The sequence below is a fragment of the Tissierella carlieri genome (assembly GCF_018917285.1).
Lineage (GTDB): Bacteria > Bacillota > Clostridia > Tissierellales > Tissierellaceae > Tissierella > Tissierella carlieri.
The window spans coordinates 1-57,671 of the sequence record NZ_JAHLOH010000007.1; the positions used below are offsets into that span (position 1 = coordinate 1).

Sequence of the window (57,671 nt, forward strand, 5' to 3'; positions counted from 1 at the left end):
GATCAAACTCTCATAAAAAAGTCTGATTAGCTCAAAATTTAGCTAGCTTTAAAAAGCTAATTTGTTACTTGTGTGTTTTATAATTCAAAGTTACTCACACTGTTTAGTTGTCTAGGTTCCTGCACCCCTTACGAGGTGACTTACTTAGTATAGCAAACTTTCCGTTTGCTGTCAACTGTTTTTTAAAACTTTTTTTAAATCATTTTGTTGATTTGTTTTCATTAAAAGTTTTAAAGAACTTGGCGCTGACAATATATAACTATACACTGTTTTTATTACTTTGTCAACAGCAATTTAAACATATTATTTAGTTTTATAAAAAAATACTCTTATATTACTTAAACCAATGGTTACAGTTTGTCTTATAGATATTTTGTATTGTAAATTTCTTTATATATTTGTTAGAATAATTGTAGATTTATACCTATTATTTGTTACAATAGAGTTGGAGTAATAATTTGAGAGAGGTGATAGAATGGATTTTAGACAATTAGAAACATTTGTTGAAGTTGCGAAATTAAAGAGTTTTTCTAAGGCAGCTGAAAAGCTTTTTATTACTCAACCTACTGTGACTAATCATATTCAAAATTTAGAGAAAGAACTTGGTACATTATTAATTAATAGATTTGGAAAGAAAATCACATTGACCGATGCAGGCAATTTATTATATAAATATGCCATTAATATATTGAATTCTTGTGAAATGGCAAAATTTGATTTAGCTTCTTATCAAGGTAAAATTCAAGGTCATTTGCACATATATTCAAGTTCTGTTCCTAGAAAATATCTACTACCAACTATAATTAAAAACTTTTTAAATCATTATCCTGATGTTTCATTTACTGTAGGTGATAAGGATTCTAAAAAAGTTGTGAGAGGAATTTTAGATGGAGAAACTGATTTTGGAATTCTAGGAGCTAAATTCTCTTCAAACAATCTTAAGTATATTGATTTAATGGAGGACAGGTTAGTTTTAGTCACTCCTAACTCTCCTAAGTTTCCTGGTGATAATTTTTCTTATATAGAAAAGGATGTATTATTTAGAGAAAAAATCATATTTAGGGAAGAAGGTTCTGGTACTAGGGCCCTAGTTGAGAATATATTTGAAAAAGCTAAGCTTCCTATTAGCAAACTAAATATAGCTGCTTATGTTGAAGACACAGAAGCAATTAAAGAACTAGTTTCTCTTGGTATAGGTATTAGTTTCCTATCCGAAAAAGCCGTTCAAAATGACTTGATACTTGAAAAATATAAAGTTTTCTATGTTGAAGACTTGGAATTTATCAGAAAATTTTATTTTGCTTTTCATAAGAGTAGACAGCTATCCCCCCTCAGCGAAGCTTTTAAAAATTATATATTAGAATTTGTAAAAGACCAGAAGAGATAATTCGTCTGGTCTTTATAATTTTTTTATATTATTTTTATATGCAAATATTGCAGCCTGAACCCTATCATTTAAATCAAGCTTTTTAAAGATATTCGACACATGGTTTTTCACAGTTTTTTCACTAATATATAATCTATCAGCAATGTCTTTATTATTCAAGCCTTCAGCAATTAAAATAAGTACTTCATACTCTCTTTTTGTTAGTGAATTGATTTTATCAATACTAATATTGAAATATTCATCATAGTTAGAAGATCTGCTAACTAAATCTGCCACACTAGGTTGTATATACTTCTCTCCTTTTGCTACATCTCTAATTCCTTTAATTAAACTATCTGCATTTGAATCTTTCAACATATATCCATTTGCGCCTAACTTTAATGTCTTTAAAATATATTCCTTGTCCTCATGTATAGTAAGAATAATTACCTTCGATGTTATTCCCATATCTTTAAATTTCCTAAGGGTTTCTATTCCATTTAATTTAGGCATATTTATGTCTAATAGTATTATATCTGGATCTAATTCTGTAGCCATTGTAAAAGCTTCTTCACCATTACTTGCTTGTCCAATAACGACTATATCATTTTCCAATTCTAATATTTGTTTTATTCCTTCTCTTATTAATGCGTGGTCATCCGCAATTATAACCTTAATAATTTTATCCTTCATTGTTTAGTCCTCCTCATTCAAAGGTATGAATAAGCTTATTTTAGTTCCCAAATTTGAAGAAGATGTTATGTGGAGGTTCCCATTTAGCAACTCAACTCTTTCTTTTATACTCATCAATCCAAATCCTCCTGATACTGAATTGGATTCTTTTCTATAGCTTTCTGGATCAAATCCTATACCATCATCTATAATAGATAGATTAATCTTAGTTAAAGATTTTTCAATTATAATAGAAGTAGATTTTGCTTTTGAATGTTTTCTAATATTGCTTAAAGATTCTTGAGTAATTCTAAAGATAGCTATTTGTATAGCAGATTCTAAATCACTAAAAGAGCCATATGTCTTAAGGCTTACCTTTATTCCAGTATCTTCTTCAAAAATAGATATATATCTTTCTAATGTAGGAATAAGTCCAAGATCATCTAAAGACATAGGTCTCAAATCATATATTATCTTTCTTACATCTTTTAAAGTTCCTCTAATAACCCATTTTAAATTATGAAGCTCATTTTTAGCCCTATCCTTATCTACATCTAATAATCTTTCACATAACTCAGCTTTTACTATAACATTTGCTAAAGATTGAGCTGGTCCATCATGTATATCCCTGGCTACCCTACTCCTCTCTTCTTCTTGTGCTTCTATAATTTTAATACTTAAATAATGTTTCTTACTCAGCTCATCTACAGTTGCTGCTATATTGCCCGCATTTCCCATTAAATACTCTGTAGCTACGGTTATTTGTTTATTAATATTTTCCGCTTTTTTATATACTTCATAGGAGCTCTTTAGCCTAAGCTCTATTTCCTTTCTTCTCTCTATCAAGTTTTTTTCTTCTTCTCTCTTTAATAAAAGCTCTACTCTAATTCCATTAGCCAGTTCATAAGCATCTTTTATATCATTTTCACTAAATAAATGAAAATTCTTGCTCTTATTAGATAGATTCCCACGACTTCTTTTATCAAGGTCCTCTAATCTCCCTACTTGAGCAAGTGTATCCTGAATCTTAACCTGTAAAGACTTAAGTTCATCCTCCAGTCTTTTACATTCTAATCTTGAATGGCTAACAATCTCAAAAATTTCATCCTTAGTCCCTTTTATGGAATCAATAGTAGCCTCTAATATTTCATTTAATCTTTTGATACTTATTTGTTGTGATCCCATAATATACTAAACCTCTAAATTTTGTATTTCTTCTATCTCATCCTTTGATAATATTTTCTTTAGGTCTATTAGAATTAAAAGCCTTTTTTCATCTAATTTCCCTACACCTGTTATATATTTCTTATCAACACCACTTATAAATGAAGGGGCAGGATCTATTTGTTCATCATTTACCCAAACTGTTTGAGAAGCTTCATCTACTATAAATCCAATTTCTTTCTCATCTAAACTAATAACTATAATTCTAGTATCTTTCGTTACCTCAGCTTGTCCTAATGATAACCTCTTCTTTAAATTAATAATTGGTATAACACTTCCTCTATAATTTATAACCCCTTCAATAAATGATGGTGTATTTGGTAGAGAAATAGATTCCTCATATGGACCAATTTCTTTTACATTCATTATGTCAATACCAAATTCACCTTTTCCAAGTTTAAAAACCACATATTGATTTTCAGCCATAGAATATACCTCCTTTTATTTTTTACAAAATATACTTTATTTTAATTATTTATATAATTAATAAATATAAAATACTATTTATACAAAGTTTCGTAAATCTTTTGCTCTAAAATTATTCCATATTTACTATTTTTCTTTTTAGCTTCTTCTAAATATTCTTTAAAATTCACATCAACATTTAAACCTTCTCCAAAAATAATTGTTTCTAAGAAGTTCCTAATTTTATTAATTACGAAACTTTTATTGGTATCCCAACCATTGTTTATGGAATCTATTATTATCATACTTAGAGCCTCTATAATCTTATTATTATCATATCCCTTTTTAATCAAAGAGTCTATATCAATTATAGAAGCTTGATAGTAATTTCCATTTTCCCTTGCTTCTTCGAGTATAAATCTAGTATATCCTATTAGACAAGTTGCCCCTATACACTTTCCACATTTCTCTTCTCCCAAACAAATACTATCTAAAGTTTCTTTAAGAACTCTTGTCTGATTATAAAGCTTCGAGGCTACTTCCTTCATAGGAGAACTGACTTTATTCTTTCTATTTGTAAGTAACTTTCTTATTAAAACAGATTCAACAATTAATAATAACAATAAGTATAATATAATATTAACAATATTTATATAGTCTTTTGGAATTGTATTTAATAGTTTTAAACTTCCAAAGAATACAAAAACTATAGAAGAAACAATTTTAATAGCAACCTCTGGTATCTTTTCCCCAATTTTACTGCCTATAAATATACCAAGTCCAGATGTAGCGACCATACCTAACGTTGTTCCCATTAATATAAAAATAGGATAATTTCCTTCTGTTGATAATGTCATTGCTGTTAATTGAGTTTTATCACCTAATTCTCCAATAAAAAAAGCTAATGCCACTGTTATAATTGGACTAAAAGCCTTTTTATTCTCAGTTTCATCTATTTCATCATCTTTTAAAGCCATTATACCAAAAATAACAAACATAATTCCAGCAATTATTTGTATTAAATTCATTGGAACTACCTTAGAAATAAAACGACCTAATACAATAGCAATTCCATGATTTAATACGACTCCAAATATGACGCCTAAAATTACTTCCTTTACTTTATACTGAGTCGCAAAAGTCATAGCTATTATCTGAGTCTTATCTCCCATTTCAGCAGCAAAAACTAATAAAAATGCTCTAACCAATTCTTTTATCATTCAGATTTCTTCCTCCCATAATGAAAAGACTTTTAGCTTGTTATTATGATTTCAACAAGCTAAAAGTCTTAGTTATTTAATTAGAATAATTATATTGTATTATTTTTATATGCAATCTTACCTTTTTTAACTACTGTATCAACATGGTTTACTCCAAAATGATATATAATATATTCTAAATTTGGTGAATCAAACATTACTATATCTCCTCGTTTTCCTATTTCAAGACTTCCAACTTCCCTTTCTAATCCTAAAGCTGCAGCCCCATTTATAGTTACAGCTGTAATTACTTCTTCTGGAGTCAATTTCATAATCAATGAACCAAAACTCATTATAAGCTGTAAATTTTCTGTAGGACAGCTCCCAGGATTATAGTCTGTAGATAAAGCTATGGGAACTCCTGCTTCCACCATTTTTCTAGCTCTAGCAAATTTTCCAGTTTGTAAATTAAAGCTAGTGCCAGGAAGTAAATTTGCTATTACACCACTCTTAGCCATTTGCTCAATTCCAATATCACTAGCTGCTATCAAGTGATCTGCCGTGATACATCCTATTTCTGCTGACAATTCCGCTCCGCCTAATGGCTCAATTTCATCAGCATGCAACTTAGGCTCCATACCATATTCCCTAGCAGCAAGCAAAATCTTTCTAGATTGGTCTATTGTGAAAACACCTTCTTCACAAAATACATCACAGAACTTCGCTAACTTTCTTCTAGCTACTTCAGGTATCATATCTTTAATAATAATATCTACAAATTCATCTGGATTATCTCTATAGTCTTTGGGTACAGCATGTGCCCCCATAAACGTTGAAACAATATCAACATGATGATCTTCATTCAACTTATTTGCTACCTCTAATTGTTTCAATTCAGTGTCAAAATCATCTATCCCGTATCCACTCTTTGCTTCAATCGTTGTTACTCCAAATTTAAGCATAGTATCTAAACTCTTCTTTCCTTGATTATACAGCTCTTCAAATGTGGCTTCTTTTGTCGACTTAACTGTAGAGTGAATACCTCCACCTGCTGCTAATATATCCAAGTATGGTACCCCTTTTAACTTCATAGCTAATTCATTTTCTCTAGATCCACCATGTACCAGATGAGTATGAGAATCTACTAATCCTGGGGTTACAGTTTTACCAATACCATTTAATATTATAGTATCCTCATCTACAATAATATCTGATGGTAATTCACCCTCTCCTACATAAATTATTTTCTCACCATTTAAAGCTATTATACCATTTTTTATTATTCCTATATCTTTTAATGATTCTTTAACTCTAGGTTTATTTTCTCCTTTTAAAGTTATTAAATTATCAACATTCTTTATAACTAAAGTGGCTTTCATTCTATCACCTTATTCCATCATTCTTTTTTCTAAAATCTGGCCGTGGTCAAAGTTCTCTAGTCTTAAATAGTAATCCGCTACATCAATCATTGCCGCCATAGGAAGTAACCCTATTATTTCGCTCCCTATAACATTTACTCCATATCTTCTAGCTTCTCTCTCTATCACATCAAACACTCTAAATAGCGGTGTTTTAGTATAGTCTACCATATTCATAGTTACTTGTACAATATTTCTTTCTTTGATTTCTATTCCTAATGCCTTACAATATTTAAATCCTCCTGCTGCACCTCTTATGGATTTTGCAATGTTTTTAGCCACACTAATGTCATTTGTTCCTAGATTTACATTAAATGCTACTAAAGGCATCCTTGCTCCTACTGCCGTAACACCTGATTTTTCGTTTAATTCAATCGGTCCAAAGTCTGGCACCCAATCTTTTTCCTTTAATTTATCTGCCATCCCTTCATATTGACCTCGTCTTACATCCGCTAAGTTCTCACGGCTTAAAGATTCCGCTGATTTTTCATATAAATATACCGAAATATTAAGTTCTTCTCCTATTCTTTTCCCTAACTTTTTTGATAGCTCAACACATTCTTCCATAGTAACATCTGATATTGGAATGAGTGGTATAACGTCTGTTGCACCCATTCTAGGATGTTCTCCTGTGTGACTTCTCATATCTATTAGCTCAGATGCTACCTTGCATGCATTAAAAGCTGCTTCTATTACTTTCTCGGGTTCGCCAATAAAAGTAACAACTGTACGATTATGATCCTTATCCATAGAATAATCTAGCAGTTTAACATCTTCAATTATTCTAATTTCTTCAACTATTTTTTCTATAGTATCTTTATTTCTTCCTTCACTAAAATTAGGTACACATTGAATAATTCTAGCCATTTTATATCCCCCTATGATTAATTTTTCAATTTATCTCCCACTAACCTTTTAACCAAATCATCATCCGCTACATATGGAATTGTAATATGGTCTGTATCTTTAAATTTATTATTATATTCAATACAAGTATATATTGAATTTTCATTTCTAGCCCAAGCTCTTCTTGCAACTCCACCCATTACATCCCATGGCATTGAAGTTTTAAGGATATTATCAACTCTCTCAGATCCATCTAATACCATCCCAAATCCACCATTAATTGATTTCCCTATACCTACTCCTCCACCATTGTGAAGTGCAATAAGGCTCATTCCTCTAGCTGCATTACCCGCAAAACATTGTGTAGCCATATCTGCCATAATATTACTACCATCCTTAATATTAGCAGTCTCTCTAAATGGTGAATCTGTACCTCCTGTGTCATGATGGTCTCTGCCTAACATTATAGGACCCACCTCTTTATTTCTTACCATTTCATTAAATTTTAATGCTATTTCAGTTCTACCTAGTGCATCTTGATATAAGATTCTAGCTTGAGTACCTACAACAAGCCCATTGGCTTCTGCATCTCTTATCCATATATAATTGTCCCTATCTTGACCTCTTCTATTCGGATCTATACATTCCATGGCTGCTTTATCTGTTTTAATTAAATCCTCATGCTTTCCACTTAAACAAACCCATCTAAAAGGTCCATATCCGTAGTCAAATAACATAGGTCCCATTATATCTTCTACATAAGATGGGAATATAAATCCTTCTGATTCATCTATTCCATTTTTAGAAATATGTTTTGCTCCTGCATCATAAACAGCTTTCATAAAGCTATTTCCATAGTCAAAGAAATATGTTCCTCTTTCTACTAGCTTCTTAATTAATTCAAAATGATGTATCAAAGATTCATTTACTAATTTAATAAATCTTGATTTATCCTTTTCTATCATTTCCGTTCTTTCTTCAAATGTTAATCCTTGAGGACAATATCCTCCATCATAAGGAGCATGGCATGAAGTTTGATCTGATAATAGCTCTATATTAATATGATTATCTACTGCATATTCCAGCAAATCTACAATATTACCATGGTATGCAATTGCTACTGCTTCTTTTTTAGCCATTGCTTCATGAGCATATTCAAATAATTTTTCTAAATCATCAAAAGCTTTATCTATCCAGCCTTGATCTAGTCTAGTCTGTATTCTAGAAAAATCTACTTCTGCTATAATTCCTACACCATTTGCTATTTTAGTAGCTTTACCTTGAGCTCCACTCATACCACCTAATCCAGAACTTACAAACATATGACCTCTTAAGTCACCATCTTCCTTCACTCCAAGTTTCATTCTGCCCGCATTTAATATAGAATTATAAGTTCCATGAACAATTCCTTGAGGTCCAATATACATCCAGCCTCCTGCTGTCATTTGTCCATAGTTTGCAACTCCCATTGCCTGTGCTTTAATCCAATGTTCCTGATCATCAAAAGCTCCTATCATAAGTGCGTTTGTAATAATTACTCTAGGACTTGTTATAGATGATTTAAACAATCCAACTGGATGACCTGATGCAACTACTAGTGTTTGTTCATCAGTCAATTCCTCTAAATACTTCTTAATCAATCTATATTGCATCCAATTTTGACAAACTTGCCCAGTTTCTCCATAGGTAACTAATTCATATGGATATAATGCTACATCAAAATCAAGGTTGTTATCAATCATTACTTGAAAAGCTTTTCCTTCGATACATTTACCTTTATACTCATCTATTGGCTTCCCCTTAATATTATCTTCTGGCCTATATCTATAACCATAAATTCTTCCATGAGTAAACAACTCATCTAAAAACTCTGGTGCTAATACTTCATGCAATTCTTCTGGTATATATCTCAGGGCATTTTTAAGCGCAATTTCTATTTCTCTTTGAGTCAAGTTTAATTCTCTCTTTGGAGCCCTTCGTATTCCAGCTTCAAAATTAGGTACTGGTGGTAATTCATTTCCTAACTTGATAGTCATAGCCTCAGAAATTTGCAAATTCTTAATCATAAAATCTCCCCCTTATAATAATCTTCCAATTTCTTTCTCAACAGCATTTACTATATTTTCAGATTTAATTATATCTTCGCATTTGTTTATATCTAAAGACATAACTCTATCATCTTCCATAAATTTGATGCTATCTCTTATTACATTATAAGCTATCTTAGTTCCTTTTCCCAATCCTTTATTTCCTCTTAAATCAATTGCTTGACAAGCAGCTAAAATTTCCATAGCAAGAACTTTTCTCACATTTCCCATTATTTCTCTAGCTTTTCTCGCAGCAATAGTTCCCATAGATACATGATCTTCTTGATTAGCAGATGATGGTATAGAATCTACACTGGCTGGATGTGCTAACACCTTATTTTCTGACACCAAAGATGCTGCTGAATACTGAACTATCATGAATCCCGAATTAAGTCCACCTTTATTAACCAAAAATGCTGGTAAGCCATTACTTAAAGAAGGATTTACTAATCTTTCAAGTCTTCTTTCAGACAAATTAGCTAATTCAGATAACCCTATACCTAAAAAATCGAAGCTTAAGGCCATTGGCTGTCCATGGAAATTACCACCTGAAATTACTTCTTCCTCTTCAACAAATATTAAAGGATTATCTGTGGCAGAATTCATTTCAATCTCAATCTTTTCTTTTACATACTCAAAACAGTCTTTGCTGCCACCATGTATTTGAGGTATACACCTTAAAGAATATGCATCTTGCACTCTTAGTTCTCCCTGGCGAGTCACCATTGAACTTTTTTCTAATAGAGTTAATAAATTTTTTCCTGTATTCGCTTGACCTTCATGAGCCCTTACACTATGAACTCTGGAATCAAATGCATCTACTATACCGTTTAAAGCTTCTATTGTTAAAGAAGCTGCTATATCGGCTGTCTTACTTAACATAATAGTATCATATATTGTTAAGGCACCAATTGATGTCATGACTTGAGTTCCATTAATCAGAGCTAATCCTTCCTTAGAAGTTAATTCAATAGTTGGTATATCTGCCTTTTCCATAGCTTCCTTGCCAGGCATTCTTTTTCCTTGATATATAGCTTCTCCTTCCCCTATCATAACTAATACCATATGAGATAGTGGTGCTAAATCTCCACTAGCTCCAAGAGATCCCTTTTCAGGTATAATTGGATGCACTCCTTTATTTAACATTTTGACTAAAGTATTTAGTGTGGATAGTCTTATACCGGAGAAACCTTTAGACAATGCATTTGCTCTAAGTAGCATAATACCCCTAACTATATCTTCATCTAAAGGATTTCCTACCCCGCAAGCATGGCTTATAATAAGATTTCTTTGTAATATTTTTGTTTCTTCTCCAGTGATAACTACATCGCTGAATTTTCCAAAGCCTGTAGTTATACCATAGACAACCTTATTTTCGTCTACGAATTTATCAACTAAGGCCCTAGCTTTTTCTACCCTAGAAACTGCCTCTTTAGACAATTCTACTTCTGCACCTAATCTTACCACCCTTATAAATTCTTCCAAGGTTAAACCATTGCCATTAATAAATACTTTTCCCATAATATCCCCCTCCATTTAAATTCATTAATATATTTCACTACCTAACTAAAGTGCATAAAAAAACCACAGAATTATCTGTGGTTTTTTAATTTAATAGATTTTCTTAAAGTAAATAAATTCTTAGACATAATCTCCCCTACTTTTTAATGATGGAAATTTTTCTAAACCTTTAATTAATTATATCATAATATAGTATAAAATAGTAAATATTTTTTATAATCCATAGGAAAATTCCACCCTATTTTAATTTCAATTTTCCTATGGGTTATAAAACAGTCTTCCTTATTTTGCTAACGCTTCTTTTATTAAACTATAGCTGCAAATATATTACCAAAGTTCTTAGATAAATTAAAGCTATTAAAATCAAACTCTTTATTCTTCAAAGAAGTGGAAATATATAGAATACCTTTTACTCCTTCATTCTTTATTAATGGTAATACTATAATTGATTGCCAGTTGGGCAATCCAGATAAAGAATCAACATTGTCTATATTATCCCAATCTATTAAAAACTCTCCTTTTTTACTATCTATTACTCTATCAATAATCTTATGATTTAGAGGAGGAGCATCTACCCAATCATCATCAAATCTAGCCCGAGTAAAATATTTTTTTACACTTTTATTCTTTTCAATAATCATCATAGTTGCCCATTCCGCATCTATGGTCTCTAATAATCTTCCTAAAAACGTAAATGTTTTTCCTTTAATATCACGATTCTCTCTGATTAGCTCAATAATATCCATAAGGGCTAATATATTTCTATTATCTTCATCCATGCTACCTGTTAGAATTCCAGCAAGCTTATCAACTCTATTTATCGTATTATCCATTTGAGCATTCCATAAAATAGCTTTATTCCTACCTGTCTCCTTTGCATGATATAAAGCTTGGTCAGCCTTTTCAATTAAATCTTCCTTAAATTGACTATGTTGGGGATAAATAGATATACCTATGCTTACAGTAACAGGGTGATCTATTCCTTGAATTTTTAAGGATTCTATATTTTTTCGCACTTTTTCAGCAATGTTATATGCCTCTTCTTCTGTTGTATTTTTAAGCAATACGATAAACTCTTCGCCACCATATCGAGCTACAATATCAGTGCCCCTAATCGTTGATTTTAGAGTATTTCCTATTGAAGCTAAAATTTCATCTCCCTTTCTATGCCCATAGTTATCATTTACATTTTTAAATTTATCAATGTCTAACATCAAAATAGAGAAGTTCCCATTGTTAGACTTAGTTTTACTGATAAGTTGGTCAAATTTTGCTTCATAATACTTTCTAGTAAATGTACTAGTAAGCTTATCAGTTGTTGCCATTAACCTTAGTTTATTGTTTTCTAAGTTAATAAATATTAGATAAGAAAGATTTCTAATCAATTGAAGTCTATCAATATCAAATCTATTGAAAACCTTATCCGTTTCTAAGTAGATATAACCTTGAGTTATACTTTCATCTGAAGAATATTTCCTTCTATCAGCTTTTTTTTCATTTTCTTCTTCAAATATAATTATTGGCACACACATTATACCTTTAATGTCATTTGATAAAAACTCTCTATACCTTTGGTTATAAGCCGTACTAAAATTGCTATTTATTAAAATTCCCCTCTTAGATCTATCTGCTAAGTTTAAAATACCCTCATTGATTTTATAATCAAATTTTTTATCTAGAGATGAAATTATTTCATATTCTTTCTTTTTCTCATTATAGTTTAAAATAAATCCTCTTTTTGCAAAAGATTCTTTCCCCAAATAAGACAATATTAAATCAAGATTATATCTAAAGTCATCACTGAGTCTAGAAATTAAATTTTCTGTGTTTTTAATATCTAAAGCTTCACCATAATATTCTAATTGTGTGATCCTTACAAATTCTTCACTGCCTATTCCATCAATAATTGGAGTTATATCAAAATATTCATATATATTTTCTTCACTTATGCTCTCTAAGGGAAGATAGTCCAATTGACAAGCATATTCTTTTTCCACAGCTGTAAAGATTCTTTCTTTTATTAAGTCTCCCTTTCTACTTTTAATATAACTAAGTTTAAGGTTTACGTCATATATCTTCAAAGATAACCTATAGATAATATCTAATGCTTCTACTAAATATTTAATAGCCTGCTTATATTTTCTTTTACAATACAATTTAAATCCAATTGCTGTATTTAAAAATAACCTTGAGGAAAATAAATTATCTTGTATCTTTTTTTCTTCAATAAAAATTAAATCTTCAATGGATTTGTCTGTAGAGTCAATAATATATAATATGACTTCTCTTATAATATCTAAAAATTCTACTTTTGTTAAATTTATTAAGTTAAAATCTTCTTCGAGTAAGTCTAATGCATAATCAATATCTCCATGTAAGATACTGATTATAGAAAAGTAAAGCAATGCTTTTTTTCGTTCCTGTATTAGTTCTGTTTTCCTATATAACTCTCTAATTTTTTCTATCTCATCTCTATTAAAATAAGATTCCTTAAAAAATTTGAAATAGATTATTCTACACTGTGCCTTTAAATATTCTCTAGCATTAAATTCCTTACATAAATCTCCAGCAACTTGCGACTCTTCTATACCTTTCTCCCATTGTCCCATATATCCATAAAATTCTCCGAGAAAATTATGATAACCAACATTGAGCTCTAAGTCTAAAATTTGCTTAGTTTCAAATATTTCTTTTAAATATACATAACATTCATAGGCATTGTTATATTCAGAAGTAGCTAAATATATAATTCCCATATTAATATTAGCTATTAAAATTCCATTTAAGTCCTGTAATTCTATAGCACCTTTTTTAACTTCCTTCATATATTTAAGTGCTTTCTCAAACTCGTAATTCCTCATATATAGTTCAGCAATATTGTTTAGAAAAATTATTTCTACTTCTTGAACACCGAATTTAGTTGCAATTCCTAGACCTCTTCTATAATTCTCCATTGCTTTCTCATTATTTGCATAATGGTCTGCATATATAGTACCAATGTTATTAATCGGTCTAGTAGCTTCTATTAGGCTATCGGTTTCTTGATGATATAGAATACTCTTTTCATAATTCTCTATAGCTTCATTTATATTTCCACTTAAAGCTTTAATTAATCCTAAACGGTTATATATGGTACCTAAATATGTCTTAATTTCATAAGTTTCAGATAAAGTAATAGCCTTATATAAGAGTTCTTCCGTTTCTTTTAGCTCCCCATTACTTATACCAATTCTAGCTCTTAAAGACAAAGCTATAATATTCCCCTCAATTATATGATTTTCTGTAGATATCTTTTCTATATCTTCAATATATTTAAATGCCAAATGGTTTTGTCCTTTTCGATAATAATTATCTACATTAATAGACATGCCTTTAATTATATGTTTAAAATCACTTAACCTTTCTGCTTCCTTCTGATAGTCTTCTAAATAGGTGTCTCCTTTTTCCGTTTCCCCCTTCAAAGAGTATATGTCCACTAATTTCTCTAGAATCTTTAGTTTAATTGTGCCTTTACTATCCTTTGCTATATTATATGCTTTCTCAAGCAATAATCTGGCATAAGTACTATACCTGTTTTCTAGTTTCTCAAAACCTCCTAGAATTATATTTAGAGCTTTCTCAGATTGATTAGATTTAATTAAATGATATATTAATTCTTCTAATACTAAATCTAGATCATCACCATAAAAATCCTGAATAACCTTAGATGCCTTTCTATGCAAATTTTCTTTTTCACTCTGAGGAATTTCATAATATACTAATTTCTTCAGTTCACTACTATTTATACTATAACTATATCCCCAGTCTGCTAACCTTTCATCGATAAGCTTTAAACTAGTTAACTCATCTAAATCCTTTTCTAGCTTACCTTGTTCTATATCTAACATATTCATCAATATTTTTTTATGCAGTACATCATCAAATATTGCCATTACTTTAAACACATCAAAATAATTCTTTTTAATAATATCTAACTGTTTTTTAAAGGCATCATCAAAATCAGCTGGAAAATACAAATCTGAATAACTATCACCTTTTCTATGCCATTTGCCATCAATATTAATATAAAATTCTCCTATATTATATAAATGCTTAATAATATATTCTATATGTCTAGGATTTCCTTGACTTTCCTTATATAAGACTGATGCTAAATTGTGTGGTATACGAGACATACCTAATATATTCTTAACCATAAATCCAATTTCTTCTAATCCAAGCTTATGCAATTCCATATCTATTACATATGAATCCGTTTTCCACTCATTTATTTTCTCTTTAACTAAAGTAGTTTCTTCTCCATGACTTCCTTCAAAAGAAAAAATAAAAAATACATTATTTCCTTTAACGTTTTTAATTAGATAATCTAAAAGCATTACAAAATTACTGTTGCATTTCTGTATATCATCAATAATAATATATATTATCTTCTCTTTAGAAAGCTCAGTAAAATAATTTGCAATTCTATTATATAACCTAAATCTTTCTGTTTTTTGATTTAAATCAGTATCTATGCCTTCATCAATATTTAATCTTAACTCTGGAAGTATTCGTGACAACTCATTTCTATATTTCTCTATAAGTTCAGACGGTGTATCCTTCATAGATTGTTTTAATATGTTTGACATATCTAGTAAATCATTACTTATGCTTTCATGTATCCCAATAAAATACACATCTCTACCTTTTAGTCTCAATCTATGAGATATTTCACCAAGGAATCTTGACTTTCCGACTCCAAAATCAGCATTCACAACTAAACCTTTATATCTATTAGTTCCATTTACTATATCATCATCTATTAACATGGATTTATGAATTTCTTTCTCCCTACCAATGATTTTATTATTAAAGGACAAAGAACTTCTGCTTTCTATTAAATCATAAGAATGATTCAGGTTAAAAATATTGCTTATTTCATCTATAATCTCCAATAGGTTTACATCTCTTATAATGAAATCTCTCTTGGTAAGTTGTTTAATAATATTACTTAACTTTTGTTTTTGTTCTGTAGTTAAAATACTTTCCTCATTATAGACAAATGAATCTACATCATCAACTAGAAAATCCTGTAGTAATAAATATTTAATTAACACACCTAATGAAAAATAATCTACTTTTTTATCATTTTCATCCCTATTTATTAACGCTTCGGGAGATATGAAATATCTTGTTAAATCATCATAATGAGAATTGTATCTTTTTTCAACAATAGTAGCTAAATCCGTAAGTTTTACACTTCTATCTTTAGTTATAAATATTTCTGAAGGATTTAATAATTTGTATGTGAAACCTCTAAAATGTAAAAAATCGATTGTTGCTATAATATCTAATAGAACTTTAAGCTTTTCTTCCAAACTTAACTCTTCTTTTATATCACTTAATCTAGGACTATGAATATATTCAGATATAGAGTAATATAACAACATATTCACCTTTTTAGTATCTATTGTCTTAACTAGGTTAAACTTTTCACTAGACAATATATGTTTATGATTAATATTTGATAAATAAATAAAATTGTCGATAAAATAATTTATTAATTCTCTTTGAACGTCAAAGTGATAAAGCTTCATCAATTGAATTTTATCGTCTTCCCATAGATCAGATACTTTATACGTCTCAAAATATAACGTATCCTCTAAAACCTTTTCAATCTTATATCTATTGTCGACAATTTTCATGTTATCCCCTCTTTTTTACATCTAATCTTATGACTCATCCTTCATTGCCTCATATAAGGCTTTTAATCCCAAGTGCAATTTATTTTTATCCTCATCACTAAAATCACTTAACTTTCCTGATAAGAAGTCAATACGCTTATTTAACACTTTTTCCAAAATATCATAACCGTTAGGTAATACCTCTACTCTCACAACCCTTTTATCTTTCTCATCTTTTTTTCTTACTACTAACTCCGCTTTTTCCATGCGATCAATAAGATCTGTAATAGTGCTACATGCCAAAGCCATTTTCTGGCTTAATTCTCCAATTGTCATATTCCCTTGGTTTATAAGAATCTGTAAAGCTGAAAATTGAGGTACAGTAATATTAAAGTCAGATAATATTTCTCTCCCTTTTCTCCTTATGATATAATCTACTTTTCTTAGATATTTTTCTATATTAGCTACATTTTCACAGCTTACATTTTCGTTCATTTATATCCTCCTCTTTATCTTTTCAAAATAGCCTAGTTTTGTTTAGACTATAATTCTAAAGGCCTTCGGTACAATCTCAAAAGTGGCAGGAAGTTTACCACCATATTCACCATCTATATCGATAGACACTTTCTCTCTAGTATCTAATCTCACACTCTTTGACTTAAAATATACAACATTTGGATGATTAATATGATCACCACTAAATATATTAATAAAGATATTCGCTAAATCTTGAACTCCTGATTTTTTTACAATCACTATATCTAACAGTCCATCTAGGACATCTGCTTTTGGTGCTAATTTTTTAAAACCTCCTATAGATGAGCTGTTGGATATAAGAAATAACAATACTTCCTCATCTAAAGAACACTCTTCACTTTCCACACTTAATTTTATAGGTTCAAAGTTCTGGAGAGTTATCTCTTTCAACCCCTCTATATAATAAGCCATTCTTCCCAATACCATTTTAGTCTCTGGTAAAACCTGATATCCTACATTAGTTAAAAGTCCACCTGCCGCTACATTTACAAAATATTCACTATTAACCTTGCCTAAATCTACATCTATTGTGTTTTCCTTCTTAATCATATCATAAAAATCTATAATATTTTTAGGAATTTTCATGTAATTTGCAAAATCATTAACAGTTCCTGAAGATAAAATGGCAACTGGTATTTTTCTTTCGCTATTTGCAATACCTTTAGCCACTTCATTTACTGTACCATCACCACCACTAACAACTATGATATCCCAATCTTCCTTGCATGCTTTCATAGTTTCAATCATGGCATCGTCTTTTTTTTGTGTAATAAACTTGCTAATTAAATATCCATCATCTAATAACAATTTACATAAACGATCTACCCGTCTTTCCATAGATTGTCTCCCTGAAGATGGATTAAAAATCACCTTTATTTTCTTCATAAAAATCAGCCTCTCATCATATAAAATAATTTATATAAATTTAATATTAAATCGCCTAATTATATAACATTATATCCTATTATACCAGCAATATAATAATTGTAAAAGAATTTTCAATTTTCAATTTTTAGCCTCAACCACAGAATTTATGCTTAAAAAAATAAGAATCCAAATCTTAGGATTCTCACTTCTTCTTTATAGCATTTTTTATGGTTTCTATTATCTCAACAATCAACTTAATATAACTATCTATATTTTTTATATTGTATTGAAAAGCATATGCTGTTTCAGATATGCTATCAGTTACCACATCAAGAGTCTCAGATACTTTATGGGTTGTACTATCAATGGAGTCGGTAATAGAATTTACTTTTCCTGAGATGCCATTTATATTTTGTACTAAACCATTTATTTCTGGTGTTAAATCCTTTATAGCACTATCAGTACTTTCAGTGATTGAAGTTAAATTTTTACTTATTGAAGGTAATTGTTCAAGTATATCATTAATGTTCTTTTCATTTGCTTCAGCTACAATATTTATCTGACTCATTAATTTATTTATATTCTTTAGCACAAATATTAAGTATGTCAGTGCACCAATGCCTAATAAAAAAAGTATTAGTTTAAATAAATCCTGAATAGTAAGGGTAGCAGTCATTATCTACGCCCCCTTAATAGGATTCACTTTCATCTTCGTTAATATCTTCTTCCACTATTTCCTCTATTTCTTCTTCAATCTCTTCTTCAACGTCATTAACTAATTCATTTTTCTTTTCTTTTATTCCTTCATATGCCTGTTTGATCTCAGACTTAACTTTATCCTGTAATTCTTTAGTAGCTTCAATTTGTTCATTTACTATAGTTTTAACATTTTCAGCTACCTCTTTTGATTTCTGAGATATATCTTCTCTAGTTTCTTTCCCAGATTTAGGAGCAAATAATAATCCTGCTGCCGCTCCAATTGCAGTACCTATTGCAGTACCTACTGCTACATTTTTTGCGGTTTCAATTTTCTTTTCTCTCTCAGCTTTTCTTTTTTTTTCTTCGATAAACTTGTTTATCATTTAAATCTCCCCTTTATAATTATTCTGTGATTTTCATAATTGTCTTTTACCCTAAAAGACATTTTATAATCAAATTAAACTAAAAATATTCTATTTATTAATCTTATTTAAAACTTATCCTTTAATATTTTTTGCAATTCTGCTGCCTGATAGCCACACTCTTCTGCAAATTTTTTAAATAGATCTGCTATTTCACTATCATTTACTTTTTTTGAGTGTACTTCATAATCTCTGACCATTTCTTGTGAATCTAATATCATCTTTTTAACAATTTCCTTTGTAGTTAATTCCAAGATAATCCCTCCTAAATTTAAATTAATAGTTCTATATAATTAATTGTTTCACAGTATTATCTATTTTATACTTTTATATAAAATATTTTATTTAATACTTTAATTTATTGTAGTTTCATTTATAATAGATACTATACGATTTATTTTGAGTGTCGAAATGCTTGATAAATATTAACAAAAGGAGAATTGAAACCATATGAAAGTCTTTCTTTCTTTAAAAAACTTTTTTTCAAAGCATAAGTGGAATTATCTAATTGGAATCATTTGGCTTATAATTATAGATTCTGTTCAGCTAATAGTTCCACAAATATTTAGGAATTTAACAAATGATTTTGAAAATAACTTGTTAAATTCTAAGGGAATTACAAAGTATGTATGTTTAATTATACTGACTGGAACAGTCATCGCAGTTGGAAGATTTTTTTGGAGAATATATATTTTAGGCACTTCTCGTGAACTTGAATATTATTTAAGAAAAAAAATCTTTAATCACTTATTAACACTTTCACCTAACTATTTCAACACTCACAAAACTGGAGATTTAATGGCTCATGTAACAAATGATGTTAATGCAGTGCGAATGGCCATTGGACAAGGAACAATAATGATTGTTGATTCTGGTTTTATGATAATTCTATCTCTTATTATGATGATAAAAACTACAAACCTTAGACTAACTTCCATAGCTCTATTTACCTTGCCATTTATCATTATTGTAGTTAGCAAATTTGGTAAAATTATTCATAAGCGTTTCAAAATAGTTCAAGAGGCCTTTTCTGACCTTACAGATACTACCCAAGAAAGTTTTTCTGGTATCCGAGTCGTTAAATCTTTTGTGCAAGAAGAACTTGAATTAGAAAAGTTTTCTAAAGTAAATAAGGACAATTTGAATAAAAATATAGATTTAGTTAAAATATCTGGAACATTCCACCCATTTATCCAGTTTATATCTTCAATTAGCTTTCTTTTAGTAATATTTTATGGAGGCAAAGAAGTAATACTAAATAAAATTTCTTTGGGAGATTTTATTGCGTTTAACTCATATTTAGGATTGTTAGTATGGCCAATGATGGCCTTAGGTTGGGTTATAAATGTTTTACAAAGAGGAGCTGCTTCTATGGATAGGATCAATTCTATTCTAGATGAGAAACCAGATATTTCTGATATTGAAGATGCTATTAAATTAAATAAATCAAAAGGAAAGGTTGAATTCCAAGAGGTTAGTTTTAAATATCCTGGAGCTAATAATTATGCCCTTAGGAATATAAATTTTACTATAGAACAAGGAAAGTCACTAGCAATAATCGGTAGAACCGGTAGTGGTAAATCAACAATTGTAAGTTTGTTGCTAAGGCTTTACGACATTGATAAAGGTAAGATTTTATTTGATGACATAGATATTAAGAATCTATCCTTAAAATCCCTTAGAGAAAATATAGGCTATGTTCCGCAAGATAACTTCCTATTTTCTACTACTATAGAAGAAAATATTGCATTTTCATTTGAAGAGTCAATTTCACATGATAAGGTTATTCATGCGGCCAGACTAGCTGAAGTATATGATAATATTCTAGAATTTCCAAATGATTTTCAAACAATTTTAGGAGAAAGAGGTGTTACTCTATCTGGGGGACAAAAACAAAGAACTTCTATTGCACGAGCTATAATTAAAGAACCTTCCGTACTTATTTTAGATGATAGTTTATCTAGTGTAGATACTCAAACAGAGGAGAAAATATTAAAAAATTTAAAAGATTTTACAGATACAAGAACTACTATTATTATAAGCCATAGAATATCTACAGTGAAAAATTGTGATGAAATTATCTTCTTAGTTGATGGTGAAATTGCTGAAAGAGGAACACATGATTTTCTTATATCTCTTAATGGGTTATATTCAGATTTATATGAAAAACAATTATTAGAAGAAAAAATAGTTAATGATTAGGAGGGAAAAATTTGAGTAATGAATATAAAGATGATGAAATAATGGGAAAGGCTTACGACTCAAGGTTAATGAAACGACTTTTACAATATGCAAAACCTTATTTTCTATACCTTCTCTTAGCTATTATTATGATGATTGGAATTACAGCTTTAGAGCTTTTAAGACCTTATCTCCTCAAAATTACTATTGATGATTATATTACAGGATATAAAAAACCTATGTATGAAATGGAAATAAATGTTCCCTATAAAGGTATTATTTTCAATAATAAAAAATATGTTAGACTCGATTCCATAGATATAGAAGAAAGAGTTAATTTTACTTCTTATCCTGTTGTTAATATAATACAAGAGAATGGAGATTATTACCTTGGAGATTATAATAGTGAAATAATAGAAGATAGAATTCATTTAGATAATGAATCATATACAGACTTTAGAGAAATAGATATTAAAGGCATAAATAAAATATCAGCCATATTTATAATATCCATAATATTAGCTTTTGCTTTAAATTATCTTCAAGTGCTTATACTTAATTATACTTCACAAAAGATAGTGTTTAATATAAGACAAGAAATATTTTCACATATTCAAAGTCTTTCCATTTCTTATTTTGACAAAAATCCAATCGGAAGACTTGTTACTAGAGTAACAAATGATACAGAAACCTTAAACGAAATGTATACTTCAGTTTTAGTAAATCTCTTTAAAGATATATTTATCCTCATAGGTATTGTTTTTGTTATGATAAAAATGGATTTGACCTTAGCGTTGCTTTCCCTTACTCTGCTGCCTTTGATTCTAATAGCCTCAATAATATTTAGGAAAAAGATTAGAGTAATTTACAGATTAGGTCGAGCACAGCTAGCTAAAATCAATTCTACTTTGAATGAAAATATAACTGGAATGAGAATCATACAAATATTTAAGAGAGAGGATAAAATCTCTACTCAATTTGATGAGATTAATACTGATTATCTGAAAACAGCAAAGAAAGAAATCACATTGTTTGCTATTTTTAGACCGTCTATTGAAGTAATCCGTTCATTAGGTATAGCTACTATTATATATTATGGAGGGGGGCAAGTTGTTTCAAACGCTTTAGAGTTTGGAGTATTATATGCTTTTATAGATTATCTACAAAGATTTTTTGAGCCAATACTTGATTTAACCGAAAAATATAATATACTTCAGTCTGCTATGGCCTCAAGTGAAAGGATTTTCACTATACTTGACGATAATACTATAATTGAAAACCCCATTAATCCATTTATCCCTGATAATATTAAAGGTAAGATTGAATTTAAAAATGTGTGGTTTGCATACGAAGGTGAAAATTGGGTTTTGAAGGATGTTAGCTTTATAATAAATCCTGGAGATACTGTGGCTTTTGTAGGAGCTACTGGAGCAGGAAAATCATCTATTATCAATCTTATAACTAGATTTTATGATATACAAAAAGGTGAGATATTAATAGATGATACTAATATTAAAGAATATGATAAATTTCAGCTTCGCAAAAATATAGGCGTAGTACTACAAGATGTATTTCTTTTCACTGGAACAATAGAAGATAATATTAGACTAAATAATTCTGAAATCTCTGATGATAGGATAATTGAAGTTTCAAAATATGTAAATGCAGACTATTTTATAAATAAATTACCACTTAAGTATAAAGAACCTGTAATGGAGAGAGGTTCAACTTTATCTTCTGGTGAAAGACAGCTTCTTGCTTTTGCAAGAACTTTAGCTTATAATCCAAGTATATTGATATTAGATGAAGCAACTTCTAGTATAGATACAGAAACAGAACTGCTAATTCAAGATGCCTTAGAAAAATTAATCAAAGGTAGAACTAGCATTGCTGTTGCCCATAGGTTATCAACTATACAACATGCAGATAAGATCATAGTTCTTAGCAAAGGTGTTATTAAAGAAGTTGGGACGCATCAAGAACTATTAGCTAAGGAAGGAATGTATTATGATTTATATAAGCTTCAATATAAAGAGGACTTCAGTCAATGACTCTTTACTATTTAGTAGTTTTTTAGTAGAATATTTTAGACAATAAATGTTTAGGAGTGTTAAACAAATGTATGATTTTCATCTTCATAGTGAATATTCCATTGATTCAAAAACATCCATGGAAGATATGGTAGTAACAGCAATTGATAAAAATATGAAAAGTATTTGTTTTACCGATCATGTTGATTTTGATTCTACTGCACAAAGAATTGATTTTGTTTTTAGAACTTCTGATTATTTTAAAAACATTAGACAAGTAAAATATAAGTATATGAAGGATATTGAAATACTTGCAGGAGTAGAAATTGGAATTCAACCTCACTTACTTGAAAGATACAATAAATTTATTGAATCTAATGATTTTGATTTCGTGTTAATGTCAATTCATTCAGTAAATAAATTAGATATTTATTCTGATAATTTTACTAAAGGTGTTAAACCTATAACCGCTTTGGAAGAATACTATAAGGATATGTATTATTGCATAAAAAACTTTAACAATTTTGATGTCTTGGGACATCTAGATTATATAGACAGATATTTTGAAGATTATTCTTCTATCCCAAAATATGACGATTATTACTATCCTATAGAATGTATCTTGAAACTTCTAATAGAAAATGGTAAAGGTATTGAAATAAATACTGCAGGAGTAAGATATGGATTAGGTTATTTCCATCCTAAGATTCAGATATTGAAATTATACAAAGAATTAGGTGGTGAAATAATAACCATAGGATCAGATTCTCATACCCCTGAAAATATAGGATATGAATATAGAACTGTAGAAAAAATGCTTAAAGAAATAGGTTTTAAATATATTCATATATTTAAAGAGAGAAAAAAATACCCTATAAATATTATCTAAAAATCCTCTTAAAGCTAGCTTTAAGAGGATTTTCGCCCACAATGCCGTCAACTCAGCTAATTCACACCCGCCTTAATAAAGGGGGGTTTCCTGTTAATATCTTCTAACGTCCTCTCTAAGAAGGCTTGTTATCCAATATTAAACGCAGACTCCCGTGTCTGTTATGTCGGTTGAATTATCAGAGATAACGCACACCGCAGAAAATTCTTATAATATTATTATACATCTTTTATTACGTTTTTTCAAGCAAACTAAAGATTTTATTCTTTTCTATGCTCTAATTAGTATTTTGTTAATTTCATCTTCAGATAATACTTCTTTTTCTATAAGATTTTCTGCTAAGGATTGTAAGCTATTCATATTACTATTTAATATATTAATAGTATCTAAATAAAGCTTCTCTAGTATCTCCTTAGCCCTATTTAATAACCTTCCATCATCCAAATTTCTACTGGATAAAACGTTATAGTTTAATAATCCAACTATTTCATCCATTCCGAATACTCCAATCATGGATAAAGTCATATTAGTAGCTTTCTCCAAATCTGAAGACGCCCCAGTTGTTATTTCTTCTTTTCCAAATATTATTTCTTCTGCCGCCCTTCCTCCAAGGGCAATCATAATATTGGATAATATATCTTTCTTTGTTTGATACATCTTATCTGGAGGAATATTTAAGCTAAATCCTCCCATACCCTTTGTGCTAGGTATTATACTCACTTTAGTAACCCTATTATCTTTAGCTATTAATTTCGCCACTAGAGCATGTCCTGCCTCATGGTAAGCTGTGATTTCCTTATCCTTAATATCTATAGAGGATCTATCTTTTTTCTCTTCCCCAACTAACACTGAATAATATGCTTTATTTATATGATCCATAGTAATTTCTTTTGATTTTTCTTTTACGGCAATAATAGCAGATTCATTCATTAAATTTTCAAGTTTGGCACCACTAAAATAGATAGTTTCTAATGCAACTTTTTTTAAATCTACTTTTTTAGAGACAGGTTTGTTTTTACTGTGTAGCTTAAGTATTTCATATCTTCCATTTACATCAGGGAGAGAAACCTCAACTTGTCTATCAAATCTTCCAGGTCTAAGTAATGCTTCATCTAGTATATCTATTCTATTGGTAGCTGCCACTACAATAATTCCCTCATTTTCCTTGAAACCTGACATCTCCGTCAAGAGTGCATTTAATGTTCTATCCCCTTCTTCACTACCAGAAGGATGGTCTCCAGACTTTCTCTTTTTTCCAAGAGAATCTATTTCATCAATAAATATAACAGATTTTCCTGCTTCTTTAGCCTTTTTAAATAACTCTCTTATACGGCTAGCTCCAAGTCCTGCATATACTTGTACAAAGTCTGAACCTGATACAGCATAAAATGGAACTCCCGCTTCACCAGCCATAGCTTTTGCTAAAAGTGTCTTTCCTGTACCAGGAGCCCCATATAAAAGAACACCTCTAGGTAATCTTGCACCAAACTTATTATATATCTCTGGATTTTTGATAAAATCAACCATATCCATTAAAGATTCTTTAGCTTCTTCGTTGCCTGCTACATCATCAAATGTAATTCTCCTAGATGAATAATCTGTAGTTACCTTCGACATATTAGACATTTCTTTTTCCGCTTGCTTAGACATATTTCTATTTAAGTAGAATATCGTAAAGCCCATTACTGAAACTAACAAAAGCATAGGTATAGCTTGATTCAAATTCCCATCCTTTTCTACTACCTTAACATCATATAGTAATAATTCTTCTTTAAATTTTTCAGTTCTTGGATTATCAGTAATTGCAACTTTTCCATTTTTAAGTTTTATCTCAATCTTCCCATTATTCGATAATTTAACTTCCTCTACTAGACCTTTTTGTACATGAGTTAAAAATAAAGTATAAGGCATTTCCTCCACTTTATTTTTATTTTTTATATATAATAATCCAGTAGATAATATAACAATAGAAATAACTATAGATATGATGATTTTCATTTTTTTATTTATCTCCATAACACCACTCCTTCGGTTTACATAATATCTATTAAATTATAACACCATCTTAGCCATATGTCTATTTCCTTGATTTGTTAATTTTGATACGAGGGATTAAAGTAGAATTTTCCTATTCGTTATAAAATAAGGGACCTTCCCATATATGGAGGCCCCTTATTTCTCTTACTTATTTTTATCTAACATTTCTAATATTTTATCTAATTTGGTATTTTGTTCCTCGCTCAACATAGGTCTGATGCTTTCCAACTTTTCCAATATTGTAGCAAATTGTTCTTCACTCATTTGATCTTCCATCTCAGATTTTACTCTAATAATCTCTACAAATATATCCTCATCTGATTTATCCATATACTTATCTGCAAGATTTCCAATCATTGAAAGTTCTGCATCACTAGGATTATACTCCCCAATATTGTCAATCATCTTCTTGATTTTCTTATCTTTCATTTTTATACCTCCCTTTCTTATATCATAATTTATGAAAGATAAAATAAATATATTACTAAATCATAGTGCAACTATTAATTTGCTTTTGCATATAATGAATATTATACCTAGAGTCAGGGGGGGCTAATTTTGGATAATAAGTTATTAATATTTATATTTCTTTTAATAATTGGAAAGAATCAAGGCAATGAATTCGCTAGTCTGCAAACCTTAGGAAATTTTATAAACAACATTGAAATTGACCCTAAGTATACATTAGAAAAGATTAAGATAGTAAAAAAGGTGGGAGCATACTTTCCTGAGCATTACATACCTTTGATAAATAAATCAATACTATTTACCGAACGCCTTATAAAGATAAATGAATTAGTTGATTTTATGCAAAATGATGAGTATCAGTATATTAAAGAACCAATATCTGTCGATAATACTAAAGATAGGTTAAATAAAATTATGCATACTATACAGAAAGAAGTTCCAAGACCAGAAGTGACTAACCTTGGAACTATGATGGATTTAATACTAAACATGGATAAGTATAAAAAAATGTTTTCAATGCTATCATCTCTTATGGGTAATCAAGATAATTCAAAAGATCCTACTCAGTTAATGAGTATGCTTGCACCTATGCTGGGTAACGATAGTCAAAAAAATAATGATAAACTTAAAGAAATGGGTAAAATGATGGAAATAATGAAAGTCTTAAACTCACCAAAGCAAGAAAATAGCAAAGAAGATAATAAAATAGAAATAGTAGAAAAGCCACCTAAAGAATAAGTGTTACTTATTCTTTAGGTGGTTAATTAGTCTTTTCATATCCTCAGGTAGAGAGGCGATAAATTCTATATTTTTTTTTGTTCTAGGATGTTTTATTTTTAAATAATATGAATGCAAAGCTTGCCTATCTATATAAGGGCTTTCTTCATTATATAGAACATCTCCTATTATTGGATGGCCGATATGATTTAAATGAACTCTAATCTGATGAGATCTCCCTGTAAATATCTGTACATCAAGTAAGGATGCATCTTTATATTTTTCAATTACAGTATATTTAGTTAAAGCCTTTTGCCCATTTTCTGTCACTACTTTTTTAACACTTTTGTCTTCCTCTCTTCCAATAGGTAAATCTATATAATCTTCATTTTTTTCTACAATACCAGATACTATTGCCTGATACTTTTTTTCCACTTCATTTGATTCAAACTGCAAAGCCATTTGCTGATGGGCAAAAGGATTCTTTGCTACAATTAAAATTCCAGTAGTATTCATATCTAGTCTATTTACAAATCTTATCTTTTTCTTTATACCTTTTTCTTTAAAATAATATGATATTCCATTGGATAAAGTATTTTCTTGATGAGATTTTGTTGGATGTACCACTATATTTGGTTGTTTATTTAAAATCAGAAGATCAAAATCCTCATAAATAATATCTATCTCCATTTTTTCTGGTGTTGTGTTCTCATCTTCATTCTCCATGTATATAGATACTAAATCTCCTCTTTCAAGAATTAATCCTTTTCTTTTAAATTTACCATTTACATATATTTGTTTCCCTTTGTATAACTTTCTAAATAATCGTCCTGAAATATCATTACTAGAAAGGAATTCTTCTAAATCCAGTCCATCTTTACCAGCCTTAAAAACAACAATATTTTCATTTTCTTCAAATAAATTCATAATTTCCTCCAAATTTTCTTATCTTTATTATATAATATTGGTAAACTAATTATATCAAATTTTATTTAATTTTAAAGATAAAAACCGTTTAGGGGGTCAATTTGTGAATACCATAGATAATAGAATAATTAATATTATTTCAAATTATAATTTTGAATCAAAGAAAACATCCCAGCTTTTATCAGAAAAGCTTAGATATAAAGGTTTCCATATACCAGAGAATTATAGCGACAATGCGGAGCTTAATATATGCGTCGGTGGTGATGGTGCATTTCTAAGAGCAGTACATCGCAATAAATTCCCTAGTATTCCTTTTGTAGGAATAAATACTGGTCATTTAGGTTTTTTTCAAGAAATATTACCTGAAAATATTGATGAGTTTATTGATAAATATATAAACAAGGATTATATCGTCGAAGAAATCTCATTAGTAAATGCAAAAATATGTACTAAAAACAAATGCTTTTTTCTCACTGGTGTAAATGAAATAGTTATTAAAGGAATTAAATCCAAGGTAGTTCATCTAGAAATATTTATAGATGGTAATCATTTAGAGAAATTTAGTGGCGATGGAGTCATTATATCAACACCTGTAGGTAGTACTGCCTACAATTTTTCCAGTGGTGGAAGTATAATATATCCATCCCTAAAAACACTGCAACTTACTCCTCTATCACCTATTAGTTCTAAGGCTTATAGGTCTCTGCCAAATAGTGCAGTGGTGCCGGGAGATATAATTATATCTATTAAACCAGAACTTAGATATGAAAATTCAATTTTAGTCATTAATGATGGAGTTGAGTTTAAATACAATAACATCACTAGTATCGATTTGAAGATCTCTGATAAAACTATTAAAAAATTGAACTTCGATAAGAATATGTACTGGGATAATCTAAAGAGCAAGTTTTTATAGAAAACTCCCCCATTATAGTAATTACTATAATGGGGGAGTTTTAATTAATCTTTATTCTCTAAATTCTCAATTATTCTATCCATGCCTTCCCTTATTTTCCTAATATCCCTTATAGCAGAAAGAACTTTAACGAACATATATACACCTAAAGCCATAATAACTATTAGTGATAATAAACTGATATAGCTCATCAGTAATGAACTAAGATTAGGTAAAGCTCTTACCTCTACCATTATATTCCCCCCGTAAAAAACTTAAATTATATCAATTTATCCATCTCATCTACTAACCTACTAAATAACTTCATTGCATTATTTACTGGTTCTTCTGTAGTCATATCTACTCCTGCAGCTTTTAGTACATTTAATGGATAATCTGAGCTTCCACTCTTTAAGAAGTTTATATATCTATCTACTGCTGGTTTTCCTTCTTCTAATATCTTTTCAGATAATGCAACTGCTGCTGAATAACCTGTTGCATATTGGAATACATAGTAGTTATAGTAAAAATGAGGTATTCTTGCCCATTCCATTGCAATTTCGTCATCTACCACTACATCTGGTCCGTAATATAATTCATTTATTTTCTTATAAGTCTCACATAGATAATCAGCAGTCAATGCTCCGCCATCTTCAAGATATTCATTTATTGTTTTCTCAAATTCTGCAAACATAGTTTGCCTAAATACTGTAGTTCTAAAGCTTTCCAAATAATGATTTAATAAATATAATTTTTCATTTTTATCTTTAACATTTTTTAACATGTAATCCATAAGTAAAGCTTCATTTGCAGTGGACGCAACTTCAGCTACAAATATGGAGTAATCTCCATAAATATAAGGTTGTGTCTTTCTTGTGAAATAGCTATGAATGGAATGTCCTAATTCATGAGCCACTGTAAATACATTGTCCAATGTATCATGGTAATTTAATAAGATAAATGGTTTAGAATCATAGGAACCACCTGAATATGCACCAGATCTTTTCCCTCTATTTTCATATACATCTATCCACCTTGAACTGAATCCTTCTTCTACCGCTTCCATATATTCTTCGCCTAGAGGAACTAAGGCTTTTTTTACTAATTCTACACCTTCCTCATATGGTATTTTTAAATCTACATCCTTGACTATTGGAGTATATAAGTCATACATATGAAGTTCTTCCACTCCTAAAGCTCTTTTTCTAATTGCCATATACTTATACATACTGTCTAAATTATTATGAATGGACTTAATTAAATTATCATAAACCGATAAAGATACATTGTTTTGATCTAAGGATGCTTCCCTACTTGATTTATAATTTCTTACAGTAGCATTAAATATATTCTTTTTCAAATCTCCATTTAGCGAAGCAGCAAAGGTATTCTTAAATCCTTTATAAGTAGTATACAGGGCTTCAAATGCTCTCTTCCTCACATCCCTATCTTTTGATTCCATAAGCGGAATAAAATTACCATGAGTTACCTCTACATCTTTACCCTCTTCATCTTTTATTGTAGGAAATTTAATGTCTGCATTATTTAACATGGAGAATATTTTCTGAGGTGAATTAGCCACCTCTCCCATTTGAGCTAATATAGATTCTTCTCTAGCAGAAAGCACATGTTCTTTTTGCCTCATAATATCGTCAATATGCTTTTTATATAACTTTAATTCAGGTTTTTCTTCATAATATTTTTCTAATGTAGCTAAATGTAATGTTAATATTTCTGGTACTACATAGGAAGTCTTTTCTCCCACTTCTACGTATAACCCTAATCCTTTATCAGATAAGGCCTGAGAGTTTCCTTCTCTAGTATCTTCATCTAATTTCATATGCGCATAGGAATATAGATGTTCTGTTATTCTATATAAATCCCCCATATCATTTAACACATTATAAAGATTTTCACTACTTGAAACTACTTTTTCCTTATAGGATTCAAAGTTTTTAGCCATTTCTTTGGCATTATTATATGATTTTTCCCATTCGCTAAAATCAGCAAACATGGACTCTATATCCCACTTTTTTTCCTTTGGAATATCTTTTCTCTCAAGTATTTCATTTTTGCTTGTCATCTTATTACCTCCCCTTATTCATTGATATTATTTATTACATGTAACATAATATCCCTCGCTATAGGTGCTGCAGATTTACCTCCAGTTGATCCTTCTTCTTCCAATATCACCGCAACTGCAACCTTTGGATCATCTGCTGGTGCAAAGCCAACAAACCATGCATGAGATTTACCTGAAGAATTTTCAGCTGTTCCTGTCTTCCCTGCCACCTTTACATTTTTTATTCTTGCATTTGTTCCTGTTCCAGATTTTATTACCTCTACCATCATATCCTTAACTTCATTGGCTATAATAGAATCTGTTCCTTGAGATAAAATTTCAGTTGTATTTTTTCTTAATATCTTATCATTTTTAGATATAATCTCTTTAACAAGAATAGGTTTAACTACCTGACCTCCATTTGCTATACCAGAAGCTATTAACGCCATATTCAGTGGTGTAACTAATAATTTGCCTTGACCTATAGCTGCGGCCGCAATATCTGTTTTACCTAAATTTTCTTTGAAAGGGAATTGAGAGTTTTTGATAGGTAAATCAAATGGAATGTCATTATTTATCATAAATTTCTCTGCCACATTTCCTATTTTATCTTTCCCTATTTCGATTGCCTTTTCAGTAAAATATGTGTTACACGATTTAACTAAAGCCTGTTTTAAATCAATATTGCCATGCGCCTTTCCTTGATAGTCTTTAAATACATATCCATTAATATTAGTACTACCTGTACACTCATAAGATTTATCTAGATTCACCGTATTTAAGGCAGCAATAGTAGTTATAATCTTAAATGTAGATCCAGGGGCATATAATCCCTGAGTAGCTCTATTTATAAGTGGGCTGTCTGGATTTTCTGTTATTTCCTTCCAGTCCTCTTTTAAATTTGATACATCAAAATCTGGGAGACTAACCATTGCATATACTTCTCCTGTAGTGGGGTTCATAGCAACAATTGACCCCTTCTTTCCCTTTAACAATGATCTAGCCTTAGTCTGTAGATCATGATCTATAGTTAATTTAATTGAATTTCCTTCAGTTGTTGGTGCAACAATATTTTTTATTTCATTTATAGCAGCATTTTCATTTATATTTAATAAGGTGTTATTATATTGAAGCTCTAAACCTGCCTTTCCATATTCTCTATAACTATAACCTATTATATGACTATATAATCTCCCATATAAATAGTATCTATTATATACATCACCTTTTTTCTCACTATATGCTAATGTTTTTCCGTTTCGATCTAGTATTGATCCCCTTAATATTGATTCTTCGTTAATCCATAGTCTTTTGTTATAACTATTATTCTTTATTGCTTCCGCTCTAAAGACTTGAAAATAACTAATATATACTATTAAAGATATAAACATTAAGCAGAGTCCTACTAAGACAAAAATTACTCTTTTATTCTCCTTGTTCATCCTTGTCCTCCTTAATCTCTATTTCTTCAGAACATATTTGCAGTATTCCTAAAGCAATAAAACTTGATAATATAGAACTACCTCCATAGCTAACAAATGGTAAAGTTAATCCTGTTAAAGGTATCATCTTAAGTACGCCGCCTAAGATAATAAATGACTGAATTCCAAATAAAATACTGATGCCTAAAGCTAAGATTTTATAAAATGGACTCTCTTGAGATATTCCAATTTTAAACCCTCTATATACTAAAATCATAAATAGCATTATTATACCTATGCCAGTAAAAATTCCCATTTCCTCACAAATAGCTGAAAAAATAAAATCTGTATATACTACTGGAATAAACTCTGGATGACCTAAACCTAATCCCTTACCAAAGAAGCCACCTTCAGCAATAGCAAATAAGGACTGCGTTATTTGATAACCTTGCCTCTCTATATATTTCCAAGGATTCAACCAGGCTTGAAACCTAATTTTAACATGGTCAAATAATGTATATCCTAATATACCTCCTATAGTAAAAAGACCAATATTATAAAAGATTAGCTTTCTGTCCTCCTCATAGATAAATTGTATTGCAATAAATATTGCATAAAAAACTAGGGCTGTGCCTAAATCTCTTTGCAAAAATAATAATATAATAAATGAATATACAACTCCCATTAAATAATAAGACGAGTATTTCTTTTCTTTCCATTTTGAAATATTAGAGTAATAAGCTGCTAATATAAAAATAAGCAAGAGTTTTGTAATTTCGGCTGGTTGAAAAGCAACGTTTCCTAAGCTCACCCAATTTATAGCACCTTTTTTTCTACTTCCAAATATAAATGTTATCAAAAAAAGAACATAGGATCCTGCTGTATAAAGATATATCCAATTTTTCCATCCTCTAATATACTTCATTATAAAATAGGTTATAAAAAACACGAATATACCAGTTGATAACCATATTAATTGTTTAATACCTAATCCCTCGTCAATTCTATATATCATTATAATTCCTATGGATATTAACATAGTAACAATTAAGAATATATAGTTATCGCCAGTAGAAACCTTAGATAATATATAATTTGATAAATATATTATTAATGTCAATCCTATACCTGTCCCTAATGTTAATCTATCAATTTTTTCTCCTTGATAGACTAATAATAAAGATAAAGCTAGAATTTCAAAAATAAATAATAAATTTCTTGGGGATTTCCCCCTAATTACTTTTTTAAACATAATATTCTCCTATCATCTATTCACAAATAGAAATTCTATCTGTCCGATTCTAATAATATCTCCGTCATTTAGTCTTACTACATCAAAAATCTTATCTCCATTTAAATAAGTACCATTAGCACTATTTAAATCTTCTAGATAATAATCTCCTTCATCTTCTATTATTTGAAAATGTCTCTTTGAAACAAAGGGATCTTTTACTACAATATTATTATCCCCGTGCCTACCTAAAGAAATAGAATCATCAATAGAGTAGTATTCTTTTATCTTAAATGGTAAAGAATCTTTTCTATTAATTAGTTTTAGATATACTTTCTCATCAGAAGATATTCCTTCCATGCCTCTTATATCTAAATAAATGAGTCTAATAATACTAAAGATGAATAAATATATAATTACAATAAATATATATTTAAATAATATTGCTAATATATTGTACATAAACTATTCCTCCAAAATTCTCTCTATTAAACTATGTTATCACAAACTTTGTCCATTGTGAATTATTTTAAACCTATACTTTCTAAATATATTGCTAATATTATTAATAATTTTAGCAACTACTATTTAAACAATAGTGAAAATCTGATAAGATATTATAAAAGCAAAAATGGGGGTGTTAATTTGAACAAATTAAAACGTTCTAAAAGTAACAGGGTTTTTTCTGGTGTTTGTGGTGGTTTAGGAGAATATTTTAATATTGATCCTACTATAGTACGTATTGTCTGGGTATTACTTGGATTACCATCTTTTGGCACTACATTTGTAGTTTATCTAATATGTAGCTTTGTTATACCTGAAGATGATGGAATTATTCATAGTGATGATTATAATGAAAAACTTCGCAATAATACTCCTCTTTTAATAGGAGGTGGATTAATAATATGGGGTAGTTTCTTGTTAGCTAAGATACTATTTCCTTGGTTTACCATAAGGCTCGCAAGTTTATGGAGGTTTTGGCCAGTTCTATTAATATTATTGGGTATATATATCTTGATTAATCAAAGAGATAAATAAAAAAGGCTTATATCGAAAAACCAATAAATTAAGCAAGCCTGTTTTGAAGCCCGTAGAAAAGTTAAAATTTGAAAAGGATTTGTAGAAACTTTCCTATGGGTCATAAAAAGTCTTGGTATACCAAGACTTTTTACTAATACTTATATTTATGGCATATAATGTGAGAATATTATTATTTTAGCAAAAGGAGCAATTATGAAAATTACTAGTATTGAACCACAAAAAAATAAAAATAGAGTTAATATTTACGTAGATGATGTTTTCTCCATAGGAATAGCAGAAGAATTAAGATTCAAACATAAATTAGAAGTTGGCATGGAAGTAGATGATGATTTCATTAAAGACGTTCTTCAATCTGAAGAACAGAATAAAGTTATAAATTATGCACTCAATTTACTATCATATAGACAACGATCAGAAAAAGAAATGTATAATGCCCTTAAGCGTAAAAATTTTGAGGATTATTATATCAAAAATGCAATGAATTATTGTAGAGAAAATCGTTATTTAGATGATAAAACCTTCACCGAATCATTCATTAGAGATAAAATAAATTTAAGTAAATTTGGCCCTGAAAGAATAAGGTATGAACTAATCTTGAAGGGAATACCAAAAAATATCATTGATGATCTTCTTATTCTTGACTATGATGAACAATATGAATCAGCAATGAATTTAGCATTGAAAAAACTATCTTCTTATAAAAAAGATGATCGTAATAGCATTTATAGAAAACTCAGTGGTTTCCTACAGAGAAAAGGGTATTCCTATGATATTATATCTAAAGTTATGAAAGAAATTTTGAAGGATTAGGTGATTTAATTTGTGCTACGTGTATATCTTACGATGTAAAGACAATACTCTTTATACAGGCTGGACTATAGACTTAGATAAAAGAATATATATGCATAATTTAGGTAAAGCTTCTAAGTACACTAGGACAAGATTGCCAGTTGAACTAGTATATTTCGAAAAGTTTGATAATAAAATAGAAGCACAAAGAAGAGAATATGCTATCAAGCAGCTTTCAAAATCCCAGAAATTAAAGCTTATTAGCAATCATAATTAATTATATAGTTGAATCATAAGATTTTAGAGGTGATATAATGATTCATTTTTTTGATAGAGTATCAAAGAATCCTATAATTGCAGCAGTACAAAGTTTAGATAAATTAGATGATGCCTTAGATTCTCCCTGCGAAATAATATTTCTTCTATCAGGAAATATATTTAACTTAAAAGAAATATCTTATAGAATAAGTTCAAAAAATAAGGGTTTATATATACATATAGACTCTATAGATGGTTTTTCCAAAGATACTTGGGGTTTAGAATATATAATTAAAAATATATCTCCTGACGGAATAATAACAGAAAAAAACAATTTAGTGAAATTAAGTAAGGATATGGGTGTATTCACTATACAAAGATTATTTATACCTAACTCTTATTCTCTAGAAAATTCCATATCCTCCATAAAAAAAATACGACCAAATGCTATTGAAATACTTCCTGGAATAATGCCAAAAATAATAAAAAAAATTATTAAAGAAACAAAAATATCCGTAATCGCCAGTGGTTTAATTACGGATAAATATGATTTAGATTCTAGTCTAGATGCTGGAGCCATAGCTGTATCTGCATCTTGTAAAGATGTTTGGTATATATAAATTTATTCTCTGCCCTTTTTAAATATCCCAATAATAAGCCCTGTGGATAATCCAATAAATCCAGCAATCATTGTAGTTACAACGACCAATAATCTATTAACATCCTCCAATGTTGGAGAATCTGCACCTACATAAAATAGATTATATATTCCTATTAAAATCAGGATGAATCCTGGAATATATTTTATAGTCCTATTTTTTTTAGAAATAAGATAGGTTATAAAAGTAATAACTATTGCTCCTAATGCAAACGCTCCTAATATTTTTGCGAATTCTAAATGAACGATTAATTCTTCCATGATCCATACCCCATCTCTATATTAGTATTTTACCGTCTCAGCTTCATTCTTTAAAAACTCCTCTTCCCATAACATAGTATATCTACCTGTAGCCCATTCTGCCATTACAATGGTTTCTGAGTTATCTATTTTAATCCTTCCTAATTCCTTTTGAGATATTTCATGATTATTAATTGAATATATTAATAAATTATTTCTTGTTACAATAATAATTATATCTTCATTGGGTGAGGTATAAGCATCTATAGCTTCAGGTACTTTAGATTTTATAACATTCCATGGTATGGCTAACTCATCGTAATTTACTAATTCCTTAGGTGGAATTGTCTTTATATTATAATCCTTATAAAATTCTTCACCTTCACTCTGATAATTTATTCGGCCCTTCATAATCCAATATCCATTTCTTCTCGCTAATCCAAAACTCTCTTCATTTAAAAGTATATTGGAATTAGTTTTAACTATACTTTGAGCACCTTCTTTAAAAACCCTTAGCCCTTCCTCACCAATTATATCTGAAACTTTAATCCCTTTTTCATCATTTAAATAATCAATTGGGTAAACCTGTAAAGTTCTTTTGTCATTTGATAAATCAATTAATTCTGTAGAAATATAATCATTACCAATATATAAAATATTTTTAAGTATAGATGGATACAACCCTTTTGCCTTAGGATTTAAGGAAGCAGTTATAAGAAGTGAAGCCGAATCATCAAGAAATCCCTCTTTAATTTTTCCTTTTTGCGTTGCTCTAATCTTATCATTTACAGAATTATCTATATCCTCTCTTTTTACCTCTACAAACCAAAAACCTTTTTTTCTAGGCACTAATAAATTATTCATTTCATATGCAGAAGCTATACTACGATTATTGGTTCTGATCCAAATGGTCTTATATTTCCATCCATCAGTTTGATTCACTTCATCATAGGAATAAGACTTTATCCCTAGAAGAATTCCAGAACGTAATATATCTACTTCTTCTGCATTGGAAATTCTCATAATACTTTTCTCAATATTTATATATCTATCAATTTCTTCTTTACTTATTTGATCAACACTTTTCTTTAAAAAGTAAAATCTATCTTCAACGAAGGTAATCATTTCATTATCACTATATCTAATAAACTCATAATACTGATTATTACCTAATATAGTTATTATCTCAGCTTCCTCTTCAGAGAGATTTAATTCTTCAGGAGACACTTTATATTTATACAATAGGTAATCAGCAAGTTTCACATTCTTCAGCTTATAGGTAGGTTCTTCTACATAATCTTCACCTATTACTGTGGCAGATTTATGAAACAAGGCTTCCTTATTAATTAAAGACTCTGACTCTCCTATACTTCCTTTTTTATAAGGGCTATCAATAGCTTTCTCTATAATCCATTTACCCTGTATAGGAGGTAGATTATTTTCTGGAGCCTTTATTCTATCCTTTGTTTCGAATTTATTAACACTACAGGAAGTCGAAAAAGTGAATAATATTATAATAGATATAATTAAATATACTTTTCTCATTAGCTAACCTCCCTTAATGGCAATCTTACTATTACTCTAGTTCCTTCGTTTATGCTAGATGATATTTCCATGGTGCCATTATGAAGCTTAACAATTTCATCACAAATGGATAATCCGATGCCACTATGAGATTTACTGTTTTTCCCTTTGTAAAACTTTTCCTTCACCTTTGGCAAATCTTCTTCAGATATACCAACTCCATTATCTTTTACTTCTAATACCAAAATATCATTTTCTTTATATGCATTCAAAATAACCTTTCCATCTTCAGATGTAAATTTAAAAGCATTATCTAATAGATTGATGAGCACCTGCTTTATTCTATTTTCATCTCCAAGCATATACCCAAGATTTTGATCTATATTTATAATAAATTCAATCCTATTATTTACTGCTCTAGGTGTTAGTTGTTTTCCTATCATTTCAATTGTATCTTTTATCTGAAACTCATCATTTTCCAGCTTTATCCTTCCAGAAACAAATCTAGAAAAATCTAAAAGTTCTTCTACCATAGTACTTAGTCTATCACTTTCTTTTTCAATGATTTCAAGTCCATCTAACATAATTTCATTTCCACCAAAATCTTCACATTTTAATGTAGCTGCCCACCCCTTTATAGATGTAAGTGGAGTACGAAGCTCATGTGATACTGAAGATATAAAATCATTCTTGATCTGTTCTTTCTTAACCAGTTCTTCTGCCATATAGTTTAGTGTATCTGATAGCCTACCAATTTCATCTTCCAATTCAATATTACTTCTCACTTTTAATTGTCCATCAGCCATTTTTTCTGCAACTCTCGTTACCTCCTGAAGTGGCCGTATTATAGAATTAGCAAGAAAAACACTTACCATACCAGAAATAAAAACGACTATAACACCCATACCTAGCAACAAAAAAGAAATAAATCTTATTACTCCATTAGTTTCCTTAAGAGAAGTAATAAATCTGATAATTCCTATGACTCTATCTTGATCTTTTATTGCTGCTGAAACAGACATTACTGGACTATTATAATAGTTTACATTTCCTACCCAAACTCCTTTTTCTCCATTTATTGCCTTTTTTATATCTGGATATAAGTTTGAATTATCATTTGTAACCCCTAAAGAATCCATTATGAGTTTTCCATCAGAGTTAAGTATCTGAACCTGTGCTGTTGTATGTTGCCAGAATACATCTATATCGTCTATGACTATATCTTCTAATCTATCTAAAGAAAAATATCGTAAATAATAGTCTATAGAAAACTCTATCTGATTGCTAAGTATATCCTCAATATTTTTATAATAATAGTCTTTCATACCATTTATTAATACAACCTCTAAAATAACCACGGTTATAATAATAATCAGCATGAAACTTTTAACTAATCTAGTCTTTATACTTTTTCTCATTAATCATTCCTCTAATCTTAACCTAATGTTAATTTGCCAAAATTCTAGCTTCTAATCTTCCATCTATATCCTATTCCCCAAACAGTTTCAATAAAATTGGGATTACTAGAATCATCTTCTATCTTAGATCTAAGTCTTCTAATATTTACGTCTACAATTTTAGAATCACCTACAAAATCATAACCCCATACCAAGTTTAATATTTCATCCCTTTTGAAAGCTTTTCCCGAATTTTCTACAAAAAGTTTGGCTATAGCATATTCAGTAGGAGTAAGCTCTATTTCACAATTTTCTTTATAAAACTTACGGGAGTAGGTATCTATTTTAAAAGGTTCAGAAACCAATATAGTGTCTTCATTTATATTTTCTGACGATTCTATTCTTCTCGTTAAAGATTTTACTCTTAAAATTAACTCTGTAGGATTAAAAGGCTTGGTCATATAATCATCAGTTCCATACTCCAACCCCATAATCTTATCTACATCCTGAGATTTAGCAGTTAACATTATTATACCTAAGTTTGGTAACTCTTCTCGTAGAACTTTGCATACTTCAAAACCATCAATTCCTGGTAACATAAGATCTAAAATAACTATATCCACTTTTTCATTTCTTGCAATCTCTATTCCCTCTTCTCCACTTCCTGCTTCCAGTACCTTGAAACCATTCCTTTCAAGGTTTATTTTTACAAACTTCCTTATAGATGATTCATCTTCTACTACAAGAATTGATTTACTCATTAAAAATCACATCCTTAATTTTAATCTTGATCCAGTACTCTAAATTCATATCCTTCTTCTATAAGATAATCAATTATTTCAGGTAAAGCCTCAACGGTTGTTTTTTTGGAATCAGAATCATGCATTAATACAATGATTTCTTTTTTCCCCTTTGCTGTAGCCTTCAATCTATTTATTAATTTATTTTTTGGTAAATCTATTCCTTCTGCATCGCCATTTAATGCATTCCAATTATAATTTTTATATCCTTTATCCGTAGCCGCTTTTAAAAATTTTTGCTTATGTTTTTCAAAGGACCCTCCTGGCAATCTTAACAATTTTGTTTCAAAGTCCTCTCCCAAAACTTCTTTCAATACTTTATCTGTAGAATTAATCTCACCTAAGAAGTTATCAATATTTTTATATATATAACTATATTTATGGCTATAAGAATGATGTCCAATAGAATGACCTTCTTCGTAAACCCTCTTTAGAACATCTTGATTCATATTAGCCATTTTTCCTAAAATAAAAAATGTAGCTTTGATATCATAATCAGCCAATATATCTAAAATTGCAGGTGTAATTTGCTTTGATGGTCCATCATCAAAAGTTAAATAAGCAATCTTCCCCTTTTTTGCTTCTTCATTTGCTATTTTTTGTTCCTCCGCTTTGGTTTTTTCTTCTTTAATTCTCTTTTCTTCTGCTATTCTTTTTTCTTCTGCAATTCTCTTTTCTTCTGCTATTCTTTCTGCCTCTGCTCTTAATCTTTCTTCCTCAATTTGTCTAATTTCTCCATCCAAAACTATACTAACGGGATTATTTGAGCCCATTATATTTAAAGTATCTGCCACACTAACAGCTGCAACTGCATTAGTTGAATTGCAAAAAATCTTTACTGATATACTGCCAATTAAAAAAAATATAATAGCAAGCAAAAAAATATACCTTTTCTTTATAATAAAGGATTTTTTATGTTTTTTCATTTATGTCCCCCCTATATCCTTTTCTGTCTTATGTTTAATTCTAGCATATTATAAATATTAATTCTATTGGTTACAAACAAATTAATAAATAGTTACAAAGATTTTACATTATCTATTCTTATGTATATATATTTCCAGAAAATCAATATTCAAACTAAAATAGGCTGTTTTCAGCCTATTTATTATAGTGGAAAAAAGCTTCTGTTTCTCCTGAATAATTCAGAGATTAGTAAAATTGTTATTAAATCCCTAGTAATTCTGCTTCTTCCAAAAAATGGTCTTTGTTCTGCCCTAACCCTTCCTCTGTACTTTCTTTCATATGGATCTTCATGTATTTCTGGATATTCATGTACCATTTTTATATATATATCATCCACCATCTTTTCCATTTGTTCTCTTGTAATCTTTTCCATAGAGCAATTATCATCTAAATGCTCATTCACTGCTGCTATAACCTTAGGATAGATTCTGTAATATAGTTCTGGATAATCATAATGCATAAAAACACCTCCCCTTTATATTCCTCTAATATAATATGATAAGGGAGGTGCTTTTGATACTTATTCTTGCATTAAATCCTTAAATTGAGATTTATATAGCTTAGCATATAAACCATCTTTTCCTATTAAATTTTCATGACTTCCTTGCTCTGCGATTCCATCTGCAGTTAACACTAGAATTTCATCTGCATTTTTTATTGTTGACAATCTATGTGCAATTACTAATGTAGTTCTTCCCTTAGACAAATCCTCTAAAGATTTTTGGATCATTATCTCAGTTTCATTATCTAGCGCAGATGTGGCTTCGTCTAATACCAATATAGGAGGATTCTTTAAAAATAATCTTGCAATTGAAATCCTTTGTTTTTGACCTCCAGATAACTTAACTCCCTTTTCGCCTATAAAGGTATCATATCCTTCTGGTAAAGATATGATGAAATCGTGTATACTTGCTTTCTTAGCAGCTTCTATAACATCTTCATCGTTGGCTTCAGGATCACCATATATTATATTATCACGAATTGTGCCTGTGAATAAAAACACATCTTGTTGAACAAGTCCTATTTTTTTTCTCAAATCTTTAATTTTTATATCTCTAATATCTATATTATCTAATAAAATTTCTCCCTCTTCTATTTCATAGAATCGTGGAATAAGATGGCATAAAGTAGTCTTGCCTGCACCTGATGGTCCAACCAAAGCTACAGTTTTTCCTGCATCAATAGACAAATTCATATTAGAAAGAACTGTATTCTTACCATTATTATAACTAAAAGATACATTATTAAATTCTATATCTCCTTTAACGTCTTTTAGTTCCATTGCATTTTCTCTATCGATAATATCTGGCTCTATATCCATGATCTCAATGAATCTCTCAAATCCTGTCATACCATCTTGAAGTTGTTGTGAGAATTCAGATAACCTCCTAATTGGCTGCATAAAGAAATTGACGTAGAGTGTAAAGGAAAAAAGATCTCCTATATTAATTATATCTTTATATACAAAGTATCCTCCAAGACTTATCACTAACAGATTAAGAATACTTGACATTATTCCTATTCCTGATGCAAACTCAGCCATAACTTTATATGATTCTTTTCTAGCATTACTAAAACTAAGATTCCCTTCATTAAATTTTTCAATCTCATAATCTTCATTAGTAAATGACTTTGCAACTCTAACCCCTGAAATACTATTTTCAAGTTGAGAATTTACATTTGCAATTTTCTTTCTTACCTCTCTAAAAGAATTTGACATTCTATTTCTTTTAGATATAACAAACCATATTATAATAGGTATAGCAGAAAATAATACTAAAGTAAGTTTCCATTCGATTCTAATCAGTACAATGAATGAACCTAACAACATTACCAAAGATATAAATAAATCTTCTGGACCATGATGAGCAAGTTCTGTTATATCTCTTAAATCATTGACTATTCTAGACATTATATGACCTGTCTTATTATTATCATAGTAACTGAAAGGTAACGACTGCAGATGGGTAAATATATCCCTTCTCATATCATGTTCTATTCTAACTCCGAGTAAATGTCCCCAATAAGAAACTATATAGTTACTTATATATCTAAGGACAAATAAAATAGTCATTATAATCGTCCATCTTACAAGAAGATCCATTCTACCCTCTGGTATAATTTCATTTATCATCTTTCTAGTGAAGACTGGAAAAACAAGATCAGATATAGATATAAGCAATGCAAAAAACATATCTATAAAAAATAATCTTTTATGTGGCTTGTAATAAGATATAAATCTTCTAAGCAAATAATCACTCCCCCTTAACCTTTATAGTATAATATTTCGAGTCACGAATATTATATAATAGTTTTGCTTTTTTTTCAATTGTATTATATTATATATTAATTAACAACTACAATTTGGAGGTCAAAATGAATAATATTCTAATGTTTTCAACTACATTTTTAATTCAAATAATAATAGCTATAGAAATGGGTGTAATTGGACCACTTGCCCCTTTCCTAGCAAAGCATTTTTCCATTAATGAAGGTATGGTAATGCTTTTTAACTTGGGCTATTCTGCTGTTGGATTTCTTGTTCCTTATCTAGGTGTTTTTGCAGATAAATATGGTAAGAAAAAAAGTCTAGTTATATCTTTAATATTATTTATTATTGGTTCTACTATTGGCGGATTTGCAAGATCATCATATATATTTGCTTTTGCAAGAATCTTCATTGGATTTGCATATTTTTCTATAAGTGGAACAAACCTATCTTACATATCTGAATTTATATCTTATGAAAATCGTGGGAAAGCTTCTGGACTACTCAGGACTGCCTTTGGCTCAGCCATACTTTTTAGCCCAATTTATGCTACCTATCTAGTTAGTAAATATAACAATTTGGCTATAATATATATTCCATTAGCTATTGTAGGCACACTTTCTCTAATTCTTTTAATTAATTTGCCTGAAACTAAAAAATCTCATGATGTAAAAGTAGATAAGAAAGAATTTTTATCTTTACTAAAAAATCCTATAGCTAAAAAGATGCTACTTACTGTTTTTTTATTACTAACTGCTCCATCTCTAATACTAAATTATTTAAGCATCTATCTTTCAAACAATTTTAATCTTTCTCAAGTAAATATTGGCATTGCGTACACATTCATAGCCCTGGGAACTATTGCCGGTATTCTTTTTTCAGCCATTTTTTCTGATAAGTTGGGGAAATATAAATTATCTAAAGGTTTATTTGTTTTAATGGTGTTAGCTATAATACCTATTACATACTTTAATTCTTTGCCACTGGTATTGAGTTTTGTAACATTATTTTCTTTTGGATTAGACGGAGGATGGACTTCCTACCAAGCATTGGCATCTGAAATTATCCCAGAAAAAAGAGGAACCTTTATGAGTTTATTCTATACTGTAAATGCTCTTACGATAACATTTTACAGTATAATAGGTCCTCTTATCTATACCTTAGGTGGATTTAAACTTGTCCTAAGCATAGCAGCTATTTCCTCAATTTTAGCAATAATCATTATATCAAAGCTTGATATAAAAGAATAACTATTATTCAATCTTTAATCTATTACTTATTATATCTAAGACTAAATAATGAATCATATAAATAAGTGTTATAACTCCCGTATCATTTAATGCAAAACCAAATAAAGAAGTGATGAAAATTATCATTGCTTCTTCTTTTATTTCTTTAGTATCTCTTATAATTTTTCTTAATTTATTAAGTATAATAGCTTGAAAAATCAATACTATGGAGAATGGTGGTAATATTGTTAGTTTAAAGAGTTCCTTAGCCTTAAAGGATGCTAGGGATATCAATTCACTTACTCCGTTTTCCTTTAATCTATAGAAAAATCCAAATGCATGGGTATTCTCTCCAGTGAAATCATCAAATATTATATTTACACTAAATATAAATATTCCTATTAAAAAGAATAAAAATAAATATCTTCTTATTTCCTTATTAGAGAAAAATAATCTATAAATCATAAGTCCAAATAATACAACAGATGTTATAAATCCACCAGTATTAGCTCCAAAGTATGTAGATAATGTTATCATATTAATTATAAAAATAAATAATCCAATAAATCTTTTTAAAGTATCATTTTCTATTAATTTTGTTATGCTAAAAAAACTCAATATAGAAGTAACTAATAATACTCCCATTATTCCATTATTTAATCCATAATACCTAGCTCCATATACTAAATTATTAAATCCAATATATGAATTATAAATCATCTTTGGATATAAACAAGTTCCGAAAACTACTAAAGCATAAGTAAATATACTTATTAGCTTTACTAAATCTAGTTTTCTTTTTATAGTAAGTCTAGTAATTAAGTAAGATATTAATAAATTAATGCTTAAATAGATAAAAATGTTTTCATGAAATTCAAACAATCCAAGTAATAGTGATGTAAAAATATTTGTAGATACAAAGGCATAAATGGTATATAACCACTTCTCTATCTCATTAGATTTTAACATCCATACTCCAAGTAATACTTGAACAAAATAGATAAGTCCATGAAATAGGTATGCAGCAATCAATAAATTCATATTCTTTTTGTATATATCTTCAATCTCTTTCTTAGGATTATCTGATTCTATGGATTTAAAAGGTTTTCCTATATCAATTTTCTTTTTATAACCATATGTATCCTTTATCTGAGCTGAAATGTCTTCCAATGCAATAAGTCCTTCTCTTTTAGTAGATGAACTTGTCAATAAACCGTGGTTTCCCTTATTAATATGAATAACTGGAACAAGATGTTTATTCAATAAATATTTATCTTCCGTCGCTACGGCTTTAGGCAAAACGATTATTTGCTCATTTTTATAATGATTTAAATATTGATTAAAAATCTCTATTCTATTATGCTCTTGTTTCAGATCATATTCTAATACTAATACATCTGATTTATTTAGTAGATCGTCAGTGTTTTCTACTAGCCAGTTTAAACTATATACTATAGAATCCTCACTATAATCAACTATCCCCTCTCTATTTCCAATTACAAGATTACCTTTTCCTTCTCCGATATATGAAACCTTTTCTTTTTTCAAAATATCACTTAAATAATCTATTTTTTTATCCTTTTTTCCAAAATTCTTTATACTTAGCTTTCTTCCTGTATTTATAGATAAGAATAATCCCTCTTCTGAGTAGGGTGGTCTAGTCTTTAAATTTACAAAACCAATACTATATTGGTCTAAATATAATTCTTCTATCGTTTTTATTGAAAGTTCATCAACTATTAATAGAATAGAATTTATGTCCTCTGCAAATACAATATTAGGTATTAATATTATTGAAATTAATATTATAAATTTTATTATTTTTTTCATCATAACAAATCCACCTTAATATATAATTGAACTTAGAATTCTAAATATTCCTAGTACTAAGGAGAAGATACTTATTAGTATCCTATATCTATAATTTCCATCTTTAACAATGTTTTTTTTCTTGCTAAAAACTCTTTCTCCTCCCACATTATCTATATCGTAGTTTTCTTTTATATAAATAAATATACTTATTGATAAAAAAACTATTCCAATCAACAATGTATTACCCCCTATGATTTAACCAAGATATTATATTATCTATTACTTGGCTTTTTTCTTTTTCATTTAAGATTTCATGATATAGATCATCATATATCTTTATCTCTTTATCCTTCGATGATATACTATTGTAAAGATATATAGCTACTTCTTTAGGTACTATTTTATCTGCTCCTCCGTGAAGAATTAGACATTGATAGTTATATCTTTGAATATTTTTGTTAATATATTTCCTTCCTTTTACTAAAAATTGTACATAAAAATTTAATGTAGCGTCTTTTAATATTAAAGGATCTTTTATATAATATGTTACAACATTTTCATCCCTACAGATATCTTTTGTTATAGGATTTTTTATTCTTATCTTTTTTGCAAATAAATTCAAAAACGCATATAAGTATGACCTATATCCTTGGGCCTTTGGTAAGGTATTAACTGCAGCACCTGAAAATATTTGTCCCTTTAGTTTATTAGGATAGTTTAATCCATATAGACATGTAATAAATCCACCCATACTGTGTCCAAGCATAAAAATAGGCAAATCATTGTTTTCCCTCTTAATTAACTCTACCATTTCATCACAATCTAATATAAAGTCCTCATAAGAATTTATATGACCCAGTATAGATTTAGTCCTCCCGTGTCCTCTTAAATCATAGCGATATACACTATATCCCGCATAATTTAGGCTTTGTGTAATATAATCATACCTTGCTAAATGCTCTGCAAATCCATGATTAATAAGTACTATTGCTTTAGGTGATTCTACAATATCTTTCCTGTAGAATAATTCTATGCCATCTCTAAGTTTTAAATAATTTTCCATTTAGGACACCCCTTTTATATGGCTATTTATTAATCTCTTCAATTAGTTCTCTAGTATCATTATTTAATGTTTTTAGGCTTATCCTACCAGTCTCTTTATCTTCTAATTTATACTTTTCTTTAAGCTCTAAAATTCTATAAACTTTCTTGTCTATATCTTCCTGAGTTATCTCTCCGGTTTCTATAGCTTCTTTTATTTTTTCAAATACTTTTCCTGGGTTATCTTCTCCATGACAAACTAAAGCTATATCTCCTCCTGCCTTAATAAATGATAATACTCCATCCTCTAATGTATAATTCTGCACTATCGCGCCCATAGTCATGTCGTCAGATACTATTACTCCATCATAGTTTAATTCTTCTCTTAGAACGCCTTCAATTATCCTTGAAGACATAGTAGCAGGATATTCCTTATCTATCTCTGGATATAATATATGAGCTACCATTACCATATCTACATTTTTTTTAATAGCTTCAATAAATGGTATCAGTTCAAATGATTTTAACTCTTCTATAGTTTTATCCACTCGAGGTAATTTTACATGTGAATCTACATCAGTATCTCCATGCCCTGGAAAATGCTTCACTGCAGGAATTACTCCTATATCACGTATACCATTCATTACCTCTAATCCATTATTGACCACTTGATCTATGGTAGTACCAAAAGCTCGACTTCCGATTACTGGATTTTTAGGATTAGAATTAATATCTAAAACAGGTGCAAAATTCATATTGAAACCCAAAGCACTAACCCTTTGACCTAATATATTACCAAATCTATAAGAAATGTTTTTGTCATTTTTCTTTCCTATTTTCATAGCTTCTGGTAGCTTTGCAAATGATTTAGGTAATCTACTAACTTTTCCACCCTCTTCATCAATAGATAAAAATAAAGGTATATCACTATTGGTATTTGCATCCTTAATATCATTAAGGAGTTTTAGAGTTTGACTCTCGTCTACTATATTCCTTGCAAATAGTATAAATCCTCCAACCTTAAAATCTTCGATAAATCTAACAATTTCTTCATTAATATCTATTCCGTCAAAACCAACAATCATTAGCTGACCTATTTTTTCCTCTAGGGACATAGATTTAACTTTATATCCTATAGAATCTACTGCTTCTTCATTATTATTGTTAGGTATCTCTATATCTGGTTCATCTAAATCTAAATTATCTTGCTTGCAACCTCCTATGAAAATAATGGATATTAATAATATAAATATTATTACCTTCAGCCTCATGCAATCACCTTTTCTTATGTTATATTAATTTTATTATAGTTTCACCTTATTTACAATAAGTATGAAAACAATAAATAAAATCAAATGGAGGGATTTTGTCCCCCCATCTATCTCTCTAAAATATATTTAAATTTAATTCCTTAGATAGATCACTCATAATTCCATATCCAACTATGGAATTACCATATTGGTCCAATGTTGGACTAAATACACCAATACCCATTTTATGTGGTATTGTTCCTAATATACCTCCACCTACCCCACTCTTTGATGGGATTCCTACTGTTGCAGCATATTCTCCACTAAAATTATACATACCACATGTAGCCATTATTGCTGTTACTATTGATGCTATTCTAGCATCGCATACTTTAGTATCTTGTTCAAGCAACTTACATCTATTAGCTAAAAATAATCCTATCTTAGCAATATCAACTGTCGTTACTTCTATAGAACATTGTTTAAAATATATATCTAATATTTCTTCTACATCACCATCTATAAATCCCCTAGCCTTCATAAGATAAGCCATGGCTCTGTTCTTATGCCCTGTATCCTTTTCCGATAAATAGACTTCTTCGTTATAGGATATATTAGGATTCTCTGTCACTGTTCTAATAAAATTTAACAACCTATTAAAACGTTCCTCTCCCTTACCTTTGATTAAAGATGTTGTAACTATAGCACCTGAATTTATCATTGGATTGGAAGGCTTCACCGTATGAGGAAAATCTAATTTAAATAATGTATTAAATGGTTCTTCAGTAGGTTCATAATCAATTTTTTTAAATACCTTATCCTCGCCATTATCTATTAAAGCTAACATAAGACTCATGATTTTAGATATACTTTGAATAGTAAATTTTACATCATAGTTTCCAGTCTTATAATTATTTCCATCAACATCCATAATGCAAATTCCTATATTATTAGGATTCACTTTAGATAATGCTGGTATATAATCTGCTACTGCCCCTTTGGATATTAAATATCTATTTTTTTCAATAATTTTTGATAATAAATCTTCCATTTTATCCCCCTCATCTAGTGAACATCAAAATAAGTTTTTCCTATGAACTCTCTTAGAATAGAGTTTTGCGGTATTATGCTTTCATCTTCAATGTCTCTAAAATATTCTAAGAATTTAAGTAATTTTTTTGCTTCTCCATAATAAATACTAGTACTATTTATTTCTTCTAAAAGTGGCTTTATATGCTTTTTAAGAACTGCTAATTCATAAACCAAGGTGGAATCAAACATTATATCAGCTTCTTCTTGGAATGGAAAAATATATCTTTCTTCTCCTTTCCTTACTCCAGACCACATTTCCAAGGTACGGATGGCATCATTTCCTCTATATTTTATATCTCTAACGATTCTTCTAATAAGCCTTGTATCAGTAGTAGGAATACGATTATGTGCATCTATATTAAGCTGAGTCAAAGCTGAAATATAAATCTTATATTTATTTTTTTCTGGAATATAATTAGTCATTTTAGGATTTAAACTATGAATCCCTTCAACAATTATAGGATGGTCCTTATCTACTTTGACTATTTTCCCTGATTTCTCACGTTTACCTGTAATAAAATTAAACTTAGGTAGCTCAATTTCTTCTCCCTCAATTAATTTTACCAAATCTTCATTTAACTTATCTAAATCTATTGCATTAATATTTTCAAAATCATAAGTACCCTCTTCATTTAATGGTGTTTTTTCCCTATCAACAAAGTAATCATCCACAGAAATAGATACTGGTCTTTTTCCATTTACCTTTAATTGAACCTCTAATCTTTTTGAAAAAGTAGTTTTTCCCGAAGAAGATGGCCCTGCTATTAAAATCAGATGAATGTCTTCATCCTCACAAATTTTATCTGCAATATTGGCAATCTTTTTTTCATGAAGCGCCTCAGATATTCTGATTACCTCAGCTATGCCACCATCTATAATCTTTTCATTTAAAGAACCTACATATGCTAAATCTAGTATATCTCCCCAATCATTTGCTTCCTTAAATACCTTAGATAATTTCTTGAGTTCCTTAAATTCAGGTATTTGATAATTAGAGTTCATACTAGGAAACATAATTAAAACTCCTGGATAATAGTATTTGAGTTTGAAAGTCTCTACATATCCCGTAGATGGAGCTAAAAAACCATGATATGTATCTCTATGGTCTCCTATATTATATACATCTACTTCTTCTCTGTCTAAAGTGTTAAAAAGTCTTATCTTATCATAGTAATTATATTCTTTAAAAAGTTTTATAGCCTTATCTTTAGACATTTTCTCACGTAGTATTAGAAGATCATCTTGAACTATTTCTTTCATTTTTTCTTGTATTTGTTCTACTTCTTTAAAAGTTATTGAATAATCCTTTTCAAAAGTCACATAAAGTCCTTCACCTAAGAAATGTTCTATTCTTACAGCTCTTTCATGAAATAACTCTTTGCATGCCATTATAAATACAGCAGATATAGTTTTAGTATATATTCTATATCCATCCACATCATTAATATCTAGAAAAATTATACTCATATCTTCTTCAACTATTTTGCCCAAATTGAAAACTTCGTTATTCACTTTGGCACCTAAATATTTCTTGTAGTCTTCCTTAAAGATTTTTCTAGCCACTTCTTTTAAAGTCGTTCCCTTTTCTACTAATAAATCTCCCATTCCTTCTACATGCAACTTGATTTTGTAAGTCATCTTTACCCCCCCAATAATTACTTAAATAAATCTCTTTCTATCTCTTCTGCTTTTCCGGTCAAATCACCAATAAAAACCTTACCGTTTAAATACTCAAATTCATCATATAGTCCATTGAATTCTACTTTATATCCGTGGAGCCATTGATTATCTAAAGAATATTCTTTATTAAATTTTCTATTAATTTCCCTATCTCCATATTTTCTATCTCCAATTACTGGATAGCCTAATGAAGACAAATGACCTCTTATCTGATGAGTTCTTCCTGTAATTAACTCAATTTCAAGTAAAGAGTATCCATTTTTATTTTTCAATGGTTTTATAACAGTTGTGATTTTTTTTGAGCCTTCCCAATCATCTTCATGAACTGCTACTTTATTTTTATCTTCATCCTTTGATAGATAGCCTTCAGCTGTAAACTCTTTTTTTATATTTCCTTTAACTATGGTTTTATAAAACCTTCTTATTTTTCCCTCTTTTATTGCTTCATTTATAGCTTTCAATGACTGGTAGTTCTTCGCTCCTATTATTATACCAGAAGTATTTCTATCTAATCTATTACATATAGAAGGAGTAAAGGTCTTCTGAACTCTAGGCACAAAATCGCCCTTTTCAATCAAATAAGAAATCATGCTATCAACTATATTTTCTTCAAATTCTTTAGATGCACCATGAGATAGTATCCCTACTGGTTTATTTATTAATATAATATTATCATCTTCGTATATAATATTAGGCACTAACTTTGATTTTATTTCTCCTTTTATTGCAATAAACTTATCTATGGTTTCCTCTGATAAATAAAGTTGAATCCTATCACCTTCATAAATGGTAGTTTCTGGTTGAGCCTTAGCATCATTCACCTTTATATTTTTTTTTCTGATCATCTTATATACAAATCCTTGTGGGGCTTCTGCTAAGTATTTCTTTAAAAATCTATCTAATCTTTGTTCACTTTCATTTTTATCTATTATTATTTCTCTCAAAGTTTTCTCACCTTTTCTAAAATCTTATGTTATAATTATATTATACACTATTCTAGAATTAAAACCTAAATTTTTACAAAAGTTCTTTAGAGAGGTGAAGATATGAAAAATTTTCTTGAAGGAATAAAGGACATGCTATATGATTCAATAGACTACATAATAATGATTGGGATTATAGGCATTGTAGTTCTTGTCATAGGTTGGAGACTTGACCTTCTATTTGCAAAGGATGCACTAGATGTACCACCTAAGAATGATGTTGTTATTGAAGATACTGAAGATAAGAAACCTGATTCTTCAATAGATAATGAAGATCAAGATATTGAAGAACCCAATGGCGAAAATCAAGATAATGAGTCTAAAGATAACAATGAAGACAATACTACGGTGGAAAATCCCCCTCAAGATTCTAATGATAGTGTAGAAGATTCTAATGATGGTAAAATTGTTAAAATCACCATACCACCTGGCTCTTTGCCATCTAAAATCGGAAGCATTTTAGAATCAAATGGTCTTGTTAGTAAAACTGATTTTGTTCAAAAAGCTCAGGAATTAAAACTGGATACTAAATTGAAATCTGGTGATTATGAGATTAAAATTGGCAGTTCAGTAGAAGATATAGTAAAATTTATTGCGGATAAAAAATAAAAGTCTTCACAAAAAGACTTTTATTTTTTTATAATCCATGCTAAAGTTTTGATTTTATAAAAAGAAATTAGCTTCAATCAGATTCCCAGAAAACTATCTATAATACTTTAATAAAAGCTTTTAATTTAATAGGTTTCATTAATGTATTCATCTATTAAAGATATTTTTTTCTCTTCTATAAATATTCCTTCTTTTTTAAGTATATCTAACAGCCAAATAGCTTTTGAATGAAATATTGCTTCCTTATAATCAAGAAGTACAATTTCATAAAGCTTGTCTCTTAGGAGTTTTGAATTAACATTAATATAATATGCTTCTACTCCTTTAAATTCTAAGTACTTAAGTAAGCCAAGAGCTGCCTTATCCTTTTCATGATAATAATTATTTCCTTTATTTAAATAATAATTATAATATTTTTGATGTTTTCTAGTGTTTTTTACTTCTTTTGCTAGCATATTAAAATATTTAGCTAAAACATTATAATACTGATAATTATACATTCCCATCTCATAATTATCTATCCTCAAAAAAGGTTTCAAATTCATCTTCATTACTAAATCATAATTATATTCTAAAAATTGTTTTTTTGTTATGTCTCCGTTTTCAAATTGAACTATTATAGCAGATCTATTATCAAAAAACGTTTCAAAATTGTCCCTTTTTTTTATATAAAAATTCAAACTACACACCCTATCTAATTTAATTTTTAGTTATATTATATCACATTTATATGACTTTTTAATAAATTTATCTCATTTTCTGTTAGTTCTCTATACTCTCCCGGACTCAAGAATTCATCTAAAATTAAAGGTCCCATAGAAACTCTCTTTAAAAACAAAACTTTCATACCAATGCTTTCAAACATTCTTTTAACCTGATGAAATTTTCCTTCTTGTATAGTTAAATATACTTTAGATATAATATTAGCATTTATTATCTCTAAATCTGCTGGTAAAGTTCTATATCCATCATCCAAAGTAACTCCATCTTTAAAGACTTCAATATATTTATCTTCTACATATCCGTCTACTTCCACATAATATTTTTTATTTACACCTTTTTTAGGAGATAATAATTCATGGGCCAATTTTCCATCATTGCTTATCATTAATAATCCTTCTGTATCCTTATCTAGCCTCCCTACTGGAAAAGGCTTATAAATTAAGTGCTGTCTTTGAAGTAAATCTATTACAGTCCTAGTTCTTGGATCATCTGTAGAAGAAACAAGACCTTGAGGCTTATTCATCATAAGATATATATATTCTCTATATAAAACCTCTTCATCACCCCAAAAAATTTCATCTTCGTATGGACTTACTTTAAATTCATTATCTAAAACAATAGAATTATTTACCTTCACTCTACCATCTTTTATAAACTTTTTTACATCTTTCCTGCTACCATATCCCATATTAGCAAGTATCTTATCAAGTCTTTCTTTTTTTGACATCTTATCACCCTTCTTATCTAATATTAATATTTTACCCTATTTTACATTTTATTTAAACTCTTCTAAGTATAAAATTTCTTAAATTAGTAAAACTAATATTGTGGAAAATACTTTTTTTGAAAGGAGATTATCATGCACAACAAAAACATTACTGAAGGTGTAAAATGTGTAGTAAACACTTGCCACTATTATGAAAACGGAGATCTTTGTACCGCTGGTAAAATTGAAATACGTCCAAGAAATGCTTCTTCATCAGAAGAAACTGACTGTGCTACATTCCAACCTGATAATAGTATGAAATAAATAAAATGAGTACTTATAAAAGGCAGGAATCCCTCCTGCCTTTTATCTTATATTGCATATTCTGCTTCTAGTTCTATACAATATTCCTTTAAATAATCTGGTATTTCCTCCATAGTATAGTCTATGTTTATAAAAAATTCTGTTTCAAATTTCTCACATATTACAGTTAAATCTTTTACCAGTTTTTCTAAATTCGAAATATCTAATTTTATTATTTTATATATACTATCTACATAGATTTTTTCCACATCATAGTCCATTCCAATTAAGCCACACAAAAAGCCATAGAATGATTCAACATTTAATATATTGAATTCCATGGCATTAATTAGTCTCACATTATAATTTAAAGTAAATATATGGTCGTCATCCACATCAATAAAAGCAATATTACCATTGCCTTCCTTCATATCTTTGTTAGCGTTGTCAATTAACCATTTTGTTTTACCAGAACCTTTTTCACCTAAAATTAACTTAACCATGACTAACCACCTCTACCTTTCTTTTATTTGTTATATTATATATTCGATATAAATTTAGAATTTCCTCTTTTATTTTACAAATTATTTGAATTTTTTTATTCCTTTTCCGTTTAAGTAATCAAACTTGATGCCCTGTCTAGAATATCTTGATTCCATAATAGATACTATCTCATCTCTAATCCTCCACCAAGATTCATTCCAATTAACAAATAATGAATTTTCTTCTGGAGCCCTACCTATGACTCTTTGAATTATAATATTAGGATCAAGATGTTCTAAAAATAAAATTACTCTTTCAATATATTCGTCTTTAGATATTAAAGATATTTCTTCTTTCTTATATAAATTTGCTAAAGCAGTTCCATCTACAATATATAGAGCATGAAGTTTTATCTCCTCTATCCCTAAAGCCGATAATATTTTTGCATTTTCAACTACATCAATATCATTATCCCATGGAAGGTTTAAGATTATATGAGTGCAGTTTCTGAGATTATATTTTTTAATTCTTATGCTTGCATCTATATATTCCCCTAAGGTGTGACCCCTATTAATTTTTTTTAAAGTCAAGTAATTTACTGTTTGTAATCCTAACTCAATAGTTATATCTATGTTATACTCTTTTTTCACATCAGATAAATATTCTAAATATTTATCATTTATACAGTCTGGTCTAGTTGAAATAGATATTTCAACTATATCATCTATTAAAGCCTCTTCTATACAATCTTTAAAATTTTCAAAAGGTAAATAAGTGTTCGTAAAATTTTGAAAATAGGCTATAAATTTTTTCGCCTTATACTTATTGCCAATATATTCTTTATTCCTTATTAATTGATCTCTTATTGATATTGAAGATGATAGATTCTCAAAGGAACCTCCCTCTTCTCCACAAAATATACATCCTCCCTTACCAACAGTACCGTCTCTATTTGGACAAGTTAAAGGTAAGCTTATCGGTAATTTATATACCTTTTCACCATATTTATCATTTAAGTATTTTGAATAGGTATTATATACTGTTATTTGCTTCAATTTTTTCCTCCTTTCTTTATATATTTAATACCCTTTTTAGCTCAAAAGCAACACCTGATTCAGTATTATCTTTTTCTGTAATTATTTTTGCTGCAGATTTTACTAGTAAACTACCATTTTTCATTGCTATACCAAGACCTGAGTTTTTTATCATTTCTAAATCATTATTGTCATCACCAATTGCAATTATCTCTTCAGGTCTAATATTTAATTTATTAGCATATTCAACTAAGCTAATCCATTTGGTTCCAAGAGGATTCATTATTTCTAGCATTGTTTCTGCGAATTTTATATTCTCCATTATATGAGCGTTATAAGAATCAGCATATTTATCCTTTATATACTCATAAAATGGATAAAGCACGTCTTTAGATTCTCCATAAACTACTGCTAATATTTTATCATCTTCTATTTCTAAATAACTGTTTACCTTCTTAAATCTATTGTCCTGCCCTATATAGTCATAATATTCCTTGTCAGATTCAATTATTATATCTATACCTTCTTCATATCCATCTATATGGATTATAGGATTAAGACTTCTTCTCTTTCCTTCCTCAATAATTATCTTAAAATCTTCTATATTAAGGTATTTTGCAAATATAATCTTATCGTCCTCGGAATTCCTAACTATGTTACCGTTATTAGCTAAAATTGTCATATGTCTATCTATGCCTTTAGTTAACTCCTTTGCAGACCAATATCTTCTTCCAGTGGCTATCACCACTTCATATCCTTTTCCAATTAATTTATTAATTGTATCCAAATTTTCCTTTGATATCTCTTTTTTATCATCTAGCAATGTTCCATCTAGATCAATTGCTATTAGTTTATACAATTGCTGTCCCCCCTAAATTGCATAAAAGCACTTCGCCAAAATGGCAAAGCGCTCTCATAAAACTATTCCTTATCGTCTTCTAACTCATCATAGTTTTCATACTCTACAAAATCTTCATCATCTAAAAATAAAGCTTCAAAA

At 29.2% G+C, this 57,671-nt stretch carries 55 protein-coding genes and 1 other RNA gene (1 of these 56 running past the window's edge); 13 read left to right on the top strand and 43 right to left on the bottom strand.

Annotated features, from left to right (window positions below):
- Positions 1-475 precede the first annotated feature (475 nt).
- Positions 476-1,387 carry a selenium metabolism-associated LysR family transcriptional regulator gene (locus KQI38_RS00610; protein WP_216554273.1) on the top strand — a complete coding sequence of 304 codons (912 nt, stop codon included), beginning with the start codon at positions 476-478 and terminating at the stop codon, positions 1,385-1,387.
- A 12-nt stretch (positions 1,388-1,399) separates the two neighbouring features.
- On the opposite strand, the gene KQI38_RS00615 is transcribed toward KQI38_RS00610, so the two are convergent.
- From KQI38_RS00615 to KQI38_RS00680, 14 genes are all read right to left on the bottom strand, one after another.
- Complete coding sequence (locus tag KQI38_RS00615) at positions 1,400-2,059, bottom strand: response regulator (protein WP_216554275.1); 660 nt, start codon at positions 2,057-2,059, stop codon at positions 1,400-1,402.
- 3 nt (positions 2,060-2,062) lie between these two features.
- The gene (locus KQI38_RS00620; protein WP_094901712.1) at positions 2,063-3,223 is read right to left on the bottom strand and encodes a sensor histidine kinase; all 1,161 of its coding nucleotides are present in this window, start codon (positions 3,221-3,223) and stop codon (positions 2,063-2,065) included.
- 6 nt (positions 3,224-3,229) lie between these two features.
- Positions 3,230-3,688, bottom strand: coding sequence for a chemotaxis protein CheW (locus tag KQI38_RS00625; RefSeq protein ID WP_094901710.1), 459 nt, complete (start codon positions 3,686-3,688; stop codon positions 3,230-3,232).
- Positions 3,689-3,762: 74 nt separating this feature from the next.
- Complete coding sequence (locus tag KQI38_RS00630) at positions 3,763-4,887, bottom strand: TMEM165/GDT1 family protein (RefSeq protein ID WP_216554277.1); 1,125 nt, start codon at positions 4,885-4,887, stop codon at positions 3,763-3,765.
- Between the two features lie 89 nt (positions 4,888-4,976).
- A complete protein-coding gene (gene hutI / locus KQI38_RS00635; RefSeq protein ID WP_216554278.1) occupies positions 4,977-6,245 on the bottom strand; it encodes an imidazolonepropionase in 1,269 nt (422 codons plus the stop codon).
- A gap of 9 nt (positions 6,246-6,254) precedes the next feature.
- Positions 6,255-7,151 carry a glutamate formimidoyltransferase gene (ftcD, locus tag KQI38_RS00640; protein ID WP_216554281.1) on the bottom strand — a complete coding sequence of 299 codons (897 nt, stop codon included), beginning with the start codon at positions 7,149-7,151 and terminating at the stop codon, positions 6,255-6,257.
- A gap of 17 nt (positions 7,152-7,168) precedes the next feature.
- Positions 7,169-9,196, bottom strand: a complete 2,028-nt coding sequence (locus tag KQI38_RS00645; protein WP_216554283.1) for a urocanate hydratase — start codon at positions 9,194-9,196, stop codon at positions 7,169-7,171.
- Positions 9,197-9,208: 12 nt separating this feature from the next.
- Complete coding sequence (gene hutH, locus KQI38_RS00650) at positions 9,209-10,738, bottom strand: histidine ammonia-lyase (protein WP_216554285.1); 1,530 nt, start codon at positions 10,736-10,738, stop codon at positions 9,209-9,211.
- A 305-nt stretch (positions 10,739-11,043) separates the two neighbouring features.
- Complete coding sequence (locus tag KQI38_RS00655; protein WP_216554287.1) at positions 11,044-16,422, bottom strand: diguanylate cyclase; 5,379 nt, start codon at positions 16,420-16,422, stop codon at positions 11,044-11,046.
- Between the two features lie 27 nt (positions 16,423-16,449).
- Entirely contained in the window at positions 16,450-16,896 is a 447-nt protein-coding gene (locus tag KQI38_RS00660) for a MarR family winged helix-turn-helix transcriptional regulator (protein ID WP_216554289.1), read from the bottom strand.
- A gap of 42 nt (positions 16,897-16,938) precedes the next feature.
- Positions 16,939-17,823, bottom strand: a complete 885-nt coding sequence (locus KQI38_RS00665) for a diacylglycerol/lipid kinase family protein (protein ID WP_216554291.1) — start codon at positions 17,821-17,823, stop codon at positions 16,939-16,941.
- Positions 17,824-18,007: 184 nt separating this feature from the next.
- Positions 18,008-18,481 carry an MlaD family protein gene (locus KQI38_RS00670; protein WP_216554294.1) on the bottom strand — a complete coding sequence of 158 codons (474 nt, stop codon included), beginning with the start codon at positions 18,479-18,481 and terminating at the stop codon, positions 18,008-18,010.
- A 13-nt stretch (positions 18,482-18,494) separates the two neighbouring features.
- Positions 18,495-18,887, bottom strand: a complete 393-nt coding sequence (locus tag KQI38_RS00675; RefSeq protein ID WP_216554296.1) for a YtxH domain-containing protein — start codon at positions 18,885-18,887, stop codon at positions 18,495-18,497.
- Positions 18,888-18,994: 107 nt separating this feature from the next.
- Positions 18,995-19,180 carry a hypothetical protein gene (locus KQI38_RS00680; protein WP_094901688.1) on the bottom strand — a complete coding sequence of 62 codons (186 nt, stop codon included), beginning with the start codon at positions 19,178-19,180 and terminating at the stop codon, positions 18,995-18,997.
- A gap of 196 nt (positions 19,181-19,376) precedes the next feature.
- Between KQI38_RS00680 and KQI38_RS00685 the strand changes: the two genes are divergently transcribed.
- The 3 genes from KQI38_RS00685 (at position 19,377) to KQI38_RS00695 (ending at position 24,026) form a co-directional block, all read left to right on the top strand.
- Positions 19,377-21,128: an ABC transporter ATP-binding protein gene (locus KQI38_RS00685; RefSeq protein ID WP_216554298.1), complete on the top strand. Its 1,752-nt coding sequence runs from the start codon at positions 19,377-19,379 to the stop codon at positions 21,126-21,128.
- Between the two features lie 11 nt (positions 21,129-21,139).
- Positions 21,140-23,158 carry an ABC transporter ATP-binding protein gene (locus KQI38_RS00690; protein ID WP_216554300.1) on the top strand — a complete coding sequence of 673 codons (2,019 nt, stop codon included), beginning with the start codon at positions 21,140-21,142 and terminating at the stop codon, positions 23,156-23,158.
- Positions 23,159-23,225: 67 nt separating this feature from the next.
- Positions 23,226-24,026 (top strand): histidinol-phosphatase HisJ family protein, encoded by an 801-nt coding sequence (locus KQI38_RS00695; protein WP_216554302.1) that lies wholly within the window; start codon positions 23,226-23,228, stop codon positions 24,024-24,026.
- 29 nt (positions 24,027-24,055) lie between these two features.
- Here the strand turns inward: KQI38_RS00695 and ssrS are convergent.
- The 3 genes from ssrS to KQI38_RS00710 form a co-directional block, all read right to left on the bottom strand.
- Positions 24,056-24,232, bottom strand: a non-coding RNA gene (ssrS, locus tag KQI38_RS00700) — 6S RNA.
- Positions 24,233-24,296: 64 nt separating this feature from the next.
- Positions 24,297-26,042, bottom strand: coding sequence for an ATP-dependent metallopeptidase FtsH/Yme1/Tma family protein (locus tag KQI38_RS00705; RefSeq protein WP_216554304.1), 1,746 nt, complete (start codon positions 26,040-26,042; stop codon positions 24,297-24,299).
- Positions 26,043-26,207: 165 nt separating this feature from the next.
- A complete protein-coding gene (locus tag KQI38_RS00710; RefSeq protein WP_094901682.1) occupies positions 26,208-26,492 on the bottom strand; it encodes a hypothetical protein in 285 nt (94 codons plus the stop codon).
- A 129-nt stretch (positions 26,493-26,621) separates the two neighbouring features.
- Here KQI38_RS00710 and KQI38_RS00715 point away from each other — a divergent pair, with 129 nt between their 5' ends.
- The gene (locus KQI38_RS00715; RefSeq protein ID WP_216554306.1) at positions 26,622-27,269 is read left to right on the top strand and encodes a hypothetical protein; all 648 of its coding nucleotides are present in this window, start codon (positions 26,622-26,624) and stop codon (positions 27,267-27,269) included.
- Between the two features lie 3 nt (positions 27,270-27,272).
- On the opposite strand, the gene KQI38_RS00720 is transcribed toward KQI38_RS00715, so the two are convergent.
- Positions 27,273-28,175, bottom strand: coding sequence for an RluA family pseudouridine synthase (locus KQI38_RS00720; RefSeq protein ID WP_216554308.1), 903 nt, complete (start codon positions 28,173-28,175; stop codon positions 27,273-27,275).
- A 112-nt stretch (positions 28,176-28,287) separates the two neighbouring features.
- On the opposite strand from KQI38_RS00720, the gene KQI38_RS00725 reads away from it, so the two are divergent.
- Positions 28,288-29,091, top strand: a complete 804-nt coding sequence (locus KQI38_RS00725) for an NAD(+)/NADH kinase (RefSeq protein ID WP_338114431.1) — start codon at positions 28,288-28,290, stop codon at positions 29,089-29,091.
- A gap of 44 nt (positions 29,092-29,135) precedes the next feature.
- Here the strand turns inward: KQI38_RS00725 and KQI38_RS00730 are convergent, their stop codons facing one another.
- Genes KQI38_RS00730 through KQI38_RS00750 form a run of 5 tightly spaced genes read right to left on the bottom strand, consistent with a single transcriptional unit; the run spans position 29,136 to position 34,246 of the window.
- Complete coding sequence (locus tag KQI38_RS00730) at positions 29,136-29,324, bottom strand: hypothetical protein (RefSeq protein WP_216554312.1); 189 nt, start codon at positions 29,322-29,324, stop codon at positions 29,136-29,138.
- A gap of 26 nt (positions 29,325-29,350) precedes the next feature.
- Positions 29,351-31,153 carry an oligoendopeptidase F gene (gene pepF / locus KQI38_RS00735; RefSeq protein ID WP_216554314.1) on the bottom strand — a complete coding sequence of 601 codons (1,803 nt, stop codon included), beginning with the start codon at positions 31,151-31,153 and terminating at the stop codon, positions 29,351-29,353.
- Between the two features lie 14 nt (positions 31,154-31,167).
- The gene (locus KQI38_RS00740) at positions 31,168-32,574 is read right to left on the bottom strand and encodes a peptidoglycan D,D-transpeptidase FtsI family protein (RefSeq protein ID WP_216554316.1); all 1,407 of its coding nucleotides are present in this window, start codon (positions 32,572-32,574) and stop codon (positions 31,168-31,170) included.
- Complete coding sequence (locus KQI38_RS00745) at positions 32,558-33,805, bottom strand: FtsW/RodA/SpoVE family cell cycle protein (RefSeq protein ID WP_216554318.1); 1,248 nt, start codon at positions 33,803-33,805, stop codon at positions 32,558-32,560. Before KQI38_RS00745 ends, KQI38_RS00740 begins: the two co-directional genes overlap by 17 nt.
- Positions 33,806-33,817: 12 nt before the next feature.
- Complete coding sequence (locus KQI38_RS00750) at positions 33,818-34,246, bottom strand: FHA domain-containing protein (RefSeq protein WP_216554320.1); 429 nt, start codon at positions 34,244-34,246, stop codon at positions 33,818-33,820.
- Positions 34,247-34,429: 183 nt separating this feature from the next.
- Here KQI38_RS00750 and KQI38_RS00755 point away from each other — a divergent pair, with 183 nt between their 5' ends.
- The 4 genes from KQI38_RS00755 to KQI38_RS00770 all read left to right on the top strand — a co-directional run bounded on the left by KQI38_RS00755 (position 34,430) and on the right by KQI38_RS00770 (position 36,492).
- A complete protein-coding gene (locus tag KQI38_RS00755) occupies positions 34,430-34,822 on the top strand; it encodes a PspC domain-containing protein (RefSeq protein WP_216554322.1) in 393 nt (130 codons plus the stop codon).
- A 195-nt stretch (positions 34,823-35,017) separates the two neighbouring features.
- The gene (locus KQI38_RS00760; protein ID WP_216554324.1) at positions 35,018-35,635 is read left to right on the top strand and encodes a regulatory protein RecX; all 618 of its coding nucleotides are present in this window, start codon (positions 35,018-35,020) and stop codon (positions 35,633-35,635) included.
- A gap of 10 nt (positions 35,636-35,645) precedes the next feature.
- Complete coding sequence (locus tag KQI38_RS00765; protein WP_216554326.1) at positions 35,646-35,891, top strand: GIY-YIG nuclease family protein; 246 nt, start codon at positions 35,646-35,648, stop codon at positions 35,889-35,891.
- Between the two features lie 37 nt (positions 35,892-35,928).
- On the top strand, positions 35,929-36,492 hold the full coding sequence (locus tag KQI38_RS00770; RefSeq protein WP_216554328.1) for a glycerol-3-phosphate responsive antiterminator: 564 nt from the start codon (positions 35,929-35,931) through the stop codon (positions 36,490-36,492).
- 2 nt (positions 36,493-36,494) lie between these two features.
- On the opposite strand, the gene KQI38_RS00775 is transcribed toward KQI38_RS00770, so the two are convergent.
- The 7 genes from KQI38_RS00775 to KQI38_RS00805 form a co-directional block, all read right to left on the bottom strand.
- Positions 36,495-36,791: a hypothetical protein gene (locus KQI38_RS00775; protein WP_216554330.1), complete on the bottom strand. Its 297-nt coding sequence runs from the start codon at positions 36,789-36,791 to the stop codon at positions 36,495-36,497.
- Positions 36,792-36,812: 21 nt separating this feature from the next.
- Positions 36,813-38,315 (bottom strand): hypothetical protein, encoded by a 1,503-nt coding sequence (locus tag KQI38_RS00780; RefSeq protein ID WP_216554331.1) that lies wholly within the window; start codon positions 38,313-38,315, stop codon positions 36,813-36,815.
- Positions 38,315-39,712, bottom strand: a complete 1,398-nt coding sequence (locus tag KQI38_RS00785; protein WP_246565485.1) for a sensor histidine kinase — start codon at positions 39,710-39,712, stop codon at positions 38,315-38,317. Before KQI38_RS00785 ends, KQI38_RS00780 begins: the two co-directional genes overlap by 1 nt.
- A gap of 44 nt (positions 39,713-39,756) precedes the next feature.
- The gene (locus tag KQI38_RS00790; RefSeq protein WP_216554332.1) at positions 39,757-40,452 is read right to left on the bottom strand and encodes a response regulator transcription factor; all 696 of its coding nucleotides are present in this window, start codon (positions 40,450-40,452) and stop codon (positions 39,757-39,759) included.
- A gap of 20 nt (positions 40,453-40,472) precedes the next feature.
- The gene (locus tag KQI38_RS00795) at positions 40,473-41,417 is read right to left on the bottom strand and encodes a polysaccharide deacetylase family protein (protein ID WP_216554333.1); all 945 of its coding nucleotides are present in this window, start codon (positions 41,415-41,417) and stop codon (positions 40,473-40,475) included.
- A 182-nt stretch (positions 41,418-41,599) separates the two neighbouring features.
- Positions 41,600-41,917, bottom strand: a complete 318-nt coding sequence (locus KQI38_RS00800) for a hypothetical protein (protein WP_216554335.1) — start codon at positions 41,915-41,917, stop codon at positions 41,600-41,602.
- A gap of 60 nt (positions 41,918-41,977) precedes the next feature.
- The gene (locus tag KQI38_RS00805) at positions 41,978-43,708 is read right to left on the bottom strand and encodes an ABC transporter ATP-binding protein (RefSeq protein WP_246565487.1); all 1,731 of its coding nucleotides are present in this window, start codon (positions 43,706-43,708) and stop codon (positions 41,978-41,980) included.
- Positions 43,709-43,833: 125 nt separating this feature from the next.
- On the opposite strand from KQI38_RS00805, the gene KQI38_RS00810 reads away from it, so the two are divergent.
- Positions 43,834-44,976 (top strand): MFS transporter, encoded by a 1,143-nt coding sequence (locus KQI38_RS00810; protein ID WP_216554337.1) that lies wholly within the window; start codon positions 43,834-43,836, stop codon positions 44,974-44,976.
- Between the two features lie 3 nt (positions 44,977-44,979).
- Here the strand turns inward: KQI38_RS00810 and KQI38_RS00815 are convergent, their stop codons facing one another.
- From KQI38_RS00815 to KQI38_RS00845, 7 genes are all read right to left on the bottom strand, one after another.
- A complete protein-coding gene (locus tag KQI38_RS00815; RefSeq protein WP_216554339.1) occupies positions 44,980-46,788 on the bottom strand; it encodes a hypothetical protein in 1,809 nt (602 codons plus the stop codon).
- Positions 46,789-46,800: 12 nt separating this feature from the next.
- Complete coding sequence (locus tag KQI38_RS00820; RefSeq protein ID WP_216554341.1) at positions 46,801-47,004, bottom strand: hypothetical protein; 204 nt, start codon at positions 47,002-47,004, stop codon at positions 46,801-46,803.
- A gap of 4 nt (positions 47,005-47,008) precedes the next feature.
- Positions 47,009-47,830 (bottom strand): alpha/beta hydrolase, encoded by an 822-nt coding sequence (locus tag KQI38_RS00825; protein WP_216554344.1) that lies wholly within the window; start codon positions 47,828-47,830, stop codon positions 47,009-47,011.
- A 22-nt stretch (positions 47,831-47,852) separates the two neighbouring features.
- Positions 47,853-49,079: a beta-N-acetylhexosaminidase gene (gene nagZ, locus KQI38_RS00830; protein WP_216554346.1), complete on the bottom strand. Its 1,227-nt coding sequence runs from the start codon at positions 49,077-49,079 to the stop codon at positions 47,853-47,855.
- Between the two features lie 115 nt (positions 49,080-49,194).
- The gene (glsA, locus tag KQI38_RS00835) at positions 49,195-50,109 is read right to left on the bottom strand and encodes a glutaminase A (protein ID WP_216554348.1); all 915 of its coding nucleotides are present in this window, start codon (positions 50,107-50,109) and stop codon (positions 49,195-49,197) included.
- A gap of 14 nt (positions 50,110-50,123) precedes the next feature.
- Complete coding sequence (locus tag KQI38_RS00840) at positions 50,124-51,788, bottom strand: nucleoside kinase (protein ID WP_216554350.1); 1,665 nt, start codon at positions 51,786-51,788, stop codon at positions 50,124-50,126.
- 17 nt (positions 51,789-51,805) lie between these two features.
- Positions 51,806-52,774 carry an RluA family pseudouridine synthase gene (locus tag KQI38_RS00845; protein ID WP_216554352.1) on the bottom strand — a complete coding sequence of 323 codons (969 nt, stop codon included), beginning with the start codon at positions 52,772-52,774 and terminating at the stop codon, positions 51,806-51,808.
- A gap of 102 nt (positions 52,775-52,876) precedes the next feature.
- On the opposite strand from KQI38_RS00845, the gene KQI38_RS00850 reads away from it, so the two are divergent.
- The gene (locus tag KQI38_RS00850; RefSeq protein ID WP_216554354.1) at positions 52,877-53,422 is read left to right on the top strand and encodes an MltG/YceG/YrrL family protein; all 546 of its coding nucleotides are present in this window, start codon (positions 52,877-52,879) and stop codon (positions 53,420-53,422) included.
- Between the two features lie 125 nt (positions 53,423-53,547).
- On the opposite strand, the gene KQI38_RS00855 is transcribed toward KQI38_RS00850, so the two are convergent.
- Together KQI38_RS00855 and KQI38_RS00860 are read right to left on the bottom strand one after the other, a co-directional pair.
- Positions 53,548-54,102 carry a DUF6648 family protein gene (locus tag KQI38_RS00855; RefSeq protein ID WP_246565489.1) on the bottom strand — a complete coding sequence of 185 codons (555 nt, stop codon included), beginning with the start codon at positions 54,100-54,102 and terminating at the stop codon, positions 53,548-53,550.
- 35 nt (positions 54,103-54,137) lie between these two features.
- A complete protein-coding gene (locus KQI38_RS00860) occupies positions 54,138-54,872 on the bottom strand; it encodes a pseudouridine synthase (RefSeq protein WP_216554356.1) in 735 nt (244 codons plus the stop codon).
- Positions 54,873-55,004: 132 nt separating this feature from the next.
- Between KQI38_RS00860 and KQI38_RS00865 the strand changes: the two genes are divergently transcribed.
- Positions 55,005-55,175: a DUF1540 domain-containing protein gene (locus tag KQI38_RS00865; protein WP_216554358.1), complete on the top strand. Its 171-nt coding sequence runs from the start codon at positions 55,005-55,007 to the stop codon at positions 55,173-55,175.
- A gap of 47 nt (positions 55,176-55,222) precedes the next feature.
- Here the strand turns inward: KQI38_RS00865 and KQI38_RS00870 are convergent, their stop codons facing one another.
- From KQI38_RS00870 to KQI38_RS00885, 4 genes are all read right to left on the bottom strand, one after another.
- Positions 55,223-55,657: a hypothetical protein gene (locus KQI38_RS00870; RefSeq protein ID WP_216554360.1), complete on the bottom strand. Its 435-nt coding sequence runs from the start codon at positions 55,655-55,657 to the stop codon at positions 55,223-55,225.
- Positions 55,658-55,738: 81 nt separating this feature from the next.
- On the bottom strand, positions 55,739-56,692 hold the full coding sequence (gene mnmL, locus KQI38_RS00875; RefSeq protein ID WP_216554362.1) for a tRNA modification radical SAM protein MnmL/YtqA: 954 nt from the start codon (positions 56,690-56,692) through the stop codon (positions 55,739-55,741).
- A gap of 16 nt (positions 56,693-56,708) precedes the next feature.
- Positions 56,709-57,530 (bottom strand): Cof-type HAD-IIB family hydrolase, encoded by an 822-nt coding sequence (locus tag KQI38_RS00880; protein WP_216554364.1) that lies wholly within the window; start codon positions 57,528-57,530, stop codon positions 56,709-56,711.
- Between the two features lie 62 nt (positions 57,531-57,592).
- Positions 57,593-57,671, bottom strand: partial view of a DUF1292 domain-containing protein gene (locus KQI38_RS00885; protein WP_094901620.1) — the final stretch only. The gene runs 332 nt beyond the window's last position; only the last 79 of its 411 coding nucleotides appear in the window; its start codon lies beyond the right edge, outside the window; the stop codon is at positions 57,593-57,595.

Coding starts and splice junctions, on each gene's coding strand:
- KQI38_RS00610 (WP_216554273.1), top strand. CDS start 476: ATGGATTTTAGACAATTAGAAACATTTGTTGAAGTTGCGAAATTAAAG.
- KQI38_RS00615 (WP_216554275.1), bottom strand. CDS start 2,059: ATGAAGGATAAAATTATTAAGGTTATAATTGCGGATGACCACGCATTA.
- KQI38_RS00620 (WP_094901712.1), bottom strand. CDS start 3,223: ATGGGATCACAACAAATAAGTATCAAAAGATTAAATGAAATATTAGAG.
- KQI38_RS00625 (WP_094901710.1), bottom strand. CDS start 3,688: ATGGCTGAAAATCAATATGTGGTTTTTAAACTTGGAAAAGGTGAATTT.
- KQI38_RS00630 (WP_216554277.1), bottom strand. CDS start 4,887: ATGATAAAAGAATTGGTTAGAGCATTTTTATTAGTTTTTGCTGCTGAA.
- hutI (WP_216554278.1), bottom strand. CDS start 6,245: ATGAAAGCCACTTTAGTTATAAAGAATGTTGATAATTTAATAACTTTA.
- ftcD (WP_216554281.1), bottom strand. CDS start 7,151: ATGGCTAGAATTATTCAATGTGTACCTAATTTTAGTGAAGGAAGAAAT.
- KQI38_RS00645 (WP_216554283.1), bottom strand. CDS start 9,196: ATGATTAAGAATTTGCAAATTTCTGAGGCTATGACTATCAAGTTAGGA.
- hutH (WP_216554285.1), bottom strand. CDS start 10,738: ATGGGAAAAGTATTTATTAATGGCAATGGTTTAACCTTGGAAGAATTT.
- KQI38_RS00655 (WP_216554287.1), bottom strand. CDS start 16,422: ATGAAAATTGTCGACAATAGATATAAGATTGAAAAGGTTTTAGAGGAT.
- KQI38_RS00660 (WP_216554289.1), bottom strand. CDS start 16,896: ATGAACGAAAATGTAAGCTGTGAAAATGTAGCTAATATAGAAAAATAT.
- KQI38_RS00665 (WP_216554291.1), bottom strand. CDS start 17,823: ATGAAGAAAATAAAGGTGATTTTTAATCCATCTTCAGGGAGACAATCT.
- KQI38_RS00670 (WP_216554294.1), bottom strand. CDS start 18,481: ATGACTGCTACCCTTACTATTCAGGATTTATTTAAACTAATACTTTTT.
- KQI38_RS00675 (WP_216554296.1), bottom strand. CDS start 18,887: ATGATAAACAAGTTTATCGAAGAAAAAAAAAGAAAAGCTGAGAGAGAA.
- KQI38_RS00685 (WP_216554298.1), top strand. CDS start 19,377: ATGAAAGTCTTTCTTTCTTTAAAAAACTTTTTTTCAAAGCATAAGTGG.
- KQI38_RS00695 (WP_216554302.1), top strand. CDS start 23,226: ATGTATGATTTTCATCTTCATAGTGAATATTCCATTGATTCAAAAACA.
- KQI38_RS00705 (WP_216554304.1), bottom strand. CDS start 26,042: ATGGAGATAAATAAAAAAATGAAAATCATCATATCTATAGTTATTTCT.
- KQI38_RS00710 (WP_094901682.1), bottom strand. CDS start 26,492: ATGAAAGATAAGAAAATCAAGAAGATGATTGACAATATTGGGGAGTAT.
- KQI38_RS00720 (WP_216554308.1), bottom strand. CDS start 28,175: ATGAATTTATTTGAAGAAAATGAAAATATTGTTGTTTTTAAGGCTGGT.
- KQI38_RS00730 (WP_216554312.1), bottom strand. CDS start 29,324: ATGGTAGAGGTAAGAGCTTTACCTAATCTTAGTTCATTACTGATGAGC.
- pepF (WP_216554314.1), bottom strand. CDS start 31,153: ATGACAAGCAAAAATGAAATACTTGAGAGAAAAGATATTCCAAAGGAA.
- KQI38_RS00740 (WP_216554316.1), bottom strand. CDS start 32,574: ATGAACAAGGAGAATAAAAGAGTAATTTTTGTCTTAGTAGGACTCTGC.
- KQI38_RS00745 (WP_216554318.1), bottom strand. CDS start 33,805: ATGTTTAAAAAAGTAATTAGGGGGAAATCCCCAAGAAATTTATTATTT.
- KQI38_RS00750 (WP_216554320.1), bottom strand. CDS start 34,246: ATGTACAATATATTAGCAATATTATTTAAATATATATTTATTGTAATT.
- KQI38_RS00760 (WP_216554324.1), top strand. CDS start 35,018: ATGAAAATTACTAGTATTGAACCACAAAAAAATAAAAATAGAGTTAAT.
- KQI38_RS00770 (WP_216554328.1), top strand. CDS start 35,929: ATGATTCATTTTTTTGATAGAGTATCAAAGAATCCTATAATTGCAGCA.
- KQI38_RS00775 (WP_216554330.1), bottom strand. CDS start 36,791: ATGGAAGAATTAATCGTTCATTTAGAATTCGCAAAAATATTAGGAGCG.
- KQI38_RS00780 (WP_216554331.1), bottom strand. CDS start 38,315: ATGAGAAAAGTATATTTAATTATATCTATTATAATATTATTCACTTTT.
- KQI38_RS00785 (WP_246565485.1), bottom strand. CDS start 39,712: ATGAGAAAAAGTATAAAGACTAGATTAGTTAAAAGTTTCATGCTGATT.
- KQI38_RS00790 (WP_216554332.1), bottom strand. CDS start 40,452: ATGAGTAAATCAATTCTTGTAGTAGAAGATGAATCATCTATAAGGAAG.
- KQI38_RS00795 (WP_216554333.1), bottom strand. CDS start 41,417: ATGAAAAAACATAAAAAATCCTTTATTATAAAGAAAAGGTATATTTTT.
- KQI38_RS00800 (WP_216554335.1), bottom strand. CDS start 41,917: ATGCATTATGATTATCCAGAACTATATTACAGAATCTATCCTAAGGTT.
- KQI38_RS00810 (WP_216554337.1), top strand. CDS start 43,834: ATGAATAATATTCTAATGTTTTCAACTACATTTTTAATTCAAATAATA.
- KQI38_RS00815 (WP_216554339.1), bottom strand. CDS start 46,788: ATGATGAAAAAAATAATAAAATTTATAATATTAATTTCAATAATATTA.
- KQI38_RS00825 (WP_216554344.1), bottom strand. CDS start 47,830: ATGGAAAATTATTTAAAACTTAGAGATGGCATAGAATTATTCTACAGG.
- nagZ (WP_216554346.1), bottom strand. CDS start 49,079: ATGAGGCTGAAGGTAATAATATTTATATTATTAATATCCATTATTTTC.
- glsA (WP_216554348.1), bottom strand. CDS start 50,109: ATGGAAGATTTATTATCAAAAATTATTGAAAAAAATAGATATTTAATA.
- KQI38_RS00840 (WP_216554350.1), bottom strand. CDS start 51,788: ATGACTTACAAAATCAAGTTGCATGTAGAAGGAATGGGAGATTTATTA.
- KQI38_RS00850 (WP_216554354.1), top strand. CDS start 52,877: ATGAAAAATTTTCTTGAAGGAATAAAGGACATGCTATATGATTCAATA.
- KQI38_RS00860 (WP_216554356.1), bottom strand. CDS start 54,872: ATGTCAAAAAAAGAAAGACTTGATAAGATACTTGCTAATATGGGATAT.
- KQI38_RS00865 (WP_216554358.1), top strand. CDS start 55,005: ATGCACAACAAAAACATTACTGAAGGTGTAAAATGTGTAGTAAACACT.
- KQI38_RS00870 (WP_216554360.1), bottom strand. CDS start 55,657: ATGGTTAAGTTAATTTTAGGTGAAAAAGGTTCTGGTAAAACAAAATGG.